Origin of the sequence: Komarekiella delphini-convector SJRDD-AB1, from assembly GCF_014831675.1 — a bacterium.
Lineage (GTDB): Bacteria > Cyanobacteriota > Cyanobacteriia > Cyanobacteriales > Nostocaceae > Komarekiella.
Genome location: NZ_VJXY01000047.1, coordinates 1 through 57,671 on the forward strand (window position 1 = coordinate 1; position 57,671 = coordinate 57,671).

50 protein-coding genes and 7 pseudogenes are annotated in these 57,671 nt (G+C 40.8%); 15 read left to right on the forward strand and 42 right to left on the reverse strand.

Features of this window, described 5'->3' with window-relative positions; genetic code table 11:
- The coding region (locus tag FNW02_RS29160; protein WP_191760955.1) for an IS1 family transposase at window positions 1–108 on the reverse strand (108 nt) is incomplete at its 3' end.
- Window positions 109–127: 19 nt separating this feature from the next.
- Between FNW02_RS29160 and FNW02_RS29165 the strand changes: the two are divergent.
- From FNW02_RS29165 to FNW02_RS29190, 6 genes and pseudogenes are all read left to right on the forward strand, one after another.
- Window positions 128–469, forward strand: a pseudogene (locus tag FNW02_RS29165) (MGH1-like glycoside hydrolase domain-containing protein); the annotation flags it as partial.
- Between the two features lie 338 nt (window positions 470–807).
- Complete coding sequence (locus FNW02_RS38990; protein ID WP_225225977.1) at window positions 808–954, forward strand: hypothetical protein; 147 nt, start codon at window positions 808–810, stop codon at window positions 952–954.
- A 254-nt stretch (window positions 955–1,208) separates the two neighbouring features.
- Window positions 1,209–4,835, forward strand: a complete 3,627-nt coding sequence (locus tag FNW02_RS29175; RefSeq protein ID WP_191760956.1) for a WD40 domain-containing protein — start codon at window positions 1,209–1,211, stop codon at window positions 4,833–4,835.
- Window positions 4,836–4,918: 83 nt separating this feature from the next.
- Window positions 4,919–5,338: pseudogene (locus FNW02_RS29180) on the forward strand (XisH family protein).
- The gene (locus FNW02_RS29185) at window positions 5,326–5,661 is read left to right on the forward strand and encodes a XisI protein (protein WP_191760957.1); all 336 of its coding nucleotides are present in this window, start codon (window positions 5,326–5,328) and stop codon (window positions 5,659–5,661) included. The pseudogene FNW02_RS29180 and the gene FNW02_RS29185 overlap by 13 nt, the downstream one beginning before the upstream one ends.
- A 255-nt stretch (window positions 5,662–5,916) precedes the next feature.
- A complete protein-coding gene (locus tag FNW02_RS29190; protein WP_191760998.1) occupies window positions 5,917–6,195 on the forward strand; it encodes a hypothetical protein in 279 nt (92 codons plus the stop codon).
- Between the two features lie 158 nt (window positions 6,196–6,353).
- On the opposite strand, the gene FNW02_RS29195 is transcribed toward FNW02_RS29190, so the two are convergent.
- The 5 genes from FNW02_RS29195 to FNW02_RS29215 all read right to left on the reverse strand — a co-directional run bounded on the left by FNW02_RS29195 (window position 6,354) and on the right by FNW02_RS29215 (window position 9,063).
- Window positions 6,354–6,734 (reverse strand): tetratricopeptide repeat protein, encoded by a 381-nt coding sequence (locus tag FNW02_RS29195; RefSeq protein ID WP_225225991.1) that lies wholly within the window; start codon window positions 6,732–6,734, stop codon window positions 6,354–6,356.
- Between the two features lie 39 nt (window positions 6,735–6,773).
- Window positions 6,774–7,538 (reverse strand): hypothetical protein, encoded by a 765-nt coding sequence (locus FNW02_RS29200; protein WP_191760959.1) that lies wholly within the window; start codon window positions 7,536–7,538, stop codon window positions 6,774–6,776.
- Entirely contained in the window at window positions 7,531–8,373 is an 843-nt protein-coding gene (locus FNW02_RS29205) for a peptidoglycan-binding protein (protein ID WP_225225978.1), read from the reverse strand. The genes FNW02_RS29200 and FNW02_RS29205 overlap by 8 nt, the downstream gene beginning before the upstream one ends.
- 215 nt (window positions 8,374–8,588) lie before the next feature.
- Window positions 8,589–8,915 (reverse strand): hypothetical protein, encoded by a 327-nt coding sequence (locus FNW02_RS29210; RefSeq protein WP_225225979.1) that lies wholly within the window; start codon window positions 8,913–8,915, stop codon window positions 8,589–8,591.
- Window positions 8,902–9,063: a hypothetical protein gene (locus FNW02_RS29215; RefSeq protein ID WP_191760960.1), complete on the reverse strand. Its 162-nt coding sequence runs from the start codon at window positions 9,061–9,063 to the stop codon at window positions 8,902–8,904. Before FNW02_RS29215 ends, FNW02_RS29210 begins: the two co-directional genes overlap by 14 nt.
- 285 nt (window positions 9,064–9,348) lie before the next feature.
- On the opposite strand from FNW02_RS29215, the gene FNW02_RS29220 reads away from it, so the two are divergent.
- Window positions 9,349–9,543 carry a DUF4278 domain-containing protein gene (locus FNW02_RS29220; protein ID WP_191760961.1) on the forward strand — a complete coding sequence of 65 codons (195 nt, stop codon included), beginning with the start codon at window positions 9,349–9,351 and terminating at the stop codon, window positions 9,541–9,543.
- 19 nt (window positions 9,544–9,562) lie between these two features.
- Here the strand turns inward: FNW02_RS29220 and FNW02_RS29225 are convergent, their stop codons facing one another.
- Window positions 9,563–13,225, reverse strand: coding sequence for a WD40 domain-containing protein (locus FNW02_RS29225; protein ID WP_191760962.1), 3,663 nt, complete (start codon window positions 13,223–13,225; stop codon window positions 9,563–9,565).
- Window positions 13,226–13,443: 218 nt separating this feature from the next.
- Between FNW02_RS29225 and FNW02_RS29230 the strand changes: the two genes are divergently transcribed.
- Window positions 13,444–14,337 carry a pyridoxamine 5'-phosphate oxidase family protein gene (locus FNW02_RS29230; protein WP_191760963.1) on the forward strand — a complete coding sequence of 298 codons (894 nt, stop codon included), beginning with the start codon at window positions 13,444–13,446 and terminating at the stop codon, window positions 14,335–14,337.
- Window positions 14,338–14,429: 92 nt separating this feature from the next.
- On the opposite strand, the gene FNW02_RS29235 is transcribed toward FNW02_RS29230, so the two are convergent.
- Together FNW02_RS29235 and FNW02_RS40220 are read right to left on the reverse strand one after the other, a co-directional pair.
- Window positions 14,430–14,621: a type II toxin-antitoxin system RelE/ParE family toxin gene (locus tag FNW02_RS29235; RefSeq protein WP_191760964.1), complete on the reverse strand. Its 192-nt coding sequence runs from the start codon at window positions 14,619–14,621 to the stop codon at window positions 14,430–14,432.
- 137 nt (window positions 14,622–14,758) lie between these two features.
- On the reverse strand, window positions 14,759–14,989 hold the full coding sequence (locus tag FNW02_RS40220) for a type II toxin-antitoxin system Phd/YefM family antitoxin (protein ID WP_431356825.1): 231 nt from the start codon (window positions 14,987–14,989) through the stop codon (window positions 14,759–14,761).
- A gap of 203 nt (window positions 14,990–15,192) precedes the next feature.
- On the opposite strand from FNW02_RS40220, the gene FNW02_RS29245 reads away from it, so the two are divergent.
- The 3 genes from FNW02_RS29245 (at window position 15,193) to FNW02_RS29255 (ending at window position 17,966) form a co-directional block, all read left to right on the forward strand.
- Entirely contained in the window at window positions 15,193–15,594 is a 402-nt protein-coding gene (locus FNW02_RS29245; RefSeq protein WP_191760965.1) for a hypothetical protein, read from the forward strand.
- Between the two features lie 113 nt (window positions 15,595–15,707).
- Window positions 15,708–16,457 carry a MinD/ParA family ATP-binding protein gene (locus tag FNW02_RS29250; RefSeq protein WP_191760966.1) on the forward strand — a complete coding sequence of 250 codons (750 nt, stop codon included), beginning with the start codon at window positions 15,708–15,710 and terminating at the stop codon, window positions 16,455–16,457.
- A gap of 66 nt (window positions 16,458–16,523) precedes the next feature.
- Complete coding sequence (locus FNW02_RS29255) at window positions 16,524–17,966, forward strand: AAA-like domain-containing protein (RefSeq protein ID WP_191760967.1); 1,443 nt, start codon at window positions 16,524–16,526, stop codon at window positions 17,964–17,966.
- Here FNW02_RS29255 and FNW02_RS29260 read toward each other — a convergent pair.
- The 13 genes and pseudogenes from FNW02_RS29260 to FNW02_RS29315 form a co-directional block, all read right to left on the reverse strand.
- A complete protein-coding gene (locus tag FNW02_RS29260; RefSeq protein ID WP_191760968.1) occupies window positions 17,961–19,109 on the reverse strand; it encodes a glycosyltransferase in 1,149 nt (382 codons plus the stop codon). The genes FNW02_RS29255 and FNW02_RS29260 overlap by 6 nt on opposite strands.
- A 5-nt stretch (window positions 19,110–19,114) precedes the next feature.
- Window positions 19,115–20,362 carry an NAD(P)/FAD-dependent oxidoreductase gene (locus FNW02_RS29265; RefSeq protein ID WP_191760969.1) on the reverse strand — a complete coding sequence of 416 codons (1,248 nt, stop codon included), beginning with the start codon at window positions 20,360–20,362 and terminating at the stop codon, window positions 19,115–19,117.
- Between the two features lie 33 nt (window positions 20,363–20,395).
- Entirely contained in the window at window positions 20,396–21,154 is a 759-nt protein-coding gene (locus FNW02_RS29270; RefSeq protein WP_191760970.1) for an isoprenyl transferase, read from the reverse strand.
- A gap of 5 nt (window positions 21,155–21,159) precedes the next feature.
- The gene (locus FNW02_RS29275) at window positions 21,160–21,858 is read right to left on the reverse strand and encodes a DevA family ABC transporter ATP-binding protein (RefSeq protein ID WP_191760971.1); all 699 of its coding nucleotides are present in this window, start codon (window positions 21,856–21,858) and stop codon (window positions 21,160–21,162) included.
- 66 nt (window positions 21,859–21,924) lie between these two features.
- Window positions 21,925–23,088 carry an ABC transporter permease DevC gene (gene devC, locus FNW02_RS29280; RefSeq protein WP_191760972.1) on the reverse strand — a complete coding sequence of 388 codons (1,164 nt, stop codon included), beginning with the start codon at window positions 23,086–23,088 and terminating at the stop codon, window positions 21,925–21,927.
- A gap of 108 nt (window positions 23,089–23,196) precedes the next feature.
- On the reverse strand, window positions 23,197–24,270 hold the full coding sequence (locus tag FNW02_RS29285; protein ID WP_225225980.1) for an ABC exporter membrane fusion protein: 1,074 nt from the start codon (window positions 24,268–24,270) through the stop codon (window positions 23,197–23,199).
- A gap of 339 nt (window positions 24,271–24,609) precedes the next feature.
- The gene (locus FNW02_RS29290) at window positions 24,610–31,902 is read right to left on the reverse strand and encodes a LamG-like jellyroll fold domain-containing protein (RefSeq protein WP_191760973.1); all 7,293 of its coding nucleotides are present in this window, start codon (window positions 31,900–31,902) and stop codon (window positions 24,610–24,612) included.
- A 1,106-nt stretch (window positions 31,903–33,008) separates the two neighbouring features.
- Window positions 33,009–33,206: pseudogene (locus tag FNW02_RS38995) on the reverse strand (Rpn family recombination-promoting nuclease/putative transposase); the annotation flags it as partial.
- A 171-nt stretch (window positions 33,207–33,377) separates the two neighbouring features.
- Complete coding sequence (locus FNW02_RS29295; protein ID WP_191760992.1) at window positions 33,378–36,017, reverse strand: MGH1-like glycoside hydrolase domain-containing protein; 2,640 nt, start codon at window positions 36,015–36,017, stop codon at window positions 33,378–33,380.
- Between the two features lie 216 nt (window positions 36,018–36,233).
- Window positions 36,234–36,386 (reverse strand): hypothetical protein, encoded by a 153-nt coding sequence (locus FNW02_RS29300; protein WP_191760974.1) that lies wholly within the window; start codon window positions 36,384–36,386, stop codon window positions 36,234–36,236.
- Between the two features lie 31 nt (window positions 36,387–36,417).
- Entirely contained in the window at window positions 36,418–36,999 is a 582-nt protein-coding gene (locus tag FNW02_RS29305) for an NADPH-dependent FMN reductase (protein WP_225225981.1), read from the reverse strand.
- A 4-nt stretch (window positions 37,000–37,003) separates the two neighbouring features.
- Complete coding sequence (locus tag FNW02_RS29310) at window positions 37,004–37,801, reverse strand: SDR family NAD(P)-dependent oxidoreductase (protein WP_191760975.1); 798 nt, start codon at window positions 37,799–37,801, stop codon at window positions 37,004–37,006.
- 42 nt (window positions 37,802–37,843) lie between these two features.
- Window positions 37,844–38,365 carry a DM13 domain-containing protein gene (locus FNW02_RS29315; RefSeq protein WP_191760976.1) on the reverse strand — a complete coding sequence of 174 codons (522 nt, stop codon included), beginning with the start codon at window positions 38,363–38,365 and terminating at the stop codon, window positions 37,844–37,846.
- Window positions 38,366–38,766: 401 nt separating this feature from the next.
- Here FNW02_RS29315 and FNW02_RS39000 point away from each other — a divergent pair.
- Both FNW02_RS39000 and FNW02_RS29320 read left to right on the forward strand, forming a co-directional pair.
- A pseudogene (locus tag FNW02_RS39000) lies at window positions 38,767–38,871 on the forward strand (IS1 family transposase); the annotation flags it as partial.
- Between the two features lie 163 nt (window positions 38,872–39,034).
- Complete coding sequence (locus tag FNW02_RS29320) at window positions 39,035–39,340, forward strand: hypothetical protein (RefSeq protein WP_225225982.1); 306 nt, start codon at window positions 39,035–39,037, stop codon at window positions 39,338–39,340.
- Between the two features lie 12 nt (window positions 39,341–39,352).
- Here the strand turns inward: FNW02_RS29320 and FNW02_RS29325 are convergent, their stop codons facing one another.
- From FNW02_RS29325 to FNW02_RS29340, 4 genes are all read right to left on the reverse strand, one after another.
- Window positions 39,353–39,703 (reverse strand): 4a-hydroxytetrahydrobiopterin dehydratase, encoded by a 351-nt coding sequence (locus tag FNW02_RS29325; RefSeq protein WP_191760977.1) that lies wholly within the window; start codon window positions 39,701–39,703, stop codon window positions 39,353–39,355.
- A gap of 210 nt (window positions 39,704–39,913) precedes the next feature.
- Entirely contained in the window at window positions 39,914–40,441 is a 528-nt protein-coding gene (locus FNW02_RS29330) for a hypothetical protein (RefSeq protein WP_191760978.1), read from the reverse strand.
- A gap of 819 nt (window positions 40,442–41,260) precedes the next feature.
- Complete coding sequence (locus FNW02_RS29335) at window positions 41,261–42,193, reverse strand: GIY-YIG nuclease family protein (protein ID WP_191760994.1); 933 nt, start codon at window positions 42,191–42,193, stop codon at window positions 41,261–41,263.
- Window positions 42,194–42,314: 121 nt separating this feature from the next.
- Window positions 42,315–42,521 carry a hypothetical protein gene (locus tag FNW02_RS29340; RefSeq protein ID WP_191760979.1) on the reverse strand — a complete coding sequence of 69 codons (207 nt, stop codon included), beginning with the start codon at window positions 42,519–42,521 and terminating at the stop codon, window positions 42,315–42,317.
- A gap of 16 nt (window positions 42,522–42,537) precedes the next feature.
- Between FNW02_RS29340 and FNW02_RS29345 the strand changes: the two genes are divergently transcribed.
- Window positions 42,538–42,765 carry a hypothetical protein gene (locus tag FNW02_RS29345; RefSeq protein WP_191760980.1) on the forward strand — a complete coding sequence of 76 codons (228 nt, stop codon included), beginning with the start codon at window positions 42,538–42,540 and terminating at the stop codon, window positions 42,763–42,765.
- A gap of 175 nt (window positions 42,766–42,940) precedes the next feature.
- Here the strand turns inward: FNW02_RS29345 and FNW02_RS29350 are convergent, their stop codons facing one another.
- Together FNW02_RS29350 and FNW02_RS39005 are read right to left on the reverse strand one after the other, a co-directional pair.
- Window positions 42,941–43,105 (reverse strand): hypothetical protein, encoded by a 165-nt coding sequence (locus FNW02_RS29350; RefSeq protein WP_191760981.1) that lies wholly within the window; start codon window positions 43,103–43,105, stop codon window positions 42,941–42,943.
- 363 nt (window positions 43,106–43,468) lie between these two features.
- Window positions 43,469–44,263, reverse strand: a complete 795-nt coding sequence (locus FNW02_RS39005) for a PEP-CTERM sorting domain-containing protein (RefSeq protein WP_225225983.1) — start codon at window positions 44,261–44,263, stop codon at window positions 43,469–43,471.
- A 30-nt stretch (window positions 44,264–44,293) separates the two neighbouring features.
- Between FNW02_RS39005 and FNW02_RS29360 the strand changes: the two are divergent.
- A pseudogene (locus FNW02_RS29360) lies at window positions 44,294–44,680 on the forward strand (RNA-guided endonuclease InsQ/TnpB family protein); the annotation flags it as partial.
- A gap of 355 nt (window positions 44,681–45,035) precedes the next feature.
- Here FNW02_RS29360 and FNW02_RS29365 read toward each other — a convergent pair.
- The 14 genes and pseudogenes from FNW02_RS29365 to FNW02_RS29425 form a co-directional block, all read right to left on the reverse strand.
- The gene (locus FNW02_RS29365; protein WP_225225984.1) at window positions 45,036–45,578 is read right to left on the reverse strand and encodes a hypothetical protein; all 543 of its coding nucleotides are present in this window, start codon (window positions 45,576–45,578) and stop codon (window positions 45,036–45,038) included.
- 18 nt (window positions 45,579–45,596) lie between these two features.
- Window positions 45,597–46,877 carry an LbetaH domain-containing protein gene (locus tag FNW02_RS29370; RefSeq protein ID WP_191760982.1) on the reverse strand — a complete coding sequence of 427 codons (1,281 nt, stop codon included), beginning with the start codon at window positions 46,875–46,877 and terminating at the stop codon, window positions 45,597–45,599.
- Window positions 46,878–47,061: 184 nt separating this feature from the next.
- A complete protein-coding gene (locus FNW02_RS29375; protein WP_162394059.1) occupies window positions 47,062–47,289 on the reverse strand; it encodes a hypothetical protein in 228 nt (75 codons plus the stop codon).
- 602 nt (window positions 47,290–47,891) lie between these two features.
- A pseudogene (locus FNW02_RS29380) lies at window positions 47,892–48,020 on the reverse strand (HU family DNA-binding protein); the annotation flags it as partial.
- A gap of 49 nt (window positions 48,021–48,069) precedes the next feature.
- Window positions 48,070–49,059, reverse strand: a complete 990-nt coding sequence (locus tag FNW02_RS29385; protein ID WP_191760983.1) for an alpha/beta hydrolase — start codon at window positions 49,057–49,059, stop codon at window positions 48,070–48,072.
- 164 nt (window positions 49,060–49,223) lie between these two features.
- Entirely contained in the window at window positions 49,224–49,415 is a 192-nt protein-coding gene (locus FNW02_RS39010; protein WP_225225985.1) for a hypothetical protein, read from the reverse strand.
- 439 nt (window positions 49,416–49,854) lie between these two features.
- Window positions 49,855–50,682, reverse strand: coding sequence for a FecR family protein (locus tag FNW02_RS29395; RefSeq protein WP_191760984.1), 828 nt, complete (start codon window positions 50,680–50,682; stop codon window positions 49,855–49,857).
- Window positions 50,683–50,700: 18 nt separating this feature from the next.
- Window positions 50,701–51,075, reverse strand: coding sequence for a hypothetical protein (locus tag FNW02_RS29400; RefSeq protein WP_191760985.1), 375 nt, complete (start codon window positions 51,073–51,075; stop codon window positions 50,701–50,703).
- Between the two features lie 522 nt (window positions 51,076–51,597).
- A complete protein-coding gene (locus FNW02_RS29405; protein ID WP_191760986.1) occupies window positions 51,598–53,484 on the reverse strand; it encodes a CHASE2 domain-containing protein in 1,887 nt (628 codons plus the stop codon).
- Between the two features lies 1 nt (window position 53,485).
- A complete protein-coding gene (locus FNW02_RS29410) occupies window positions 53,486–53,803 on the reverse strand; it encodes a hypothetical protein (protein WP_191760987.1) in 318 nt (105 codons plus the stop codon).
- Between the two features lie 902 nt (window positions 53,804–54,705).
- Window positions 54,706–55,095 (reverse strand): hypothetical protein, encoded by a 390-nt coding sequence (locus FNW02_RS39015; RefSeq protein WP_225225986.1) that lies wholly within the window; start codon window positions 55,093–55,095, stop codon window positions 54,706–54,708.
- Window positions 55,096–55,128: 33 nt separating this feature from the next.
- The gene (locus FNW02_RS39020; protein WP_225225987.1) at window positions 55,129–55,506 is read right to left on the reverse strand and encodes a hypothetical protein; all 378 of its coding nucleotides are present in this window, start codon (window positions 55,504–55,506) and stop codon (window positions 55,129–55,131) included.
- A gap of 142 nt (window positions 55,507–55,648) precedes the next feature.
- Window positions 55,649–55,861, reverse strand: coding sequence for a hypothetical protein (locus FNW02_RS29420; protein ID WP_191760988.1), 213 nt, complete (start codon window positions 55,859–55,861; stop codon window positions 55,649–55,651).
- A gap of 64 nt (window positions 55,862–55,925) precedes the next feature.
- A pseudogene (locus FNW02_RS29425) lies at window positions 55,926–57,309 on the reverse strand (IS701 family transposase).
- Window positions 57,310–57,671 lie beyond the last annotated feature (362 nt).

The following is a 57,671-nucleotide window of genomic DNA, read 5'->3' on the forward strand; positions in this document are numbered from 1 at the left end:
ATATGATTCAAGAAATTGGCGCTCGCATGAACAGCAAATGTAGTTTTGTTTACCACGCCGATGACCGTTCTTGCGGATATGGCTAGATGCACAGTTAGGACAGTTCATCCCTTAATTATGCAACGCCCAGAAAATTGCTTATATGCAGACTCCTGGTGTGGGTGAACGCAGACTACTAGCAATCGCTTATCCAGATAAACTCAGGCGCATTCTGCAAAAGATGCTGGATGAAAACGAATTCCTCAGTCCCTACGGGATTCGTTCGGTTTCTAAATTTCACCAAAACCACCCTTATAAAATGAATGTGAATGGAACCGAGTATCAAGTAGATTATCAACCTGCCGAGTCTACTACTCAAATATTTGGTGGCAATTCTAATTGGCGTGGGCCGATTTGGTTTCCCATAAACTACCTAATTATCGAATCACTCCAGCGATTTTACTCCTATTTTGGCGATGACTTAGCCGTGTTGAGATACGTGATGGTGGATTATCCACAGATAAATATAAAACTTCTGTCTGAAGAAGACCGGGAGTTGGTGAAGCCGGCCAAGCAGTTGCGTCTCACTTTTAAGGAGTTTGTGCTGAATTGTATTAAACAAGCACTCGTGGAAGAGAATCCTGATAGTGCAGATGGTGCAACTGCTGCTGAAATTGAAGCTTTGAAAGCTCAAATCGCCGCCCTGTCAGAGAAAGTGAGTATTCCTTCTGCAAGCAAAACCGAAGTGCATACCCTTCAGGAGCGGTTAAATCAATTGTGGGTGGGTATTTCAAATGAAATTAAAAAGGATAGGAGCAACTTGCTTCTTTGACGTTGGCAATCTCCCGACTTGAAAGCCAAATTGAACAGCTAATACCTTCCTTAAATCTTCAGATGGATGGCGAAGGTAATGCTGACAGTGATAGCGACTGGCTTTTTGGGGAAGACTCCGACGCTGAACTACCGTTAACCTAAGCAAGAGCTACCTGTTGCCAATCCAATCAGCTAGTATCTTTCGCATACTGAGATAGGTTGTAAGATAGTCTAATTTACGCTTTATCTCTTGGTTATCGGGAATGAGATGAGCCTTTCGCCACTGTCCGTATAAAGTTAAGTCAGGAAAGTCCTTAACTTTTCTACATCGACAGTGACGGCTAGAACCTATATAAATATCACAGTCAACTTTGTGATATGTCGCAAAACTTCAGATTTGTAAGGCAGGGTATCCCGTGCAAAAACTGACTTCATCCTATGAATATCAAGTTGGCGGTCGCCTCAGAGTTGATGCACCCAGCTATGTAGTACGCCAAGCCGACGAAGAACTCTACAATGCTTTAAAGGCAGGTGAGTTTTGTTACGTCCTCAACTGTCGTCAGATGGGCAAATCTAGCTTACGGGTACAGGTTGCTAAACGTCTACAAGAGGATGGTATTGCTTGTACAACGGTTGACCTATCAGGAATTGGGAACAGCAACATCACCGCCGACCAGTGGTATGCAGATATCATCATGCGACTGGTACGAAGTTTTCGGCTTAATACTCAAATTAATATCCGCGATTGGTTAGCCCAAAGACAAGACCTTTCCCCAGTGGGGCGTTTAGGTGAATTATTGCAATCTGTCTTACCGGAATTTATCAATCAGTCGATTGTGATTTTTTTCGATGAAATCGACAGCACAATCAGCTTACCATTTAATACAGATGATTTTTTTGCCCTGATTCGTTCTTGCCATGAACACAAACGCTTCACTTTTGCACTGTTGGGAGTAGCCACACCATCGGATTTAATTACCGATAAAACTCGCACACCTTTTAATATTGGGCGAGCAATTGCGTTAAATGGGTTTAATCTGGTAGAAGTTCAACCATTAGAAATAGGGTTAGCGAATCAAGTAGAAAATACCCAAGCCGCATTGAAGGAAATACTGGCTTGGACGGGAGGTCAACCATTTTTAACTCAAAAACTTTGTCAATTAGTTGTACAGCATTGGCATAGAGGAACAGGAGAACAGGGAAGCATTTCTACCATAGAATCGCCCTACCTCAAGAAACTGATGCAGGAGATATTGACTCCAAGTGAGGCAATTGCTAACCAAGTATCTGCTATAGTGCGATCGCATATCATCGACAACTGGGCTTCCCTGGATGAACCACCCCATTTAAGAACCATCCGCGACAGGTTACTTTGCAACGAACAACGAGCTAGCAGACTACTAGGACTATATCTACAAATATTACAAAATGGTGGTGTACCCGCCGATGATTCGCCTGAAAAAATTGAATTGCTGCTATCAGGGTTAGTTGTTAAAAAACAAGGTAGCTTACAAGTTTACAATCGCATCTATCAAGAAGTTTTTAATTTAGAGTGGGTAGAAAAGCAATTAAAAAAGTTACGTCCCTACGCAGATTTAATTAATGCTTGGGTAAAATCAAATTATCAGGATGAAACCAACCTGCTACGAGGACAAGCCCTCAAGGATGCTCAAGCTTGGGCCAAGGGCAAAAGTTTGAGTAACATGGATTATCGCTTTTTAGCCGCTAGCGAAGAACTAGAAAAACGCGAAGTACAAAGTGCGCTGATAGCATCTCAACAAGCAAATCAAATTCTCCTCAACGCCGAACAGCAAGCGAAACAAACGATTCGCCGGGGAATGATGGGGTTATCGGTGCTGTCTGTTGTCGCTGTGACTCTCTTAGGAATCTCAGGTTTACTTACATGGCAAACCGCGCAACAAAAGCGACAAGTAAGCTTAGGCGAGATTAAAGCCTTGACTCTCTCATCAGAAACAGCTTTTGAGTCCCATAACACCTTTGATGCTTTACTCGAAAGTCTCAAGGCTGGTATCAAGTTAAACCAGATGGGTTGGGACAATGCAGATACAGATTCAAAGGTGCAAGTAGAAAAGACCTTACGCCAATCTCTCTACTGGGTACGGGAACGCAACCGTTTAATAGGGCATGGGGATGTAGTCACACGAGTTAAATTTAGTCCCGATGGGCAAAAATTAGCTAGCGCCAGTTGGGATAAAACCGTGAAAATTTGGCAGCGTGACGGTAAGCTACTCCACACCTTGCGGGGTCATACTGATGCAGTATGGAGTGTGAATTTTAGCCCTGACGGTAAAATGTTAGTTAGTGCCAGTCGAGATAAAACCGTGAAAGTCTGGCGTGTTGAGGATGGTAAAGAAATTGTCACCCTAAATAATCAAGATTGGGTAGCCTGTGTCGGATTTAGCCCCGATAGCAAGACAGTGGCATCAATGGAATGGAATGGGACAATGAGACTCTGGAACCTCCAAGGACAGGAGTTAAAATCCTTTCCTACCCATAAAGCCCCAGTTGTTGCTGTCCATTTCAGCCCCAAGGGAAACATGATTGCTACCGCTAGTCGAGATGGTACAGCAAAGGTTTGGTCTTTGGATGGCAAAGAATTATTGTCTCTGGGAGGCCATAAGAATTGGGTCATGTATGTTAATTTCAGTGGGGATGGCAAAAACCTAGTAACAGCAAGTCGAGACAAAACCGCGAAAATTTGGGATTTACAAGGGAAAGAACTCGCAACACTACGAGGTCATAGTGATACCGTTGCTAGTGCCGTATTCAGCCGCGATGGTCAAACTATTGCGACTGCAAGCTCGGATAAAACTATCCGACTCTGGAACCGCAAAGGTGAGGAATTGCAAGTTTTTTGGGGACATACCGATGCTGTTTGGGGTGTGAATTTAAGTAAAGATGGAAAACTTGTGGCCAGCAGTGGCGAAGATGGGACTGTGAGATTGTGGAATATGGAGAATGGGGAAGCAGGAAAATTCCAATCTCTAAGTTTCAATCTTGGTGAAGCGGCTGCGGGAAGTATTAGTTTTAGCCCTGATGGTAAAACTTTTGGTACAACTGGTCGTTACACAATGGCGAAACTCTGGAGCCGCAAAGGACAGGAACTAGTGACACTGAACGGTCATAGCGATACCCTAAGAAGTCTCCAGTTCAGCCCCGATGGTAAAATTATCGCTACCGCCAGTCGAGATAAAACCGTTAAACTGTGGAATTTATCGGGAAAAGAAATAGCGACTTTGCGCGGACATCAAGCAGATGTGAGAAGCGCAACTTTCAGCCCAGACGGTAAAACAATAGCTAGTGCTAGCTGGGATACAACAGTTAAACTGTGGAATTTATCGGGAAAAGAATTAATGACTTTGCGGGGACATCAAGCTGGTGTCAGAAGCGTAAGTTTCAGCCCTGATGGTGAGCCAGTTGCGGTGGACGGGTTCCCCGGCATAAGCAAACTGGCGAACCCGAAGAGTCAAATTGTCGCTACCGCAAGTGAAGATGGAACAGCTAAACTCTGGAATCGAAACGGTAAAGAACTAGTTACCCTCAAAGGACATCAAGCGGGGATACAGGCTGTAAGTTTCAGTTCTGATAGTCAGATAATTGCTACCGCCAGTAAAGATAAAACTGTGAAACTCTGGAATCGAGACGGTAAAGAACTATTGACTTTGCGGGGACATGGGGGTGAGGTAAATGCTGTAAGTTTTAGCCCGAATGGAGAAATTATTGCTACAGCCAGTGAAGATATGACAGTCAAGCTGTGGAACCGTAAGGGAGAAGTGCTGCAAACCCTTGCAGGACTGGATACTGGGGTTAAAAGTGTGAGTTTCAGCCCAGATGGTCAGGTTTTGGCTTCTTCAGATTCCCTGGGTAAAGTCACTCTTTGGAATTTAGATTTTGATTCCAGTCCTGAGAAATTGTTGGCGCAGGCTTGTAATTGTGTGAGGGATTATTTGAAGAATAGCGCAAATGTTAAAGAGGATGAGAGGAGTTTGTGCGATGGGGTTGGTACAGTAAAAGAATTATAGTAAGTGGTGCTTGTATCGTAGAAAAGTGCTGAAAATGCAGCGACACGATATCTTAGAAGTGGAAAATACTATAATGAATGCCCATGTCTGCTAGAGATGTCTTTCATGAGGTTGTGAAAATAGCTTTACAAAAGGACGGTTGGCAGATAACTCATGACCCACTTTTGTTTAATGTGGATGGGGTAAAAATGTCAATTGATTTAGCAGCAGAATAACTGATTGCAGCAGAAAGAGAAAATGAAAAAATTGCTGTTGAAGTCAAGAGTTTTCTAGAAAAATCTTCTGCTATCTCAGAATTCCACACAGCGTTGGGACAATTTATCAATTATAGAGGTGCATTAAGGCGACGAGATCCAGACCGTATTTTATATTTAGCAGTACCTTTGACAACTTACAGAACATTTTCTCAACTTGATTTTCCCAAGTAAATGGTAGAAGAAAATCGAGTCAAAATGAGTGTTTATAATGTTGAAAACGAGGTGATTATTGAATGGAAAAAATAGTACGATATCGCCAGATTGTACAACAGATGCTTTCAGAGTATGGTAAACAAAAACCTGCTTACGGAAATATTGAAGTTGAGACAATTTTTGACACCGAACGAGACCATTACCAAATTGTTTATGTAGGGTGGGAAGGTCAGGATTGGGTACACAGTTGTATCATACACATCGATATTAAAGGTGGTAAAATTTGGCTGCAATGGAATGGTACTGAGGATGATATTGCAGCTGATTTGGTGACTGTTGGAGTTCCAAAGGAAGATATTGTTTTAGGATTTCAGTCACCATTTATGCGGCAGTTTACTGAATATGCTGTAGGTTAACGTGGAAATGTTAGCCAATCTCTTGTTAATTTAGCAGGTAGAGCGATACTCACTAATAAGTATTGCGTACTTAAAGCAATTAGCACCCAAATTCTTCTCTCAGCCTGCGCCTTAAATCTCCAGAGAGATGCTCATTCTTCGTATTTCTACGATAATCTTGATGGTGATATCACATCAGCAATTATTGCTTATAATTTGTTAGGAAAAACACAAAAACTTTTAAAAAGGTGTGTCTATCCAAGACTTATGGAATGATTGAAACAAGTATCATTACACAGAACTATCTCGCTAAACTCAATAATTGCGTTAGCCAAAGACTTTGGCGAAGCGATCGCCTTCCATTACCCAAACTCAAGCCGGGGTGCATCATCCCTATTAGAACAAGAAAACCTATCGTATCAAGTATGGCTTGATGAAACTCGTACTCTTGTTGATGAAGGGATAGCATCATTAGAACGTGGTGAAGGAATTGACGGTGAGACTTTTGTTAATCAACTGTTGATAAGCGTAAGTTCTAATTTGTACAGTGCGTAAGTCCTAACCTATTACTTCTGCTTAAAATTACTACCTTCCGTCCCGACAGATTCTAACCTTCTTCTTGCTAAAATCGCCCAACGGTAATCAAATGTAGTGTAGCTAGAGGCATTATTTACACAAGTTCTAGATTGAGCGATGCCTGCGGCGGGCTGTGCCTACGCACTTTTTCTGTCCTTTTTTATCTCCAGTACCTTGGCAAATATACAATTAGCTTCCCATCGCTGTTGATTGGGGGGTTGTTTTTGGTTAAGGGCGATCGCACTTACTAAATTTCTCCCCGCCTCTGCATGACGATTCTGTTCAACTTGCACCCAACCTAAATCTGTCAATAAAGAGTATCGAGTGGAAAAATCATCAGCTTTAACCAAATCTAACCCGCGCAAAAAGAAGCTTTCTGCTGTTAGGTAATCTCGATCGCCAAGATACAAGCGACCTAAATTGTTGTAAGTCTCAGCATTATTACCAGGTAAAGCCTGCATATATTCAGTACGGGCGTTGGTTAAGTTCTCCAAATTCTCGTAGGTTTTACCCAGCAGGAGATGAGCATCAAAATTACCGGAATCAAATGCGTAGGCCTAGCCTGTCGTAGACATCGCTTGTTTTAAGTCCTTTTTAGCCTCGGTAAATTCGGCTTTAGCAAAACTCCTCAACCCTCGCTGATAGTAGTAATTCGCTAACTGGGGTAGTGAATTCTGCAAGTAAATCGCCCCCAGCAACAAAAACGCCGAAATCCCAAAGGAAACCTCACTGCAATAACGCGCAGGTAATTTTAGTTGATGCAACAGTTTTTGTAACTTCTCTCGCCCAGATTGCGTTAAACTACCAAAAACTAAAAGTGCGTAGGCGCAGCCCGCCGCAGGCATCGCCCCATTTCCAACCAATCCAAAGGTTGTCAGCAAATCTAGCCCACTGATAATAAATTGCGAACTGAACATTGTTAAAAAACTGACCACAGCCGTGAGATTAATGGTTGTGAGTCCATCCCAAACCGCATCAAAGCGATTCCAAGGATCTGGTTCATCCGCTTCCAAAAACCACCACCAAGCTTCTGCTGGAGGATGGATGCTGCTACGCCAGTCTTTGAGTTGTCCAGCTTTGACAATCTGGTTGGCTTGATTTCTCAAGCGCCTATCCAACTCCATAACTTTGGTAACTTCATCTGGGGGTATGCGAGTCACCTTCAACATGAGTTCTGCATGAACTGCATCCCGCGCCAACAAAACAGCTAATACTTGTTTTGGAGATACATCTGATTTTGCCTCCTCAATTGCCAGTAATGCTTGCAGATATTCATTGAGAACATGTGTATCTTGTGAGGTTTTATCAACAATATTAGTCATTTTCAAGCCCCAATTCTTGCATTGTCATCGGGCCGACAATCCCATCCACAGCCAATTTTTGACTCGCCGCTTGAAATTGCTTGACAGCTTGCTCAGTTTCGGCATCAAATATTCCTGTTACCTGGAGATTGATTTGCGTAATTTGCGCTCTCAGTAATGCTTCTTGTACCTTAGTGACATCATCACCTTGTAAGGGAGGCGATTGAAGCCTGAGAGTACGCGGGAACAGAAGTTTAAAACCATCTATTGGGGAATTTGCTAAACGCGCTTCAGTTTGCGGCCCGAAGCTACCATCTTCTGCTATCAAGTCATTGGGATTATACTGATTCCACAAGCGTTGAAATGCACTGATCCCAATCTTGCCCAAATTTCGCCTGGTTGCAGCAGGTAGCCTGTAATCGTAGTGAGGAAAGTCAAAATCTCGCCCTAAGCGAATCCAGTTATGTGGCTGAAAAAATCGTTCCCACCCGTCGGGATCTTCAATATCTAACGCCAACCCACTTTCATGATTACTAGAACCTGGTAAAGCCGCCGCCGTAATGCCAAATAACTTACGCTCAAACTGTTTTCGTAGCAAGTACTGTTGAGCAACTGTGCGATAGACCGAGTTTACAACTAGTTTAGTACCGCGTTGCTTGAGTGCTAATCGCAGTGATTCTTTAGCTGCTGGTTGCACAAAGGGATTGATTTGATTTCCAGTCACATCTATATTGAGGTCGCTGAAGTCAACTAAAACATTGGGCGAGATTGAGTTCATAACCGCAATGATTTGTAGGCTCAGACCTCTGACTAGACCTGTATTTCCTTTTTCAATTACATTTTTGACTTTTAACATGGTTGATTCTCCAAGATAATTTTTTTTATAGAATTTGCATATTTAACCGTCGATGCAGAAAAGGTAAGGAATTTGCACTTAACTTTTGCACAATAATGTTGTACCTTTACGAATATTTTATGTGTCGCAAACATTATTTGAATTGGCATTAATATTTGCAAAAACGGATTTTCAGCCTGATGAGAATATAGCGATAGATCGTTATTCTGTATGCTTTATGCAAATAAGAAGTGTGCAGTATTGCCAGATGCCAGATTCAAACCGAGATTATCTGAGGTGAAGCCAGTGACACCGCGTAACTCTGCTAATAACTCACCGGAACCAAATCCAGTATTTCTAGTCACGCCATCACCCAAGTAGAAGTAAGTATTGCGGCCATTCACCACTACATCGATCGCATTGATACCTTCAAACTGCAATAAATCGCCACCAGCACCACGCCGGAACTGATGGATAAGATCACTGCCATCACCCTGGCGGTATATTACTTTATCAATGTGGCGATCGCTTCCCAAATACAGCGTATCGTTATCTGATGACAATGGGGCTATTTAGTTGAGCAATGCTATTGATGACGATGGTATCCGTTCCAGGCAGGGCTTCGGCTGCTGTGACAGCTTCTCGTAGGCTCAACCGCCCATCATTAGGATTAACAACATCATTCAATGTATTAACAGTGAAAGTTGCCATTTGAGTATCCTTGAATTAGTAAATTTAGTTTTTTGGATTTCATGAAAGCGGCTAAAAGTCCACTTTTTTCAAGGAATTGAAAATTACAGTACTTATGGAGAAATTCAAAGTTAGTTGTTACTTTCGCTATGCTTGATTATCCAAGACAATTCCTTTATCAGTCGATACAGAAAAGTTAAGGACTTGTTGGAACCGAAAGGTACATAACTTTTATATATCGACTTGAGAAAACATAAACTCTATCGTGATAACAGTAAACATCTAGTTAAACACAGGAATTGACTTATGCAACTCTCTTATCGCGGTTCTTACTACGCAACCTCCGAAATCATCACTCCACAATTGCCTCAGCAACAGGATTTTACAACTGCAAAATATCGTGGAGTTAGTTATAAGATTACCAAGGGTAAAAGAGCTAAAAATCAACAACCAATTCAACTTAAATATCGCGGTATTAACTATATCAGTAGTGGTAATTGAGTTGATTTAAAAAAACTTCCTAACTTATTGCACCCAAGGATTGTAGCGTCAAAATCGTCGCATCTGTTAACCCTTTCACTCTAGTAATATTCATCCCCTCATAGAGTCTTTTAGCCCGCAAAATCCGCATACACTCGCCTGTTTTGACATCCCAAATCCTCACGGTTTGGTCTTGAGAACCACTTGCGGCAACTTCCCCATCTGGACTAAAAGTTATGGAAGATACCAAATGTGTATGTCCAATGCAGATATGGCGACATTCGCCTGTGTTTATATCCCAAATTCTCACAGTTTGGTCATGGGATGCACTAGCAAGGCTTTTACCATCATGATTAAATGCAATTGCAAATACCCAGTTTGTATGTCCAGTTAATGTTTTGAGGCATTTACCAGTTTTCCAATCCCATAGTTTCACCGTTTGGTCGGTGCTGCAAGTAGCGATAATTTCACCATTGGGACTAAAGATAGCTGAATAAACACGACTATCGTGTCCTTGTAACGTGCTGATGCAACTACCTGTGCGATAATTCCACAGTTTTACAGATTGGTCAGCACTGGCGGTAGCTAAAATTTGCCCGTCTGGACTCCAGTCCATTCCCATTATTTTATCGCTATGTTCGCTCAAGGTTTTGAGACATTGACCTGTGCTAATATCCCATACCTTGGCTGTACAATCTGCGCTACCAGTGGCAAGAATTTTACCTTGGGGATGAAAAGTCACAGTATATAGCCAATCTGTATGTCCGAGTAAAATTTGAAAACATTGACCTATATTGAGGTTCCATAATCTGACTGAAGAATCTGTACTCGCACTTGCCAAGATTTGTCCGTCTGGGCTAAAGGCAATACCATAAATAAAATCTGTATGCCCTTCTAAGCTGCTAATGCAATTGCCAGTTTGCCAATCCCATAGCTTAATGGTTTTGTCATTACTACCACTGGCTAAGATCCCCCCAACCCCCCTTTCCAAGGGGGGCGAAGGACTAAACGCTACAGGTAATGCCCAATCTGTATTACCGTACCAAGTCTTTAAGCATTGACCAGTAAAACAATCCCACAACCTAACGCTTTGGTCTAAACTGACACATACTAATGTGTGACCATCCGGGCTGAAGGCGACAGAACAAACTTCATTAGTATGGCCGTGTAGAGTTTTGATGCAAGTATGGGTTTGACAATCCCAGAGTTTGATGGTGCGATCGCCACTCCCACTGACTAAAATTTTACTATCAGGACTATAGGCAATAGAATAGACACTGTTAGTATGTCCGGTGTAAGTTTGCAGGCATTCACCTGTATGATAATTCCAAATTTTAATTGTGCGATCGCCACTACCACTAGCTAAAGTTTGCTCATCTGTACTAAACACCACCGAACGCACCCACCCTGTATGTGCTTGCAAAGTTCTCAAGCATTTACCCTGAGTTACATCCCACAGTTTAATTGTGTGGTCAGCACCACTACTCGCCAAGGTTTGCCCATCAGGACTAAAAGCAACGCAACGTACCCAATCTGTATGTCCTGTAAGGGTTCTCAAGCATTTTCCATCGTAGATATTCCAAAGTTTTACTGTCTTGTCACCACTTGCACTAGCTAAGATCCCCCCTTCGCCCTTATTAAGGGGGGTTGGGGGGATTGGATGAAACGCTACAGAAAATACTTCATGATCATGTCCAATCAACGTTTTTATACAAACACCATCTCGAACATTCCAGAGTTTAATATTCTGGTCAGCACCGCAACTCGCTAGGATTTCCCCATCTGGGCTAAACACAACAAAGCGCACCCAATTGGTGTGTCCTTGACAAATAAGCAATAATTTACCTGTTTTCACTTCCCATACGCGGACATGACAATCGGTGTCACAGGTTGCTAAAAGCTGACCATCTGGACTAAAAGCAGCTGATAAAATATTACCTAATGTTTCCGTGAAAACACAGCGAGATAAATCTGAGCCAGCAAAATTTACATCATGCAAGTTTATGCCCTGAAGATAAGCTTGCCATACAGTTAAACCGGAAAAATCAAAGCCACTGAGGTCAATTTGCGCTTGATGCAGCAAATTTAAAGCGTTTCCCCCAGCATAGCCCGTTAATTGGGGCGATTTGCCGCGTAGGTTTGAGAGTATTTGAGTCAGACAATTAGCGATGTTTTCCAGACTCCCAAGTTCTGTAATTAATTTATCGATAACAGGCTGAAGAATCAGACTAATTTGACTCTCCCGCACATAATCTTTAGCTTGCGCTTTAATTAGTGCATGACTCGTAAATAAGAGAGTAGAAGGGGAAAGTTGTTTTTCTATGCCCCATGTCCTAATTTCTTCACAAACTTGCTCAATTAACTGATTGCTGACATATTCCATCACCACAGGTTGCTGAGTAAAGCCACCAGTGCTTTTTTCGATGAAAGAACGTCTTTGCAGTGACGAGAGTGATTCTAGCAATTCCCGAAGTGGGACATGAGCCACAAAATCTGCTTGTAAATCTCCTAAAGAAATAGGTTCGCGGTTGATGGCTAACCAGTACATAATCTCTCGTTCTAAAGCTGTGAGACGATGGAACTGTTGGTCAAGCAGGTCACGAATATCGTCAAAGATGAATGTACCTTGCTGGGAAATTTCCAGAAATTGGGCAACATTGCCATCAAAAAAATCATGGATAGAAGAGGCTACAATCTTGAGGGCTAGAGGATTACCGCCATAGCGGGAAATTAAAACTTGCCATTGGTCTTTAGTAGCAGTAAATTTACCTTTAACGTTAAATAATTCCCGCCCTTCTGTTTCTAGTAAACCTGTAAGTTGTAGAGAACGCACAGGTAAACTCTCCCCTTCATACTTGGCGAGTCCTTGGGGTTTTTCCCGTGAAGTGAGAATTAAGCAACTTTGGTGGGAAGTTTCTGCTACATATTGTAGGAGTTGACCGTAACCTTCACATCCAGCACGATAACGACCAGTGCGATCGCCTGCCTGTAAAATTGACTCAGCATTATCCAAAATAATTAGACAGCGCGACGAACGTAAATATTTGAGTAACAGCGAAATTCTATGCTGTAACTCACTTGGTAAATTTGTTTGTTGCTGTTCAGAAAAAAATTGAATCAATTGAGCCAAAATATCTTCCACTGGTGGCGCGTTGCGGAGACTGCGCCAGATTATGTATTGAGGAAACTGAGAAATTGATATTTCACCTCTGTTGGTAATAATTTCCTGCGCCAGCTTAACCGATAGAGTCGTTTTACCAATTCCACCCATTCCTAGCAACGTCACCAGACGACAGTTGTCCTGCATCACCCATCGCTGAACAGTTTCTAGTTCTTCACTGCGACCGTAAAAAATTGATACATCCGGTGCTTCACCCCAATCTTGGGAAGGATGAAGTGTCAAAGATGAAGTTTGAAAATCATTCATTTCATCCTTTCTCTCAACCACCTCTTCCCAATTCAGCCCCAGCACCTGACAATAGGCTTTAAACGCCTCAGCATTAATCGCTTGCTTTCCAGCTAAGAAACGTTTCCAGGTTCCTTCTGATACACCAACAGCAAGAACTCCATTAGTTGTCCAACACACACCTAAAACTTCACTGGCTAACTCTATCCATCTAAAATCATCAACAGACCAACCCTTATCACTTCTAGCTTGTTTAATTCTTGCGAGTCCCTGTTGAGAAGCTTTGAGAGTAGCCACGATTTTTAAGTGAGTCCTACTATACCTGAATTATTTATAGATATATTTGCAGAATCACGATGTTTTTTGCAATAGCATAAAATTATGCGATCGCCAAGATCAGTTATCCTTGTTGCCATAACTCCAAAACTGATCTTGAAAATTTGAGATTATATAACAAATATTAAATAAATGTATAGAAAATATACAATGTCATTTCTTAATTACGAATTAATACAATGTCTTTCCATTCTGGAGAAATTGCCGTCCAAACTCAGGCGGGAGTGCGAGAAGAGGCGCAACGTCTGTGTAATGTTATTACTAGTACAATCAAACCATCTGCTCAAGAATTCCTGCATACGCAACAATTAGCAATTGCTAGTACAGTTGATAGCAAATCTAGAATCTGGGCATCTTTATTAACAGGAAAACCTGGTTTTGTAGAGGTCTTAAACACGCAAACTATACAGATTAACGCTACTCCCATACAAACTGACCCATTACACCATAATCTGCAAACTAACAATGATATTGGGCTATTAGTAATTGATTTAGAAAATCGTAAACGTTTGCGTTTCAATGGCAAAGCAGAGGTAAATCAGGAAAACATAAAAGTACAAATTCAGCAGGTATTTTTTAACTGTCCTAAATATATTCAGACACGTTATATAAAAAAATATGTGGCTGATTCACTAGAAAACCCGGAAGCTTTTACCAGAGATACTTTAATTGATACAGATCAACTTTGGATAACTCAAGCCGACACTTTTTTCATCGCCAGCTATCATCCAGAAAGTGGGGCTGATGCTTCCCACCGAGGCGGATTTCCAGGGTTTGTGCAAGTTTTGAATAGTAATAAGCTTGTGTTTCCTGATTACTCTGGTAATAATATGTTTCAGACTTTCGGTAATTTGATTGTGAATCCCAATGCAGGTTTATTGTTTATAGATTTTGCACAAGGTCACACGTTGCAATTGACGGGTATTGCACAGGTAATTTGGGATGCAGATAGATTAAATGAGTTTGCTGGAGCGCAACGTTTAGTGGAGTTTGATATTGAGCAGGTATTGGAAATTAGAAATGCTTGTTCTATAAGTTGGCAATTTGGGGAATATTCTCCTGTGAATCCATAATGTGCATAAATAAATTAGCAAGTAAATTAAATTAAGAAAACTCGCCTTCAATATCTCTTGATTGATGTAATACTCGAAAAATTTCTACACCATCAGTTATTTTTGAGTTCCTTCATTAAATCATCTCGCTTTTTGCCCATATCAGGAAACTGAGCAAGCATTGGAAAACGATTCAGAATTTGAGCTATCTGTTTATCGGCTGCAAGTTGATTCTGTTGAGCAAGGTAAGTCCAGATATCTTCCAAGTCTTGTTCGGCTTGCTGGGAAAGTCTGTAATGATTCATTGTCAGCTATCCCGCTTTAGCTTACTCTGTCCTCGTGCCTTAATATTTTCCAGCAAATTAGACAGCGACTCATCATCATATTCAGTATATTCTCCATGCTTTAGCTGTTCGGCTGCGATGTCTACGACGGGCTACGCCTACGCAATATCTCGTTGTAATGCTTCTAACTTCAGCTGACGCAGTTCTTCTTCTGCACGCTCAAGTCTATCTATCATTTCCTGAAAGGCACTTGCATCCTGGACAACGACTTCTGCTTTACCATTGACGGTAAGCACGAGAGGTGATTTGGTCGCCTTGATACGCTCTAGAAACTGTTTGACGTTGCGCTTAAAGTCTGTAAGTGAGTGAATCTGCTCTAGATTAATCATAAATTGAATATTAAATTAAGTACTTAATTAAATCTCTATTCAATACTATCAAAACTTTGATATAAACCACAAAATTAATAAATTGTCAAGACCAGTTTTCCAAGTGCTGCTTCGCTAAAAAACTGATCTTTTGTTGTGTAGTGCGATCGCGTAATCCTAGAAAGATAAAGATCCGCATACTGCCAACACAGACGTTAATAACTATGCCTCAAAATCCTCTTTATATCGGTATCGAAGCAGTTCCCAGCAAAATTATTAGCTTCACTGCGTTCAAGAATGCAGCGAATAACAATATTTTCATGCCTTTTCCTGCCAAACTACCTCGCAACCAATCTAGGAAGGATAAGGTAAAATACACAGAACAAAATTTAAGGCTAGAAATAGCTGCTTTGCAACAGGAATTGATAATTGTCAAACAGCAAAAAGCTGAATTAGAAAATTTATTGAAACAGCAAGAAGAGGCGAGAAAAATCCAACTCCAAGAGATGCAAATCGAAATTGATTTAAATAAACTTACACATCAAGTAGCAGAAATTACTCAAACTGATTATTTTCAAGAATTACAAATAGAAGTTGAATCACTTCGTAATACCAAAACATATTAATTATCGGGAAAGGCAGAGAGCAGAAGAAATTTATTAATTACAACTTACATAGAAGTTTGCACTGACTTTAGTGTATTACGAATTACGAATTACGAATTACAAATTAGTATGCTATGTCTAAAATTATTGCGATTCACTCATTTCGGGGTGGAACTGGTAAATCTAATTTAACAGCCAATTTAGCAGTAACAATGGCACTGCAACATAAGCGAGTTGCAATTGTAGATACTGACCTGCAATCTCCTGGGATTCATGCTCTATTTGCTATTAATGAAACAATTACAGGTAAAACATTAAATGATTATTTATGGCATCGTAGTTCCATTGCTGATACTGCCTGTGATGTGACTTCTCATCTGGCGATCGCCCAAGGAACAGTTTTTCTGATACCTTCTAGTATCAACGCTGATGAAATTGCCAAAATCATCAGCAAGGGATACAACGTTAGTTTACTCAATAGTGGATTTCAAAAATTAATTAAAGAACTAGAGTTAGACTACTTATTTATTGATACTCACCCTGGTTTAAGTCGAGAAACTTTACTATCTATAGCTATTTCTGACCTGTTAATTATTATTCTCCGTCCAGACAGCCAAGACTTTCAAGGTACAGCAGTAACAGTTAATATTGCCCGTCAACTTCAAGTCACCAAGATGATGATGATCGTTAATAAAACACCAATTCGTATGGACTTTTCATCGTTAAAGCAAAAAGTAGAGAAAACTTATAACATTCCAGTTGCAGGTATATTGCCACTTTCAGAAGATATGGCACAACTCGGTAGTAGTGGATTATTTTGTTTGCAATATCCTGACCATTACTTGACTAAAATTTTGCACCAGGTGGCAGATAAAGCAAGTTAAAAACTTTCAGATAAAACTGAAAAAATTAAAAATGTTTAGATGAATTAATCAAGTAAATATAAGATAATGACTGAAAATGTTCAAGAACAAGTAATAACATTTGAAACAGCTTTAAAAGTAGCAGATACAGCAGTATTTACCAAGACTAAAAGACATCTGAAAAACATTGAAGTAGCTGTACTGCGGGGAGCTTTGCTAGGTCAAAAATATGACAAAATTGCCGAAGAATGTGACTATGCGCCTGAGTATATCAAGCATGATGTGGGGCCAAAATTATGGCAGATTCTTTCAGCTAGTCTAGGAGAAAAAATTAGTAAGACTAATTTGATGGCTGTTTTAGCACAACGAGCTTCTGAAGAATTTAAAATTCAAGACTCTTCCTCCTTTCTCCCAGTATCCAATCCCGTTCAGATGAGCGTAGTCAAAGCCCACTCCCTAATCCCCAAAAAATTGCCAGACATAGAGTCACCAGTTGGACTCATACCATTAGATTCTGCTTTATATGTAGAACGTCCTCCGGTAGAATCTCGCTGTTATGAAGAAATTACTAGAGATGGGGCATTGATTCGCATTAAAGCACCCAGTCAAATGGGTAAGACTTCTTTAATGGTCAGAATTTTAGCTCATGCTAAACAACAAAATCCTGACAAAGTACGCACCGTAGCTCTAAGCTTACAACGAGCAGAACGTTGTATTTTTAATGACTTAGATAAATTCTTGCGTTGGTTTTGTGCTTCGATTACTCGCAAGCTTCAGCTACCACATCGAGTCGAGGATTATTGGAGTGAAACTTTTGGTAGTAAAAGCAACTGTACTGCTTATTTTGAAGACTGTTTACTCCCAGATATTAATGGTGTTTTGGTCTTAGCTTTAGATCAAGTTGATGAAGTGTTTTTACATCCAGAAATTGCCGATGATTTCTTCACTTTATTGCGCTCTTGGTATGAAGAAGCAGCCTATGGAGATAGCGGTAATCCTCTGTGGCAAAATTTGCGGTTGATTATTGTTCATTCCACAGAAGTGTATATCCCTCTTGATATTAATAAATCTCCCTTTAATGTGGGTTTGGCAATTGAATTGCAAACATTTACACCTGCACAAGTATGCAATTTAGCCCAACGTTATGGAATTCATTTATCTGAAGGTGAATTATTAGAATTGATGCAGCTTGTGAATGGACATCCATATTTAATCCAACAGGCTTTGTATCATTTAGCGCAAAAAGACTTGACTCTGAAGCAGTTAGTCCAAACCGCAGTTACAGATGCAGGCATTTATAGCAATCACTTGCATCGCCATTTACGCAGCCTGCAAGAACACCCGCAATTAGGAGCAGCGTATGAACTGGCGATCGCATCATCAACACCTGTAGAGTTAGAACAGACTGTAGCATTTAAACTACACAGCATGGGGTTAGTCAAGCTGCAAGGAAATCAGGTGATATCGAGTTGTGAGCTATATCGAGAGTATTTTAATCAAAATGCGGTCTTACGTGGTTTAAAATCATGAAAATGTCGGTTCAAGTATTCCGTTGAAAATATCAACAACTTCAAATACGGCTTTATTATTGAGTAAGGCGGCATTACCTCGATAGTAAGCGAGATTTTCAGGCTGAATTATCTTGGCCACAGCCTTGTCAATATGCCGAAAATTATCGACTACAATACCCACCTGATTATTTACAATCCACTCAGCGTTGTACCGTTCCTGCACCAACGTTGAGGCATTGCATTCTGTAATCACTGGTAAATTCATTGCCAAAGCCTCGCTGATACTTCCAGGGCCAGGTTTACCAATAAAGAAATCAGATAAGTGCATATAGTAGGGAATTTGGGTCGTAAAAGTTTCCACGAACCTCGGTAAACGACTCTGGCTAAGGCAGAGGGTACTTGCTAGTTTTTGATTGTGTCCGCAGATGAAAATGAGTTGTATATTCAGGTGGGAGCGTTGCAGACACTCAGCGATCTTGATCATCACCTCTGACCCTTGACCACCAAACATCACAAAACCAGTTGGTAAATCTGGTTCTAGACCCAAGCGTTGTCTCTCGATTTGGCGATCATCGCTACCAATAGGTTCATAGAATCGCGGGTTAATTACCAGTCCTGAAGTGCGAAAAATTTTATCTTGCGGATGACCAAGCGATTGCGCTTGGGTAAATGCTCGTTTGGTGGGACAGACTAAGAATTGCTGTTGTGGTTCTATCCAGTAGTTAGGAGGACAATCAGCAAAATCCGTTATCATCGTGACGAAAGGTTTATCGGGTATTGTATTCTTCAAGCTTTCCCTAAGCACTCGGTTAAGCAACGGAATACAAGAGACTACTAAATCAGGCCGCCTTTCCAGCCAGTATTTTTCCAGCAACCTTAAACCAGTAGAATGCTGGCGACGGATACTAAACTTTGCCAAAGTCAGATATAGTGCTTCAAATCTTGTCCAACCTTTTTTTAGCATCAAATTGTAGAAGTCAGTTCCCAGAATTCCAGTAATGCTTTTGAATATATCCATTGACTCTACAATTTCAGTTTCTTCCAAATTGAACAGTCGAGGTTCTAAGGAAGGCTGATATTTTTTGATGACTTGATACAGTGCATTTGCGGTGCTACGGTGTCCACCACCAGCATCAACAAAAACTAAATCTATTTTTTTCATGAAAGCTAGACCCCTAACTTCTTAAAGAGAAGTCTTAGATCCCCGACTTCTTTAAAGAAGTTGGGGATCTGAATCTTGCTCATCAAGTATTTAACAAAACCTTTCTTTAACTTCCCAAGCTTGTATTCAAACAGAACAGCTATGATTTCTTCTGTTGTCAATAAACCCAAATAAGTAAATGATTCGTCAATTTTTTTATCGCTTTCTATTAAATACTTGTTGACTCCTGCTTTCGCTGAAATCTCCCATTTGGGTAAAAAATATCGCCGCATCTGGTTCTGATAATCTCGAAAATCTGAAATTTGGTTTTCTAAGTACCTGTTTATGTGTGTAGCTGCTAGTTCTGCGCTGTACATCCCGTGCCTAATTCCTTCTCCGCCCAGAAAATTCACTGTTGATACAGCATCACCCACAGCGATCGCATTATCTTTGTAGTAAATATCCTTGAGTCCTTGACAATATTTAATCGTTGAGCCATGAATATCAATAATTTTGTATTCTTTAGGCATTACGTGTTTGTCAATTAACAGTTGAATGTAGTATTGCAGGGATTCGGTATGCTTGATATTTTTATGCTCCAAATTAAACCGACCTGCACCAACTTTTAATCGACCTTTCTCCATTGGAAATATCCAAGAATAACCTTTGGGCATCCATTTATATCCCAAGAAAAAGAAGATGGAATTTAAATATTGGTTGTAAGCTGCTTCATCCACCTCAATTACATATTCAATCCCAGTTGCACTTAAAAGCTTGGGTTTATCACTTTGCTTGTTGTACATGACCGAGCGAGCAAAGCCAGTTGCGTCAACTAGAACCTTAGTGCTGACCGTCTCCAACTTACCTCCAGATCGCTGTTTGAGAGTGACTAGAGTTTTCTCGTTGTCTTGAAAATGTCTGACATATCGATAACCCATCCAAACTTCACCGCCGCAAGATTTGACATCTTTCGCTAGAAATTCTTTGAGCTTGGCAAAGTCTAAAACCGCACCTAAGTTTTCAGGCGAGTCCCAATTGCGACGAATGTTAGTCGTCACGACAACAAAATTGTTCCAATAACTGCCGATGATCTCTTCAGGCAAATCAAATCTATCCAAGGTACTCAAAGGAGTAACTGCACTAGAAAAGTCGTTTTTGGAAAAGTCCTCATGTTGCTCTACAAGTAGAACTTTGTAACCAGATTTTGTCATTAATCTCGCCATTTGACCGCCTGCTGGCCCTGCACCTATCACAACCACATCAAAGTTATTCATGGGAATTTTCCTCGTCTATTTTTTAACTACTGATTAAGCAGTTTTAACTTGACCAAAACGGCGGTTTCTTGACTGATAAGCTAGTAGTGCTTGATGAAATTCACCTGCGTCGAAATCTGGCCAGAAAGCATCGGTGAAGTAGAGTTCAGTGTAAGCAAGTTGCCACAGGAGAAAATTAGAGAGTCGTTTCTCTCCACTGGTGCGAATCAGCAGGTCTGGATTGGGCTTTCTGTGCGTATATAATTGCTCCTCAAACAGAGCTCTATCAACTTGCGAGGCTGTGAGCGCTCCGTCTTCTACCCGTGCGGCGATCGCCTGACAAGCTTGTAGTATTTCTTGCTGTCCTCCATAATTGATCGCCATTACAAACTCGACACTAGTATTGTCTGCTGTCTGTTCTATGGCTCGCTGGATTTCTGAACGTAGGGAATGGGGCAAAACCGTTAAATCTCCAATGCAATCGAAGCGCATTCCCATCGCCTTTAACTCAGGCAACTTTTGACGAATCATCTGCTCGATCAACCACATCAGCAGTTCCACTTCCACCTTGGGACGTTGCCAATTTTCTGTAGAGAAAGCATAGACTGTGAGGGTATGAATACCCCAATCCTTACAACAATGCAGTAGATTTACCAGGTTATCTGCACCCCGACGATGACCAAAAAGACGGGGTTGACCTCGGCGTTTAGCCCAACGACCATTACCGTCCATAATCACCGCTACATGAGCCGGTAGGGTACAAGGATCTAGGTCTGGGGGCAAATGGCGTAGTAGTGTTGTTTCCACAGTCATACCTCTTAATAAGAATAGGATTTACTCATTTCGCAGATTTGGCCGTCTTCAATCCGAATCGTGCGATCGCCAATATCGGAAATGCGGTTATCGTGTGTCACCAGCAAAATAGCGCAGTCGTTTTCTTGAGAAAGTTGCTTCATCAGATTCACAACATCTCGACCAGTCTGACCATCTAAAGAAGCTGTAGGTTCATCAGCCAAAACTAACCGAGGACGATTCACTAAAGCACAGGCGATCGCCACCCGTTGTTTTTCTCCGCCTGATAGCTGCTGAGGATAGTAATTCAGCCGATGTCCCAAGCCAACTGCTCTGAGTATTGTCTCAGAGCGCATACGAACTTCTTGCCGAGAAACCTTACTCAGTTCAGCTGACACCTGAACATTTTGTTGCGCCGTCAAAAACCCCAGTAAATTGTAATTCTGAAAAATATAGCCAATATTGCGGCGAATCTGCACCAATTGGTTATTGCTAGCATTATTTAACTCCCAATTCAAAACTTCGAGACTTCCCTCTTGAACAGAACGCAAACCACCAATTAAGCTCAAAAGAGTACTCTTACCCGAACCAGAAGGCCCCGTCAGCAGCACAATTTCTCCTGTGCGAAGCTCCAAATTCACATCAAATAAAATTTGCTTTTGCAGTAACCCAGTTCCATAGAAGTGATTCAGATTTTGGATATTAACAATAGATTTTTTCAACATAAATCTCAATTCTCCGCGTACCTCTGCGCTTACCTCCGCGCCCCTTTGCGTTTAAATGTCCTCCCTCTAAGAAAAAATATCAGCCGGATCAGCCGCCCGAAGTTTGCGTGATGCGATCGCACCAGAAATACAGCACATCAAAACACTCAAAACAAACACTTGAATTGCCGAACTAAAAGTCATAAAAATAGCGACCTTAACAAGCTTGCTAGTAAACTCATAAAAACCTAAAGCCATAACAAAACCAGGAGCGTAACCCAGAACCGACAAAATAATCGCCTCTTGGTAAACTACACCCAACAAATAGGAATCCCGATATCCTCTCGCTTTGAGGGTTGCATACTCAGCTAAGTGATCGGTAACTTCGGAGTAAAGAATTTGATACATAATCACAGTGCCGATAATAAAACCCATTGCTACACCGATGTTGAAAATTGCCCCTGTGGGTGTACTATTAACAACGTAATCTTTTTCAAATTCTACGTATCTCTGCTTAGTTAACACCCTGACATCTTTGGGTAAGTTCTCTTGCAATGCCTCAAGAACTCTTTGAGCGTCAGTACCCGGCTCCAAGTTGATTAACCCAACATCAATTTCACCAAGCTGACGATTTTTGAACAAGCGCAGAAAATTTAAATCACTCGTAATTAAGTTCCCATCAGCGATGGGTGTAGCTCCTAGAGTGAACAAGCCAATGAGTTGAGTACGGCGGCCAGCCGCTTCGATGGCGATAGATTCCCCCTGCTCCAACCTGGCAGCAGTTCGCGTCACAAAATCTCCGCGAGAAACGCGATCAAACAAAAAGACATCTGGAGTTTTGAGAACTTCTAATTGTTGATTAACTTCCGGTAAGTCTAGGACAGGTTGCCCTGGCTCGAAACCCATCACATACATAATTCGGCTGCGTCCAGTTTCTGGGTCTTTCCAGTCTGGAAGTGTACTAATATACAAGGGACTAATTGATTTGACTCCCTCCACGCCCTGAGCTTGGTACAGACGACGCGAGGAAAAACTGTGCATCGCTTGAATAGATACAGTTTTGGAACTAATTAAGACCAAATCGGCTTTGAGATGCCTGTGCATCGCGGACTGACTGTAGTAGCCAGCCAACTGAAAACCCAACTGCATAAACATCAACATATCTGCGAATGCAATCCCTACTAAAGCTGATAGGAAACGGCCTCTCTCTTTGGTGAGTTGCAACCAGGCTAAAGGTGTTTTAAATGTCATTAGTTAATAAGGTATAAATTATTGAAATTTAAACGCAGAGGGGCGCGGAGGTAAGCGCAGAGGTACGCGGATAATTCGCTATGAATTAATGAAGTGTTGTACTAAGTATTAAATTTCCACTTTAACTCTCAGGTTGGTTAAGGTTGCTACTCGCTGACTGTCTTTAGGATCTAAGCGAATCTTCACCTCCACTACTCTGGCGTCCTCATCAGCAATGGGGTCAGTATCAAGAATGGCTTGCTTACCAATCTTGAGTCCGATTTGCTCGACATTTCCGTGTAACTCGTCTGTAAATCCGCTACTGATAATAATTGCCCGACTACCAAGCTGGACTCTACCAATATCAGTTTCATAAATCTCTGCCACCACGAGCATTTGGTTCGTTTGACCAAGTTCAACAATTCCTTGCTCGCTGACAACTTCTCCGGAGCGAGTATGGATTTCCAGAATTTGACCGGCGATAGGAGCTTTTACATCAGCAAGATTCAGGTCTGCTTTAGTTCTAGCAACCGCAGCGATCGCACTTTCCACTTCAGCTTGGGCTAACTGCTCATTAGCCTTGTGGGTGTCTCTCAATTGTTCTAAAGTCGCTTTAGCCTCATCTAATTGCCCTTGAACATTAGATACAACCAATTGTTTACTGTCCAAAAGAGATGCGGAAATAGCACCTTCTTGAAATAATTCTTGATATCGCTGATATTCTGTTTTAGCAGTATCTAATTCCGTCTTCAAGCGAGCAATTCTGGCTTGTTGAGCTGCTGTTTCCCCTGAAGTTGATCGAGATTTTTGCAGTTGAGCTTGAGCAACATTTAGCTGTTTTGTAGCTAGTTCTAAAGCAGCTTGATAGCGTTCGTAGACATCCAATCTGGCAATAATTTGCCCAGCTTGGACGCGATCGCCTTCTTTCACTAGTAGCTTAGTCACCCGCATCCTTGTCCCGTCAATAGTGGTGGGTGCTGACACGCGAGTGATTTTACCTTGAGGCTCAAGCCGCCCTAAAGCAACTACAGAACTGACACTAAGATTAACAGGAGCAACTTTAGGGTTTTGAACTTTTGTGGTACGAGTATTCCAGAGATGGTAGGAAATGGCAACAGATAAACTGGACACTAGAGCGATCGCCAGCCAATTGATCAGATGCTTGCCCATTTCAATACGTTCAATGCCTTTGAGAAATTGCATTATTTCTCCTGCAAAAATGGGTTGTGCATCAAAAAACTTTGGGATCGGTAATGCTGATTGGTAAACCAATTGTGACAATTCTGTTCCAGCGCAGATTGATCATAAATACAAATCTGTGATTTAAGTTGTTGTGTTACCGTTATAAAGTTTGCAAATATAAAAGTCGATACAGAAAAGTTAAGGAATTTCAGGTGGAAACAAACTTAACTTTGATAAATGAACGCAAAACCTTTCTTTTGATTAGCTTGAATACCCGTTAAAGATCGCTCTTGCATAGAAAAATGCGTGAGACGAAAAGCCTCACGCACCCTACACTTACGTATTATTAGCTTGTGTTAACTAATTTACTCCCTCCACATTGAAGTAATTAGCTAACGCCAACACAACCTCCTGAGTCAAACCCTCAGATAACTCTGGTAAATAAACGCGGATGGCATTCCTCACAGCAGCGTCGAATTCACCAGTGTTAGCCGTAGCATTACGGACAAATGGCTCAATTAAACGGATTAATTCATAACTGCTAGTCAAGTCAGTATTCTGAATCGCCCGGTCTAGTGGTGGGGCTGTGGGGTCGGGGAATTCTGGGAGAATGCGGCTGACGAAGGTGACGCGGTGGAAGATGCGCCAGCAAGCAGGGCCGCCTTCGGGTTGTCGTGCTTGGCGGAGTGCTTGAGCGTTGGGTGAATTATTCTCCTCTAACCAGATGGGATCGACGACATCATTAAAGAAAGCGTCGTAATTTTGGGTATCTGGGGTGAGGTAGAAGCTCAAGAAGCGATAGGCGTTGACTTTACCGGGAGCATCCAAAGGATTACCATTGGCATCGAATTCGCGGATGGGGCGACCGGCTTCATCTCGTACCAAGTTACCGCGTTCATCTAGTGTAAATCTCTGCAAATCGCCTTGGGTGTTGTTTTTCAGGTCGATTCTAAAAGATTGGCTGGCTTCTTTGGTTTTGGATTTGGTGAGGTTTAAACTACCACCAAAGGATGCTTTCGTCTCTACGTTTAAACTGATACCAACTACTTCCCCGGTGGCGGCAGCACTGAAGGTGGCGTTACCTGTGAAATTATACGCTCCACTGGTAGATTCTTGCTGTACATCTGTGGTTTCTGTCGATTCAGCGAAGAGTCCACCATCGGCTGTCCAGATATAACTGTTGACTAAGTTACGTTTACTGTATTGCTCTGGTAAATCGTTGTTGGAAGTCAAAGCATCGATTAAACCACCGGCAGCAATTCCGGCCGCTGCGACAAAGGGTGCAGCTGCGCCGGCAACTGAAGCCCCGGCGATCGCCCCTGTGAGTCCTCCCGCTAGAACACCAGTAGCACCGGGGGGTGTGGTGCGGAAGTCTTCGTAGAAGGTACGTAGGCGAGTTTCTTCGGCTTGGATGCGTTGGCGCAGGATGTAAGCTTCGCTGGGTTTGAAGTAGCTGTACTCGCCGTAGTTGATAGCTTCGGGATAATCTGGGTCTAGTACTTTGCCGTTTTGGTCGTATCCCACAGTGCCATCAAGTGAGCCTTGTTTGGTGTAACGGGGGTTGATGGGGAAGGGGATGATGTTGGTATCCTTGGGAATATTGAGATTGGGAACCATGCGGAAGGCGACTAGGGCGCGGTTATATGATAGGCGGATGGCATAGATATCAGCTGTTTCCGATTCTACTAGGGCAAAGCCAACGTTGGATGGTTGGTAACGGCGAGGCATGGCTTTATTTAGCCGTCGGTTGATATTTGGATCTTCCCAAGCACCACCTAATCCAACGGTGGTCATTTTGCTGACATTGGTGACGTTAGTTTGTTGCTGGTTACTTGACCATTTCAACTCGGTGTCTAATTTGACTGAAGCACCCAATTTCGCACCACCAGCAATCACATCTCTAGTGATAAAACCAAAACCCAAAGGAGCAACTACACCATCGATATTTTGACTTACTTCTCCAGTTATGGATGCTTCAAAGGAGGAAGTGAAACTAGTATCTTTACTGGTAGCAATAGTGTAGGAAACGCTATCAGCTTCGACAAATTCTACGGAAGTGGTATCAACGTAGTCACGTAAAGAATCATCAATTGGCCCGGCGGTGAGGTTTTCGGAAGGAACGGGGGGCGCACCTTCGATGAAGCCTTTGATTTGCGGGTCAAATTGGACTTGACTAATCCATTCGGTAATTAAGTTACCAACTTTGTAACCTGTGAGCAAATACCAATGACCGTTTTGAATAAAAGCGTAACAGCGTTTGTGAACTCCGGTGATTTCGCCGTTGTTGGCGGTTTGGATGTCTGCGTATTCGGCGATCGCAGGGCGGCTGGTAATATTACTGTTGTATCTGTTACTCACACTACCCAGAGCATTCCTAACCAAAGGTATGTCATCAGAAAGGGGTGCGCGGGAGAAGGTATGTTGAATATCGGCATTATTGCTAGCTGTGAGGTGATTTCCCCGCAGGCTGCTGTCGTTGACGGTGGTGACTTTTCCTGCGGTTGTAGGATCGGATTCAAATTCGTAGTAAGCTAGCAGGTTTTCCCGTTCGCCTTTGAGTTGTCCAAACAGGTTATCAAGAATTTGTTCTTGGGTGCGGAACTGTTTCCAAATGCGGACTTCATCAATTGCTCCCCGGAAATCTCGACCCAAGTTAAACTGATTTTGTGGCAGGGTGACAGCATTTAAAGGGGCAATCTGGGCTGGGATACCGTTGATGTATAAATCTAGTCTGGTAGCTGTGGGTGAAGGGTCAGCAACCCAAGTCGCACCGATGATTCTGGCTTCATCGTTACCGATTAAATTGGTGGTAGTGTTACCGGAACCTTCATTAATGCGCCACTCACCGGCTAATTTATCGCGATCGCTATTATTTTGGTGTAATTCGCTCATACTTAAAGCCCGGTTCCACACCCGCAAGCTGCTGATGGTTCCCAACAGATAGCGGGGATAGCCATTAACAATGGTTGTGCCTTGGGGTATACCATTACACCTACCTACTTCCAAAGATTGTAAACTGGTGACTGGTTTACCGCTACCTGAGATAGTTTCAGTTCTCCGTAATTGTCCGTTCCAGTACAAGTTAACTGTGTAGCTATTATCAGTTTGTCTCCCGGTGACGGCGATGTTCACCGGAGTACCAGGGGTAGGTGCGTTAACAGAGGCAATTACCAGGCGTGGTTGTTGATTATCTTCATAACCAAAGCACAGGCTGTAGTTTGTCGCCGAATCTCGTCTGACGTATAACCAAGCAGTGAGTTCGGGGTTGTCTCTGCCAATTCTACCTTTTTGCAACAAGGGGTGGAACATTTGATTGTTGTTAGGTAGAGTGACAGTCAATTCAATTGTGAGTTCGTTGTCTACACCCAAGCCAACTTGGTTGCCACAGTCTAGGTAATTATCTACACCATTAAATCTTAAAGCATAGGCTTCGGCGTAGGTGGCGGCGATGTGTTCCCAAGTAGTTGTCCACATTGGTTCGGTGGTGGTGAGGTAGCGGTCTCTCACCCCAGCGACAACGTTGTAGGCGGTGAGTCCTGATTCTACTCTGGGGAGACTGCCGAAAATTTGCCCATCATTGGCGGTGTTACCAGTGCGATCGCTTGCTGTTCCATCCTCAAAGTGATAGTATGCCCGCAATCCTGATTCGTTGCCATCTAAACGACAATTTTTGGTATCGTTAATCTCTCTTTGGCTACGTACTTTCCCCCAAACCCGGATTTCATCAATTGCACCTTGGAAGTAAAACTGCTTGTTGGGGTTCTCAATCACCCCAATCAGTAATGCCCCTGTACCTTGGTAAGCGGTTGTAGCAGTATCTTCCGCCACCACTTCCCCATCTCTATAAATAATGCGTTTGCGGCTTTGGACATCAAAAGTACAAGCCCAGTGATGCCAGTTAGTATCATTTACAACACCAATTGGTGTATTCAAATCGTTACCAAAAAAGGCAAAGGTGAAGACTCCATTTTGGCGGAAACCGAAGTGCAGTTGGTTATTATTGGTAGGTCTTCCTTGGGTGAGAACTGCGGAGAAGAAAGCATTGAGGTTGGCGGAATCTCGTCTAGCCCAAAATTCGATGGTGAAGGATTGATTCGCCAAGTTCAGGTTAGCGGCTTGGATATAGTCACTTTGTCCATTGAATCGGAAAGCAGAATTTACAGGCTTTCCTTGAACTCCCAAGGAATATCTAGATGTGGGGGAATGTTGAGACACAATCCAAGTGATGTTACGAGAGATGTCTTTATCGGGACGAACCCAAGCTTCTAGGGAAATGTCACCTTGATTTGATAACTCGGTGGCATCACCGCTTAAATGTCCACTGCGAATTTGCAGCGCATTTCCTGGAGTGTCGGAAATCCAAGCGTTGGGTTGAGATAAGCCAGTCAGGGGACGGGTGGCAAGATTTTCGATATTACCTGCGTTGGATACCCCAGCCACTTCTACCAAAACAGAACCAAATTTGAGATTATAAGGAGCATTCATCAGCTCGCCTGTGTTGCTGAAGCTGCTGTAACTGTCATAATCGTATTCAACCAAGTTGATGGTTGTACCAGCAGGTAAAGTGCCTGTAAAGGTAATTTCGCCAATGCTAACTTCTTTTTCACCTGGTGCGATCGCTTTCCTTAAAGTCAGAGTTCCTGTACCAATTACCAAGGTTGCACCTTGTTCGTAGCGTTGAGTCGCAGGTTCCGCTAAGGTAATTGTATCAACCGTACCTGTGACAGCAGCACCCAAACGACCGAGATAAACCACATCCCGTGCCTGTCCACTCAGTACTCGTGCTAATCCCATCGGGTTGCGGGGGACTCGTTGCCAAGTTTCTGTAATTTGCAGCAGGCTATTTTCTAGGGTGACATTGCAAGTATTGGCATCTTCCCCGTCGGTAATCTTGACAGTAGTAGTATCAGGATTGGCATCACTAGCCATAATCACTTTCACTTCACTGCGTCCCAACCCTGGAGAACGTTCCCGTAGTTGCACACTATTAAAAAGTAAAATGCTAGCACGGGCAACATTGGTGTTGTAACTAACAGCAAAAAATTGGTCTGCATCACCCCGGAAATACAACCGCAACATTCCATTAGCACTTTCAAATAATTGCGGTGCATCATTTGTCCAAGCAAAATCTAGCAATCCCCCCACAACATTCAAACCATTGGGGTCAATATGAATTAACCCCATGGGGAAAGCAAATTTACCTTGCAGTTGGGCGCGTAAATCTGCTAGTTGGGCTTTGAGGTTTTGCAGATGTTCTGTTTGTGCTGTCATCTGCTTATTTAAATTGGGAATAATTACCGTTTGAATGTTGGTAATTTGTTGGTTGTAGCCCTCGATTTGCGAGTTGTAAGTATTCAGTTGATTCTGAAAACTTACGGTAGTAAGCACTCTCGCACTCATGTAATTACTCAGAAAATAGGTTCCGCCTAATCTGCTATTTTCCTCATAAACTGCCTGTAAAGAACCTTGGAAATTTGGTTCACTATACAGCAGAATATACGTACTTGAATCTGGTTTTACCGAGTTAATCGCAATCCGTAATGTTGAATGTTCGCCTATGCCTAATCTTTGACTAGTACCTGTAAATTGAGGCTGGGAATATCCTGTAACACCCTTACCATTTTCGAGATTTTCTCTGAGTTTTTCTCTGTTTGTCCTCTCTCTAATTAATCTTTGAATTGTTGCTTGTTGAGTAGCAATTTGTTGATTGAGAGAGTCAATTTCTCGTTGGGTATTGGGGATGTCTGTTTGTTCTAATTGAATGATTTGGTTGATAAAGGTATTCGGGTCTTTTGTCTTTGTGTCTATCAACGGTAGATTGATATTGTCGGGAATTTGCGATAATCGACCCCGTTTACTCACAGCAAAGTCCAGGACAGCTATTTTTTTCTCTTCATCGCCTTCATTTGCTGTTGCTACCGCAACTAACACACGGGCATTTTGTTTGATCGGTGCAGGTGTTCTATCATGTCCTGAAGGTACTTCCTCTTGCTGATAATACAACATAGCAGAGATACCTCTACCTGCCACAGTGCGATCGCCTACGGTGGGGCGTAGCCCATCGCCAAATCCAAAACTCGTCCGTTGAATACCAGGATTATCGCCTATAGGTGCGTCAGATTGTACCCACTGCGCTTGTCCTTCGACAATACCATTATTGAGTGTGTCTGTGCGATCGTAAACCGTTGTGCCGTTTCCTTCGTCAAATTGCCAATAGGTAAGTAAAGCTGGTTCATTCCCCGCCTTACGGAACTTTTTAGTTTCTTTAACTTCAAGTTCTGAACGTTCCCGTCCCCAAATCGATAATTCATCAACAGTTGCAACAATAGGTAAAGCCTCTTGGGATTCGCCGTACAGTGAACCGACATTTCTTCCCACAACCATGTAAGTCATCGTTGCAGAAGTCGTGGGAAATAATAAATATTGATTTTCTTCCCCTTCACCGTTAACAACCACATCTCCTACCTGAATTTTCACCACACCAGAATTTGCAGGTGCATTTATGCCATCTGGAGCCGGAGCCAGAGAAATACTAATATGATTCCATTGCCCCATTTTGATTACACTAGCCGCAGAAGTGACTGTCTTGGAGTTAGCAGTTACCTGTAAACCATAACCAGGAAGGACTTGTCCATCAGTATTTAACTGAGTTTCTATCAAGCTGATTTGGAAAACTGCTGCTGGTGTTCCTTCTGAGTAGATTACACCAGTAGTTTCTGGTTTAATCCAAGCGGAAATATTAAACTCTTGTTTATTGAGGACTTGCGCTTTACCTGCAATATAGGTATCAGCATCCAGCTTTAGCGCTGATTCTGCATAACCCATTTTCGTAAACGCATCTGGACTTTCCGTACCTTGAGTATTGAAAAATCCATCAGCAGAACGTTCGATATTGTAAGCATCAATTCTGTTAGTCCGTTGATTATGGACAAATATCTGCCAACGTTTAATATCAGGAATACCCGTTGGGACTTGCAAAACCGTAAACCGTCCATCCACCAAATTCTCGACAAAACCTAACTCCATTGTTGGCTCAAAAAATGGACGATTATCCATATCTGTAGCACCGAGAGTATCCTTTGCACTACTCTTGATAATTTTATGGCGACTGCGACGATAGCGGACTTCTCTAGCTGTTTTCAATTGTGTACCAGATAGGATGAATCTGTCTACCAACAGAGTTTGGTCAACAATAGGAATGGGTGTTTGTCCATCTGAATTTCTGACAGTGACATTATCAGGATGATTACCATTAATAGACTGACGGAAGATGTAAATATATTGTCCATCACTCAAGGCTTGAAATGGTTCATCTGCTGTTAATCTTGCAGTTGTAGAACGGAAGAAATCGATTTCTGAAATATTAATCGCAGGTTGACCGTTGCTTCTGACAGTTGGTAAAACTTTATTGGGAAGAATACCAAACCCGACTTGAGTAATTTCGTTAGGAAAAATCAATTCTTGGGGTATAGACGACCAATTTCTGGCATCAATTGGGTTCGGGTCATCTTGTTGATCAAGAATAGTGTAATATATTCGGCGATCGCTATCCATCGCCAAGGATATCAATACCCCTGTATGCTCTACCAGAGTTGTGTACTGATAAGCTTTGTTAGCGTATGTCTGCAAATAGTTGTCCCATTGGGGTTGCATATTTTTTTCTCCTAGTTATTTTGTTCAGTTAAAGGGTAGTCAAACAGTTGTTAGGTAAAAACTTACACAAATATTTCTAAGTGTAAGTTCTATTGTTTGGAGTAAACACAGCCAGAAAACTCAAATTTAAGCTATAGATTAACCTGGCTAATTTCTAAAGCTTAGACAAATTTAATGACTAGCTTGATTGAGTGGATAGCTCACAGAATTATCTACAGTAGGTTGTGTAGATATCATTCTTATAGGAGCTGCACAAGCTTGTGTAAATAACAAAATGCTGATTGGTAAGGCAATTGTAAACATTTTGTTCAAGCGTATATTGTTCAGAGAATTTATTAAACTCTTCATCAGTTCAACTCCTTGATTGCATGTGTTCTGCTATCTTTATAGAATTTGCCAAAATAAAAGTCGATACAGAAAAGTTAAGGAATTAAATATAGAAGCTAACTTAACTTAAAACTTAACTTTTACAGCATCATGATTAATTAGAGTGAAATCTACAATTCTTGACGCGATAAAAGTTTTCTTTCCAGCAATTGAACAGCAATCTTTTACCTGTACACCAGCTGTAATATCCATAAGTTGCGGATGCGCCCACAATTTTCTCAAAGCCTACAAAGTAAAGTGTAGGGTCAACAGTAGATTGGCATTTACCATCTGTTTTTGGTAATAACCTATCATTCATATAAAGATACAATTGCGGCTGTGTCAAAATTTTATTGATACCAGGACGAAAGCCAGTACTTAAAATAATTGCATCGTAATCTTGTGCTACACCATTGGTAAAGATTACGCCTGTTTTTGTGAGTTGCTAAATATTACTAGTGATTACTGGAATATTGCCTTTTTTGATTTGTTTAACAGTACCTCTATCCACCCAAGCTACACGGCCATGATTAACTTCCATCTCCATTGGCCCTTTATCTTCTGGATAGATAAAGTACGCGCTCAAATCTAAAGCAAAACGCTGAATAAATTTATCGGTTTCCGTTATGTCTATTTGTCATTCTTCTGGAGAGAAATCTATGAATCTCTCCATAGCTGCTATTTTGGCATCTGTTGTATGTTGATTAAACAAATTTTTGAAATATGACCTACTGCGCCATAGCATCGGGCTGAGTTTGGAATTCTATATGCAAAACAACTTCATCGGGTTGCAGCAGTATTAATGCATCAGCACGAATCGGTTATAAGGATAACTCTTTCGGACTTAGTTCTGTTATAGAAATAGGTTCCCCTAACAGCCAAGTAGCGAAGTCGGTAGAAAATGATTCAGCAATGAACTTGCAAATATTGTCAAACATGAAAGGATTTTATCATCAGAGGCTTAGTTATGAATAATTTTGATAGAACAGTTTTAGAGCTACAACAACAGCTTTACCGAGACGGATATGACCAGAACAATTTAAAATTAAAAATTTAAGATTAAAAATTTAAGAGGTAATAAGTAATTTTTAATCTGGTTGATTAGGTTACTAAGGTTGTGCTGTATACTCACCAAATTGCTGAATGAGTTGAGCAACTAATCCTGTCCATCCAGTTTGATGACTAGCGCCAATTCCAGCTCCATTATCACCATGAAAATATTCATGGAATAGAATTAAATTTTGCCAGTGTGGATCATTTTGTAACTTCTGTATTCCACCATAAACAGGACGTTGACCAGAGGCATTTTGCAAAAAAATTCTAGTTAACCTTTGAGATAATTCTGATGCGACTTCCCAAAGTGTCATCATTTGTCCAGAACCCGTGGGGCATTCTACTTTAAAATCATCTCCTAAGTAATAATGAAACTTTTGCAGAGATTCAATTAGTAAAAAGTTTACCGGAAACCAAATAGGCCCACGCCAGTTAGAATTACCGCCAAATAAACCACTACTAGATTCAGCTGGTTCATAATCTACACGAAATTGAGAACTGTTGACATCAAAATTATAGGGATGTTCGGCATGAAATCGAGAAAGAGCGCGAATACCATAGGGACTGAGAAACTCACTTTCATCTAACATTTTTTGCAGAATACTTCTGAGCTTATCCCGTGAAACAATTGCTAATAATCTTCTAGCACCGATTCCTTGTGTTTCCATACAAGCTACATTTTGTCGTAGGTCAGGACGATTTTGGATAAACCATTCCAGCCGCTTCTTAAAGCCAGGAAGCATTTTTAAGGTTTCTGGTTCAATTGTTTCAATGGCAAATAGGGGAATTAATCCCACCATTGACCTGACTTTTAAGGTAATCTGCTGTTCATCTAGATGTAGCACATCGTAATAAAAACCATCTGATTCATCCCATAAACTGGCTTCCATTTCACCAATTTTATTCATAGCATCGGCTATGTAAAGAAAATGCTCAAAAAATTTAGTAGCAATGTCTTCATAAACAGGATTAGTCTTGGCTAATTCTAGAGCGATCGCTAACATATTTAAACAATACATCCCCATCCAACTAGTACCATCAGATTGGTCAATACGTCCACCTGTAGGAAGGGCTGCACTGCGGTCAAATACGCCAATATTATCTAATCCCAAAAATCCTCCTTGAAAGACATTATTACCCTCAACGTCTTTCCGATTCACCCACCAAGTAAAATTGAGCATGAGCTTTTGAAACACTCGCTCTAAAAACTGTCGGTCTGCCCTACCATAAATCTTTTGTTCAATCTTGTAAATCTGCCAAGTAGCCCAAGCATGAACAGGGGGATTCACATCACCAAATGCCCACTCATAAGCAGGAATTTGCCCATTGGGATGCATGTACCATTCCCGTGTTAAAACATCCAATTGGTATTTTGCAAAATCTGGGTCAATTATTGCCAAGGGAATTGTATGAAATGCTAAATCCCAAGCCGCAAACCAGGGATATTCCCATTTATCAGGCATAGAAAGAATATCTTCATTGTAGAGATGAAACCACTCTTGATTTCTGCCCTTTTTACGTTCTGGTGATGGAAGCGGTGTGTTGCGATCGCCTTTCAGCCAATCTTCTAAAATATAATGATAAAATTGCTTACTCCACAACATACCAGCAAATGCTTGTCGCTGCACATTCCGCATATCTTCACTTAAAAGGTATGGTGTAATCCGCTGATAAAATTCATTTGTTTCTTTTTGCCGCTGGCTAAAAATTGTATCAAATTTTTTGCCAAATGGCTCAACTAAATTAGGTGCATCACTAAGCCGCAATTTAACAATTTTGGTTTCGCCAGCACTAACTGTTAATACATAATCAGCGGAGACTTTTGTACCAATTTTATTAGAATTTATTGCTGATTTTTGATTATGTATGATGTAGTTATTAATGCCATCTTTGACATATGCTGATATATTTGGAGATCCAAACAATCGCTCTGTATTTGTCTCATTTTCTGTAAAAAGAATTTTAGTTGCTTCTTGACAATACAGCCACCGCTTTCCTAAAGTTGGGTGAGATGCCTCAATTACGTTAAAGCCATCACCTGATTTAATCTCCTGTAAACTAGGTTTATCTGTATTCCCATTCCACGACCAAGTATTACGGAACCAGAGGGTAGGTAAAAGGTGTAGTGTCTTGGCTTCTGTTCCTCGGTTAACTACTTTAATTTGAATGAGAATATCTTCGGCAGAATTTTTGGCATATTCTACAGATACATCAAAGTAGCGGTTATCATCAAATACGCCTGTATCCAGTAATTCAAATTCTAATTCTCTGCGACTACGGCGTTGATTTTCTACAACTAATTGGGAGTAAGGAAAGGCTGATTGAGGATATTTATATAGCGCTTTCATGTATGAATGAGTGGGAGTGTTGTCTAAATAAAAGTAATATTCTTTGACATCTTCCCCGTGATTACCTTCACTACCAGTCAAACCAAATATTCTTTCTTTGAGAATAGTATCTTCACCATTCCAAAGAGCGATCGCAAAACAAAGTCGTTGATGATTATCAGAAATACCAAAAATACCATCTTCACCCCAACGGTAGGCGCGAGAACGTGCTTGATCATGGGTAAAATAGTCCCACGCAGTACCGTTAGGACTGTAATCTTCGCGCACCGTTCCCCACTGGCGATCGCTTAAATATGGCCCCCATCTACGCCAATGGGCTTTGTGATTTACGACTTCTGCTAATCTGATTTATTCTTGAGTTGGAGTTGTCATAATATTACCCCGTGCAATATATGCACTTTAATTGATTTACTATCTTGAGTATCTTGTTTTTACTTAAGGTAACGTGAATTCGATGACCTCTCTGCGTCAAAGAAGGGGTTAAATATTTTTAAATCTCAACGAAAAATTAGGGTTTTTAAGCCTATCTCTTTGCAGGAGAGGGTTTGTTTTAACTTCTCGAACTCACGTTAAGATTGAATCAGCAATTACCTGTCGAGTTGGTGAACTTGGATGCTCTAGCAGCGCAGTCACTAGCGCTGCATAAATCATCAGAATGCCCAATCCCGCACCTTCCATCAAGTATTCGGGATAATGTTTCCGTAGTGTCTGCATCATAATAATTCGTAATTCGTAATTACTATTGTTCTTAATCTTTGTTCTCTAAGCTGACTTCTTGTCGCCCATATTTCAAAACAGTTGACATCCAAACTAACTCGTCCATAAATCTTGACATACGCCGGATATAGGTTGGTTTGTCAATTAAATTGCCTGATTCATCAAATAGTTTTTGAACGTTGCTAAAGTTGAGGTCATAAAAAATAGTTACTAACCCCAATTCCCGCATCACAGGTAAGAGATTTTGGATTACTCTGGTACCACCAAAGGAACCTGCTGAAACGCCACACAATCCGACGGCTTTATGAATGTATTCTTTAAGGCAGGTGTCAAGTACGTGTTTGAGTAAACCTGGATAACCGTGGTTATATTCTGGTGCAACGATGATTAATCCATCTGCTCGTTCTATAGTTGTAGAAAACTGAGGATCTTTGATTGATTCGCCTGCATCATCTGTAGCGATCGCCATATTTCTAATATCGATTAGTTCGGTTTCTAGGCGATCGCGTGCTGTAATTTGCTCAACGAGAAATTTAGCAACATATTCGCTTTGGCGACCTTGACGAGGAGTACCGAGGATAACTGGAATAAATAAAGATGAATCTGACATCATTGTTTTATTGTTCTTGATAGTTCCACAGTAGTCCACCATCCACAAAAAAAGTACTACCTGTAATGTAGTCAGCATCAGCAGAAGCTAGAAATGCCACTAAGGAAGCAACATCTTGTGGTTGACCCAAGCGACCAAGCGGAATATTTTGTAATAGTGCGCCTAACTTTTCTGGATTATTCAACAGCTTGGTATTAATAGGAGTTTTTATTGCTCCTGGCGCAACATTATTAATTGTGATCCCCAAAGCACCTAACTCAACTGCTAAGTTGCGGGTGAGCATTTTTATCCCACCTTTGCTAGCACAGTATGCAATAAAATTTGGAAATGGTAGTTCTTCATGCACTGAACTAATATTAATAATCTTTTCAGTCTGCTTTACTGAAATCAAATGTTGAACAAAGGCTTGAGTGGCAAAGAACACACCCTTTAAGTTAACATTCATCACAGCGTTATAATCTGCTTCTGTGACATCCCAAAATGCTGCATGTTTTTCAATACCAGCATTATTTACCAGAATATCCAATTTGCCAAAATGATTGATGCTTTCTGCAATTAGTTGACGCACCTCATCAATACTACCCAAATCTGCCTGAAGCGTGTAACCATGTGATTTGGCACAATCAGCCAGATGGCAATTACCACCAATAGCTTCTACCCTTGCTAAGGTTTCTTCTGCTCCTTCTGGGTGAGAGCGATAGTTAATCACAACATTTGCCCCTGCTTGAGCCAGACGCAGGACTATTCCCTGTCCAATTCCTTGACTACTACCAGTTACTAAGGCAACTTTACCATCTAGTTTCATAGATTTTATCCTTATGAATTCTGCTTATTATTTGATTAATTTTTAAATACTTAAATTGGCAGCACCAAAAGTAGCATTAAACTTACGACACCAGATAGCGGCAGATTTGTAGTCTGCTAAATTGATCTTGTTAGGAATGGAATAAGTTTGAGCGCCACTATATTTTTGTAAGGGAGCCAGGATTATATATTCTCCCTTTTTTAAGGGATAGGATGGTGGCTTGGTTGAATTAATGACGTTATCTGAACGATGCAAAATTACTACCAAATCTGGCCCCAATTCAGAGGTTTTAAATGACTGCTCAAGCTCTAAAAATGATTTGCCATTTTTGTTAGTAATACGGATTGTTCCTTGAGTTGGATGTTCTCCAGAAACAAAACTGCCTGACTTGATAACAGTTGAAGCTTGAGATTGTGCTGATGGCTTGGTCGAAGCTGAAGACACGGGCATAGATGCACTCACAGCCGCAGGACTTTCATGGGACTGCTTATTTGATATTTCTTTGACACAGCTAACTATGACAAAAGAAAACAAACTCAAAAGTAATAAGTGTTTGATTTTCATGTAATGCATCAATTAATGATAGAACTTTTGGCTTTAACTTTAAACTTATTTTACTGGATTAATTAGTCTAATCATTATAGATATCTAAGAATTAATAGCTAGAAAAATGATATTTTGTTGAGATAATTCTTATATAATTCTCAGCATATTTTAAACTTTTTGCCTATCATGGTGTTGCATCATAAGGTATGAATAAAGGGTGGTGAAACAGGGAGCATCCACTTTTGGAAGAAACACTAGGCGATTGGAAATCGCGGCTACACAAACAAAGTCCGCCTGCGCGGACTATCTTAAAACCCACGCAGGTGGGTTTAGTTTGTATAGCCCCAGACTTCAGTCTGTTCGCGCAGCGTGCGCCTTAGCGCAGGGCTATTTGCCGAAAGTGGATGCTCCCGTTGAAACATGAATTGTCCTTATGTTATTTTAAAATCGTAGAAATGCTGAAATACTCTGTTCGATTATTGCTTCATTACTTGAAGTATCGTTCTATCCCTATGTTTAGTTAATTCATACCGCAATCACCAACGCCGAAATTTGTTAATTACTCAACTGCTTGCACTGAGCTTTGTCGAAGTGTCCCCCATTCTGTTTTTGCTTTTACAAAAATACGATTAGTGGACGTTTCACAATTAACCCGGACATCCTCCCATCATCAAGCTGAGTACAGCTATGGTGAGGGTCTCCTGGAGGTCTCTAGATGAAAAAAATGAGGAGTATTTCGGCTTCTCTATTTGGGGACAATTAGTTATTAACCCGGAAGAACTAATGCCACAGCGTTTTTTTATTACACTCGATACTTATGAAGATAAATGGCAAGGATGTTTAACGATAGGGCAACACAGCTATCTGTGGTCAAGTGCTGATGCAGGTGATGCCCATTTAGTAGATACGGAACCAAGTGAGACTTTAGAAGAGGCAATTTCAGCACTCAAGGCGAAAATAGTAGATCTGTTGGGAGCTTTTTCGGCAGTTTGAAGCCCCACCGTTCTACTTAGCAAACTCAGTAGCGATTTCATCGGTCTTAGCTGCCATAATGAAATCGTTGCGATGCAGTCCTTGAATCGCGTGTGTCCACCAAGTAACTGTTACCTTGCCCCATTCGGTCAGCAAAGCAGGGTGATGTCCTTGTTTGTCAGCCTCTTCACCCACTCGTTGAGTAAAGGCTAGTGCTGTTTGAAAATCAGGAAACTTGTATACGCACTGTAAATGTGACTCACCATTTTCCTTAATCATCTTCCAATTGGGTATTTGAGGCTGAAGTTCAGCAATTTCCGTCTCAGTTACCGGCGGCGAATCACCACTACAGGGAACGCAAGTTTTTTGTGGTAGAGCTTCCAAAGTTCAATACTCCTTCACGAGCAACAATTTCAATTGAGCGTGCTGAATCAGTAGTGGTTAGAGTTATTTGGTGCGATCGCCTGTTTTTCCCTAAAACTAAAAGCTGTTAACAAGTTATTGACCGCTGTGATGCGGTTTTATATAGTTTACTCCGCTGCTTGGATGCTATTGCAATGAAAATAACAATTTTTGTATAGTTATTTATTCTATTTACTGACACATGTTTGCAGGATAAACATATCCTTCAACTCTTGCGAAAGTATACCCTGCTTGTCTAGCACTCTGAGCACCTACACTAGTAGCAGTAGTAAAGTTATCTCCTCTTTGATCACTCCAGTATAAATTTAAAGGAATTGTGTTACTTTTCTTCTTAGGATAAACGTACCCTTCGGTTCTGGCAAAAGTATACCCTGCTTGTCTAGCACTCTGAGCACCTGCACTAGTAGCAGTAGTAAAGTTATCTCCTCTTTGATCACTCCAGTATAAATTTAAAGGAATTGTATCTGGGTGCTGTTTAGAGAAGACACATGCTTCAACTCGCACATAATTATATCCAGCCTCCACAGCACTGTTACCACCTTCTGGAGTGGCAGTTACAAAGTTATCTTCCCTTTGATGACTCCAATACAATTCTAGTGGTACTAACTCTTGTGCATTTACTGAATTAGTAAGCATGGGAGTCAAAGGAAGACTAAAATAAATAGCAAAAAATACGTTTCTAGCTAAAAAAATAAACATTTAATTTTTTCTTAGTTTCTCAAATAAATTATTTTATAATTTGCTGTATAAGCTGTATAAATAGATAGATAAAAATCTAAATTTCATAATGATATTAAAAGTATTTTAAGGCTTTGTTCAAATTCTAAATTTAAGTTTTTAATAAAATACTAAAAAAATTAATTTTCGGTACTTGTTAAGAATCAACTTTTTTAATCTTTGTCCTGTAAATTATTATGAGAAAGTGTTTGAGAAGTTTCAATGTCATCTGAACACTTATATAGCTTCTATTTCTTATAACGAATACCCAACACAAAATATTCCAAAACTAGCAAAAAAAATTTTAAGGCTTTCAGGATAGAGTTATTATGCCTTTGTAGTTGTTTGGCAAAAATAGTAATTTTAACTACCAGTACTTATTTTTCTAAGTTTAAAGATTTGAAGTAATTACAAAGTCTACATTGCACTTTAAGCAAGGTAAACTAACGGTATTAAGTTTATTCTTGTTCTAAATCTAACGCTTCATCTAATACTGCGTTCGTAAATTTTATACTTACCCTTTTCGTTGAAGTGAAAAGTCAACCTTGCGAGTGATCGCAAAGTGCCAAATTCAAGACTCTAATCATACGACCCAAACAGACCTTGCGATACGCGAAGCGTCAAGCCTCGGGCTTATCGCAGCTTAGTTTTCATACCTTTTTTGCGGTGACGTGTACTTAGAGGATGAATAGCGATCACCTATACCCGCTGCAACATCTGTAACTGTGCGGCGACCATACATAAAGGAGAGTAGTGATCGCGGTACTTTATGACCAAAATGAAACGCTGATTATATAAATGCTAGACAGCAACTTGAATTAAGCTAGGCTTGTCCTCAAAAATATCTATTTCATCTGGACAAAGTACTTTAGTTTTCATTTGTTGCAAGTCATACAACACGATTTTGGCATCCTCAGTATTAAATTTATAGTACTCAGTTAAACTCCCTATTGGATGATTAAAATCTCGATAGCGGTGTTTAAAATACAGTTCAATATTCCCTCTATGCTCCCAAGTTCCTAATACTTTAATAGCAGCACTCGAATAATGAGTAAGTAAATCCATCTTTACTTCTGCTATCCGCATGGTAACGGGTCTTTGGGTTACTCCTATCTTGTGCAGATTTCCAATATTAGTTTGAATCTCTAAAAAATAGAGTGTACAGGATAAGATGCGTTGGAGTTGAGCGCGATAGAGTTTTAAATCGGTGAGTCGGTATGCCAAATCTGGGGCGTTTTTGTATTTGGCATGTTCAAAAGCTAGCTCCAGCTTTAGCAGCTTTTTCAGTAATAGTGGTTCTTGCACTTCGTTGAATTGTCTTAACTCTAGTGCTTTGACAGGAATTTTACCTAAATTACTGAATTCATATTCGGGTGGAGTTAAGTATATATTTTTTCTCAACATTCCTGCTTTGAGTAACCCTGGAGTAACTAAGTAGGAACTAATAGAATAATTTTTGGCTCCGTACTCCTTCCAGAGTAGTTTTAACTGTGCTAAATCCTTGCCAGATAGCTGAATATTGAAATTGTCATAAAGTGGTAGAGTAGGAAATTCTTTGTTAGCTATGGGGCGGCAGGTTTGTTCATCGTGAGCAAAATGATGCTCTTTAACTTTACCTTTTTTAGCGGTTAAACCACCATGACAATAAGGACACTGAAGCGAAGTCTTACCTCTGGTGATATCTTCAATACATACCAATATCCCATCTTCATTTACACCATATTTTAGCCACATTGCCACACCATTATGAATAGTTAAAGTTGCTCCTACAAGTGTGCTTCAACTTTTCAAAAATGTATCTATCTTCTGGATTATTGTAATGTTGATTTGAAGAAAGAATATAAGTGCAATGAAGTCAAGCGTAGGCATCGCTTGATCGTCGCTCCTCATCTCTTGAGAACAAGTGTAGCTTGTATGAATGGATACCCAAAAATTTCTTAGAGGAAAGAAGGAAAGTGAAGGCGTTGGCGATCGCTCCTTTTACCCCAGAACTGGGAGGGGCGATCGCTTTCTCCCAGTTCTGAAAGCTGCTGTACATTAACTGATTAAATGTTGATGACAAATTAGTGCTGCTCTCTATGAAACAAGAAATTTGGATTTTTTATCAAAATGAACCTGGAATGCCAGGGTGCGTAATAGGAACTTTTAGCACTCCTGAAAAGGCGATGACCTGCAAAGCTATTAGAGGTAAAATTGGGTTTAATCAATGGGATAAGAAGGAAGAATATTGGATTTGCAAGCCGCTCGATAAAGAATACTATTTCTCAGTTGAACCATCAACTATTGATGCGTTAGTTGATGGTTAGTTGGTACATCTGATGGCTTGTCTTGAGCTTTTGCGCCTGGGCCATCAGCTGGGGTGCAAGGAGAAGAGGGGAATAGTGCTAAAACGGTCTGGTATTGAAATTAATTCCTTGCCGACCACTTGGAAAGCGCTAAATCAACCAGTGATTCTAGGGAATCAGGATTTGGAATTAACACTTATAAAGAGTTAATTCCTACAGGAGAAAATGATTTATAAGAAAGGCTCCAATACAAATTTCTAGGTCTTTGTTCTCGTGGCATGGCATCCCATTCAGATTGCAGTCTCATCCGGCCAAAACCCTCTGGTATATGACCAGCATAGGTTACAACAGCACGATCCATCCACAGCCTCATTCTGCCAACCACTTGTCTTCTTTGCGTAAATAATAATGAGCTTGGAGTAGCAGGGCGGCCGCATCATGTCAATAAGGCTATTCTATTCTCAATAGACTCCAAACTAATGTCATTAATCTCTGTTTATTAACAAATATTTTAGCGATCGCTTTGAGACTTGGAAAATAAATCAGAGGAGAAATACCGATTTTTTCGTTGGTTCTTAATCTTGGTTGCGATCAAGAGTACTTTAGATGCGTTTGCCCTGGACAGTCGCTTTGTTTGTTCGTATTGCATTGGTGAAGCCAATTCATCTCAAAACTCTCCAGCTTACCATAAAATAATTCTGCAAGTGGTCTATTATAATCAAAGCTATGCTACTTTTGAGGCTTTATGCTTACGTTTCATCCATAATCCGATAGCGCCAGCAACAGCAGTACCGCCAAGAGTAAAAGGCTCAGGAACGACTGGAGTCCTTTCTACAGAAATACTTTTGAGTGCAAAACGTCCATCTAAACCTGAATCATTAGTCTGATCACCAAAGGCGATTATACCGTTTGTTTGGAAATTACTACGTTGTAAAGCAAGCATGTTATCAACAAATATTTTAGCCTGACCATTATTTTCTACAGTCAGACGATACGTACGAAATTCTTTCGTAGTATCTAGAGCGAATGAATCAGTTTCATCGCCCCAACCAATACTATCTTCATCAAAATAGATCATCTGACTCCTATCAATAACAGAGCCAAAACCAAGATCATTGTAACTAGGTAAAAAAGCAATACCTGCATCATAGGTATTGTGTTTTTCAGAAACAGCGATTACTTTTAATGAAAATTCAATAAAGTTAATGGAGTAGCGAGTCATTTTCTCCATCCCCACATCACGGTAAAACAATGTGAACTGACCAGAGGGAACACCAGGAGGTGAAGATATTCCAATCGTATTTACTGTCAAGACTTTACCATCAGTAGAAACATCTGGTGGTAAGCCAAAATCTGTTACAGAGTTCCATCCCTGTTCGCTTGGTAGTAATTCACCATCAAGAAATAACTCAGCAGCTTTTGCTTCTTGGTGTGCAGTAGCTAACATTAAGTAAATAAGAGTGGAACCTGTTAGTACTTTTAAAATTTGAGTTAACAAGAAGGAACCTAAATTCAGCATATACTTGGCTCTATACCTCTTAATATTTAAAAGTTGGCGAAAGCAATATCTGATGTGGGGTGGGGAACATTCACTAACTTTTTAGCCTATAAGCTAGAACGCAAAGGTGGGAAGTTAATTGAGATTCATCGGCGGTTCCCCAGTTCCAAACTCTGCTCTAATTGTTTTTATCAAATTAGTGAGTTGCCTCTGGATGTCCGTGAATGGACTTGTCCAAACTGCAATACTCGCCATGAGCGTGATGGAAACGCATCCATCAATATTAGAGCAGAAGGTATCAGAATGTTAAAGGCGGAAGGTTCAGCCGTCTCTGCTGTAGGAGGGGATATAAGTCCTGGCCTTGGGCGAAAGCCCAAGTTTAGGCACTCCCCCGTGATTACAGAACCTCAGACTTCAGCCCTAGGCAAGTCTGGGTAGTTCACGAGTCAATATTTAGATGCGTTTGTCCTGCTACGGATAGAGATTGCTGCTGCTGTTTTTGATTCTTTTTGATAGCCGCAGCAACTGACCCCGTTCTTAATTGGAGTATGTGCTGAGCAAGCTCGGATTGAGTCAGCAAATGCAATATGGCTGGAGTACAACAAGGACAAAACAAAGGTTCAAGGGGAAGCATGACTATTACTGTCTCAGATTTGTATGTTGAGTTAGGTAATCATGGCGTACTAACGACACTAGTATGTGTAACGAACTAATTCAGGGAACTCTTGCCAATCTTCTCGTTTTTCGTGATGAGTTTAAAAGCTAAAATTCCACTATTCAACCGAATAGATAGCTAAAGTGTCGCAAATCTCATTGATCTATTCAATTCAGAGGTAGTAGTCGCACCAACTGCCATTACTTGAGACCATTCACTGACGCGGTTGTTATCTAAGACAGCTCGCACTCGATAACTAAGCTGAATTTTATGCATTAACAAGATTAAATCACGGTTGAGTAATCCTTGTGATTTTTGGTTTTCATTAGATGCAGCTTGTATACGAAAGCAGCGATCGCTTTGACGTTTCAACTTTGGAGATTTCCCTTCCACAAGCACCGTTTGTAGTTCGTACTCTTTAGCTTCAGGATATGGTTCCCAGCAAAGTTGCCAGTAAGTTGACCAGCGAATTAAGTCTGATGGTAATTCCTCGACCTCATCCGACAATGTAGAAACAAGTCCGGTGACTGGAGGTTGTACAACTTGAGGCTGATTTGAGGTGATTTCAGCAGCTATAGATGAACTGTCATCAACACCTAGTATCAGTCCGAATATCAAAGTGAACAGCACAATCAATCGTAGGCATTGTAATTGCACCGACAATATTTTCCGATTCATCATGATGCAAAAGTCAGTTGCTTACCACTCAACAGGCAAAATCAGGTTGCCGTTGTCGGCATAGATTGTTCGAGAACGGATATGCGTTCTGGGAGCTACTGTAGAGTTGAAGACTGCGCTTCTTTGCCCAATTGCTGATCTGTTACCAATGCTGGCGCGGAATATAACAGAGTTCGGCCCTAGCCCTACAGCATCACCTATGCTAGTTTCAGGGCCATTAGCAACACCATTGACAACCTGCCTACCGCCATGAACTAGAGCACGAGGCCCATAACCAATACCATTACCAAGAGTCAAACTAGTGGTTTCTAATGCGTGAAAGACAACATCGTTTGCCATCCCAGCAATTTGTCCAACATTAAAAGGTTCACCCTCATCAGCACGCAGCGAAATTCTATTAGCTAGTTTGTTGTTGAGTGTTGCTAAAGAATCTTGGAAAGTAAGATTACCGATAATGCGGTTACGATAGTTCGGATCACGAGTTGGACTTCCACCTATCTGCGGCAGATCTCCAGAATTAAAGAAGGTGACGGGAGCATAATTAATTCCAGTTACGTTTGTCAAGTCTGCCCTAGCTAAATCTGTGTAACCTTTGGCAAATGCTTCATTAACTTCAATAATGCCTTCCATTAATGCAACGTCTGCTTGTGTCAGGTTGACTACTTTCCCCAAACTGCCGCTAGTAGCTTGTAGATTAGTTGTGACGTTTTTACCGGGCAGGACAACTTTACCAGCGGGTAAGGTAACACCAGGGCCAACTCGCGCGAGAAAGTTGACTACTGTGTTTCTTTCTATAGTTGCACCATCTATTTCACAGTTGAAGGCGAGAAAAGTCTCTGAAACAGTGTTGCTAAACTGAGTATTGGTAACTGGGTCAGTAAAAGGCCCTGTGGAACCTTGAGTACCAATTTTAGCTGCACCTTTGACAATGGCCATGTGTGCCATAATGACACGCTCGCCAATCTCCACTCCTGTTCCCGAAGCTGTGATTTTCACTTGGTCTTGAGCATTAGAATCTGCTGCAATGCTAATGGGGGCATTAGTAGCGTTCAACTCGGCAAATGGAGCAACGTAGACTTTTTCGCCCAAGGTAATATTTGTGGGATTGGTGATTGTTGCTGTTGGGTCAACAAAACTAGCTGACTCGGAAGGTGCGGTACTTGGGCATATAGGTAGGTTTCCCACAGTTGGATTACACGTTCCTCCAGCAGCTACTGCAGGTTGTATATATATCTGTGTGCTGATGGCAAACGCTAGGATAATTGCAGTTAAAGCACTAAAAATTGTGCGAGGTTTGAACATAGAAAGAAAAGTCCTCACGGGTTATGGAATATTTAGCTATGGGATAATCTGCGTTAATGAATGCGAGATATGTTGAGGCGATGTCTGACGACAAGACGCAGAGCGTCTACGCAGGCTGAGAAATTACCAAAGATTACACTGCAACAGCCTCTATTGAGACTCTTTTTAGGTATGAGACAAAGAATTAACCGCCCCAAAAACCTGCCAAATTGAAGAATATTTGTAAGACAACTGATAATAAAAAGCCTAAAAGCGGCACTGAAATTGTCGTTGTTGCTCCAGCAACCGCATCATTGTAGACAGTTTCCCAAGCATCTGGCCCAGTTGTGGACTGTCCATATACTTTAGTACTCACAGCTAACGTTAAGCTAAGTACACTTAAACCAGCTAGTATTACGCGACGTTTCAACATTATTCCTTGTTACCTAATAGTTCGCCAAATTTATTGAGTCAGGTAAAGCGAAAAGGTACAGGACGTACTTAAACTTTTCAATTTACCTAACTTAATAACTTTCAAATTGAATCAAGTACAAATTGCTACATACAGCAATTAACAGTTCATTGTAATCTTATTTGCTGTTTAACACTAGAGTTTTAGGTATTGAAAAAATTTATGGAAATAATAAAAATAGTATTAAATTTATAATGAAAAACTGTGTTAAAAAAATAGATGATTTAATCAAAAAAATCATCTATCTTAAAGAATTAAAATTAAATTAGATTAATTGCTGCTAGTAAAAGATAATCAATATAGGTATAAGTAAATAAGTAATTTCAATTCTATCTTTAGGGGGATGATATTTAAGCTGTATGCTAAATAGCAGTTTGGAGAAGATAATAGACATCGATATGGTAATCTTATTTGATTTAACTCATGTAACATTTGCAATTCAACACTTACGTTCCCCCTACCGTTGCCATACCCTGTTTTGAGAACTGCGATGGCTGCGCCAACGCCAAGGGCGAACGCTACAGCTTTGGAGTAATTAGATTGCTGGTAGTAAAGCAATTCATCTATGGCGCTACTTTTTCTTTGAACAGCTTCCCAGCAGAAAATACCGACACTTTGGTAGCCGGAATAATCATTGGCTCATTGGTTTTGAGATTACGTCCCTCGCGCTGAGAGCGTTCGCGTCGCTCGAAACAAGAACGAGGATTAATTGCAACTAGCAGTAAAAGAAACGAGCGTTTCCTATTGCAGATGTTTCTTCAGTTCAGCCGTCGCTTGAATAAAAAGCGAACGGGTTGCTGGCAGTTCAGCTAACGCATTCAATAATCCGAAGTCATGAATCATGCCATTATAGCGCACAGTGGTTACGCTGACTCCTGCTTCATCGAGCTTGCGTCCATAGGCTTCGCCTTCATCCCTCAAAATATCGCTTTCTGCAACTTGAATTAACGCTGTTGGCAATCCTTTCAATTGCTCAACCGTCGCCTGTAGGGGAGAAGCATAAATATCTTTGCGCTTTTCTGGGTCAGCGATGTACATATCATACATCCACTTCATCAAAGGTGTAGTCAGAAAACGCTTCTCGCCAAATTGATGGTAGGAATCCGTTTCAAAATCAGCGTCTACGATTGGCCACATCATGATTTGCAGCTTAATGTGTGGCCCTCCTTTCGCTTTCGCCATCAAGGTGGTTACAGCCGTCATGTTGCCACCAACACTGTTGCCAACGACTGCTAGATTTTTGCCGTCCACCCCAATCTCTTCACCATGTTCAGCAACCCATTTGGTCGCGGCAAAAATCTCATTGATCGCTTGTGGATACTGAGCATCTGGCGTGCGCGTGTAATTGACAAAGACCGCCACAAACCCTGAAAGTACGACAAGATCGCGAACCATGCGCTTGTGCGTTGGATAATCGCCCAGCACCCAACCGCCGCCATGAATAAACATGAAAACAGGCAATGTGCCTTTGACACCTTCAGGTCGCACAATGTTTAGCTTGATCGGATAACCGTCAGCGGTAATCGTCTTCTCAGATTCGTCAATGCCTGAAACATCCACTTTAACGGCAGCCTGTGCATTCACTAGCACTTGACGCGCTTCGAGTGGAGGTAATGTTTCTAAAAGCGAACCATTTCCTGAATTCAATAATTTCAAAAACGCCTTCACTTCCCTGGAAAGACGCGGATCGTCCGCGACTTTCACTGCTTGCGAGTTTGCTCGACTAATCATAAGCCCCCCTTGGATTTATAGATGGTGGATAATTTGTTGAAATGGCACTGTCAAGCCAGTTAACTTGACAATGAGCGCTTCCACTGTTTCACAGCGCCTCAAAGTGATTACCTAAAAGGTACAACTACACAGCTAATTACTCAATTTTTTGTCAGAAAAAGTGTTCAAGGGATTATTCCATCTCCATATTCCGACTCCAAAAGATTTAACAATTTCTCTTCCACAGCAGTTAGATAAGGACGATTCAGTTTCCCCAACGACTGCAACAGATTTTTGACTGTCTCCTCCAGTGAGTCGGAATACACTCGACTAATGCGTAGGCGTAGCCCGCCGCAGGCATCGCTAATCTTTTGCATCTGTTGACACTCCTAGGGCAGGTAGTTGAATGACTTCAGGTGTTGCAGCCCAATCGTGTACTCGTCATCCCAAACCCTTACGGTGCAACTAAACTCGTTTACTGCGCTAACAATTGCCCAACACCCACCTTTGCCTCTGAGTTTTGAATTGTCCTTTGCAAGAATCTGGTACACTTCGCCCAACTGGTAGGTATTGGGTAGAATTGCATAAACATTTTCTAGTATAACTGAGGGTTATTTTTCTTCACATTAGAGAAGTTTAAATAGTCAGAATTCAAAAAAATTCTAATATTAACTGTTGCTCAAAAATAGCCAGACAAAAAGATAATATGATTAATTGATTCAGCAAATAACTAATTGCTGACTTATCCTCATTAATTTTGTTTTATTCTAAGCTTTTAAAGCTAATTCATATATGAAGTTTAGTTTGTACTTCAGTTTAAGGAACTACCAGTTGGTATAGTTGTTTTGTCCCTAACGGTGTTAACACTGTAGCTTCTAGTTTGCGGTTAGAAGGTAAAGGAACAGTAATATCAAACCTGCCATTTGAATTAACATTTTGAGGCTGTTGATTAATTAACAGTAGATTTACCGGATCAACAGTACCAACAATCTGGACTTGTCTATCTCTAGCTAGAAGTTGAGTAACATTCAAACGAGTATCTTCTCGCAAAGGAACTGCTGCTGAGGGTGGTTGTCCTGGGATAGTCAGATTTTGAAATCCAGCTTTTACCAGCACTGTTTGTCCTTGAGCAGAGGTAGCTACTGCTCCTTTCTTAGTTCCAACCCCCATTTTTCCGTCATTTTGAACGCTCACGCCAAACTCAGTTCCTCTGACTCCAGCAACTCCAGCCGGGGTTTTAATTTCTACACGAGAGGCATTATGAGTTAGGGGACGAACTTGTAAGTTTACTTGGCCAGACAGAACTTGTAATTCTGTAATGCGTTGGCCTTTATTACCTGTTTCCAGCTTTTGTACGGTTATAGTTGTGTTTTCAGCAACTTTAACGAAACCCGTACCTCTATCAATTCCCAAGACTACACTAGAAGCTTGTTTAGTGGTGATGGTATCACCGACTGATTTTAATCGCATTCCATTGTGAACTGGTTGAGATGTTTGTCCACGGGAATAAATAACTTGTCCCGTGGGGCGGCGTACTTCTAGCCACTGATCGCTCTTTACCCTCAGTGGATCAGCCGCTAAAGCATGAAAAGCAATAACTAACCCTACCATAACCACCATCAAACCTGCCCACCAAGCTTTCATAAAACCTTCTACCTTTACTCAATGGAAATAGACGACTCTTGCATCTAAACCGTGGGATCTCAACACAGAAGACAAACATTCCGCTTCATACCTATTTGCAGATCCTCCAGCATAGACATAAGTACCAAGCCTATGCTGTGCTAAAAATGCGTCGGTAACATAGCGTCTGACAACATTTAATAACTGCTCTGATTGACCGGGAACAACTACTACATAAGGATGATTTGGTACTTTTCCAATGACGATAACATCACTCTGTCGGAAACTATTAACAGAATTGCTAACTTCTAGCAAGCTTTGAGAAATACATGGGGATGGTTGTGTCCAACCCTTACATAACAGGGTATTCCATAATATAGTTGTAACTATTCCGGCAATTAGATATCTATTCACTTATTTTTAGATAGTTAGGGTATATTTATATCCTGATTTTCCTAATTTTTCACCAATTAAAAACTGTTAGTCTAAGGTCAACATAATTCGTAATTGATAATACTTCGACTGCGCGGCAGTTGAGCGTAGTCGAAACTCAGTACAAGTTCGTAATTCGTAGTTACCATCAGTGGGGGCAAAAAAGCGCCACTGTCACAGAAAAGTTGCCTGCGGAGGGAAACCCTAGAGCAGAACTTTTCGCGCTCTTGAAGACCACTGAATTAAAAATTCAGTCGGGGCTATGACACGAAGTAATTACGAATTACGAATTACGAATTAGTAATTATTTGGTCAAAGAGCTTTTGCGAATGCTCGCTCTTAAAACATATCAACAGTTAGACAAGCTATTACAAATGCCCTCAATGCAGTCATTAAAAAAGATATTATTGAGATGGTTGTACTCACTGCTTTTACTATATTGCACCCAACGAAGAACCGCTATATATGACTAATGTAAAATTTTCAAATTTCTAGTATCGCTTTTCAATACTTATCTGTTGAATTCATTGGGCTTTTCATCTCAGTTACAGAATAAATCACCGTCAGTTTTCGCCTTCCTTGCAATGTTAATTCTTTTAATTTTTGTGTACCAAAATTATCTTTGACTAGCTGGTGTGTTGTCTCACTAACTAAGATGTTATTAGGATTACCTTCTGGCGTATTTTTATTAAGTTGTTCCAAACGAGCAGCAATATTGACAGCATCTCCTAATACAGAATAGTCTAATCGTTGAGAGCCGCCAATACTACCAGCAACTACTAAGCCTGTATGAATACCGATACCAATTTGAATTGGATGTTGACCAAGCTGTTCGAGTTCTTTATTTAATAGTATTAATCTTTCCTGCATAGCTATGGCCGCAGAGACGGCATTAATGGCATCTTGCTGAATTTCTTCGGCTTGGGTGTGGGGAAAGGGAATGCCAAAAACAGCCATAACGGCATCACCAATGTATTTATCAATTACTCCATGATGCTTGTGAACACATTCAGCCATTGCCCCCAAATAAATGTTTAACCAGTTGAGTAACTCTCGTGGTTTCATACCTTCAGAAATTGTGGTAAAGCTGCGGATATCGCTAAATAAAACCGTTACTACCATTTCTTTGGCATCTAGTTGGCCATTTTGGAAAATTTCGGTGCGATTTTGCCAGATTAATCTGGCTGTATCCTGAGAAACGTGACTAGCAAATAAACTCATTAATTGTTGTTTTTCTCTTTGTTCTTGCCACTGCACACTTAACCCAGCTAAGAGAATAGTTCCAATGGGTGCAGCAGTGGGTAACAAAAGATTAGTGGTTGCCAGGGCTAATACTGATAAACTAAACCAAATGAGGGGTAGTAGTCCTAATAACAGAATTCGTTGGTAAAATTTTTGGGGAGTTAGTATTATGGTTATCGTAATACTGACAGTAAGTAGTAGCAAAAGTTCAAATTGCCAAGGTAATCTTCGCAGAAATCGCTGGTTGAGTAGATTATCCAGGACTGCGGCGTGTATATAAATACCAGAAGTGGGTACTGTTTGCGGGAAGGGAGTTTTGAGAGGATCGTTTGTACCAGTAGCTGTTAACCCAACTAAGACAATTTTGTTTTTAAGTTTGGCTATATCTATTTTTTTCTGTAAAACATCGGCAAAGGAGTAGGTGGGGATTTTCTCTGTTGGTTCTACCCAGTTAATCCAGACGGATTTTTTGCTCATTCCTGATTGCAGAGATGGAATGGTAATTAGGGATTTTTGGTTTTTATTTGTGTTTGCTGTGAAGGTGTGCTGCACAGTATTGTTGTATGTTTCTAGTAACTTAATACCCAGAGAAGGGACTCGATCAATGTAGAGAAAAAATTGTCTAGTGATGCCGTCAAAATCAGCATTATTAACTATATGTCCTTTGCTAGTGACACCATCTAAAATTGCCACAGGATGCAGGGTTTGTTGCTGTAGACTAGGGGCAACCGCTAAGACAACTGTACCATTAATTGCCATTGCTTCTGCTAGTTCAGCATCATAATTTGTGGGTTCAGTAAAAAGAATATCAAAGCCGATCGCTGTGGGAGGGGTAGCCTCTAGTGTTTCTAATAATTGTATATAGCGATCGCGTGACAAGGGGAACTGCCCATATTGTTGTAATGTGCGATCGTCAATACCAATTACTGCTATGCGTTGATCCCAACTAGAATGCGGTAGATAGTTACGGGTGCGGAATATTAAATTAAATCCTAATAATTCCAAACTATTCCAAGCACTTACCTGCCATAAACTAACTGATAAGAATGTAGTCAGCATCCCAGGAAAAAGTGGATATTTTTCTAAGATAGAGTTTTTAAGGGATTTATAAGTATTTCTTAGAGATTGTACCTGGAAATTTAAAGCCATTTTATGAGAGTCTCGTCAGAGATGCATTTGTCGAAAAATTGAGTCTAAAACCCCGTGCTTCTAGCGAGGATATTGCTAATGTTGTTAGAAATTGAATATCATTTAATATTTGCTGATATGTTTCGTTGTTATTTTTCTGAACTCGCTGGTATAGCTGTTTTTCAAATTGAGAGCGTCTAATTAAATTAAGCAGAATTGCCAAAGCCATTGGTACGGTAGCATAGATTATTTGTCCACTAGCAATCACTATGGTAGAGCCAGCTAGAACAGTAAAGATTGATATATTTTCTGAAATTTCGAGGAGTCGATGTTTATTCATAACTACTCTCCCTTAATAATTTTCATTGTTTTTGTACCCAGGAATAGGAAAATTAGATATTCGCCTACACAGATTTTGAGCCAGTGAACACTCATACCAAAACTGAGCCAGAAACTAATTCGACAAATACTTAACCAAAAAATCCTGCCCTTGAGCGCCCATCTCTTCCAACATCGCCTCCATATTGCTATATTATTTGCTACATATTAACTATGCGAAATAGCGCCTTATAACAGTGAATATCCTTAAAATGTGTTTTTATAGTAAAATTTACTGCTTGAGTGAAGGAGATTTTTTTCAAGTGATGTTGAACTTGAATTTTTAGAGTAAAAGTTGTTAGGGGAGTGCGATGCGATCGCTCTTGACTCGTCGCTATATCTCTACGCACTTCATTATCCCTACCAATAAAACAAAATCCCCGTACTTAATCGGCGGGGACTGTGGCTTTCTCTAAGCCGTTTTACTAATACAAATGTACTATATATGGTGGCGAAAGACAAGCGATCGCATAATAACATCAGTCAAGCAAGAAGCACAGTTACACTATCGTTAAAACTCAAAAACCTAGCTATTATGACCGGGTTCGAGTTGAGGTATGTCCCCGTGGTTTAGTTATATAAGTTCATTATGGTTGCTTGTCTGATAATTACTACAACTAGTGCATTAAGCGATTTCGGAATTATGTGCGATCGCAGATCATCTGCACCTGCTGATACTCCTGCGGCAGATAGTTGAACGACTTAAGATGCTTCAATCCAACCGTCAGTTCTCCACCCTAAGTTCTCACAGTGCAACTAAAGTCATTCACGTTATCCCTACTGGAATATCAAGGTGTAAGATGCCATCAGCTCCAATATGAGAATATAACTTGATACTTTGCATCGCTCTGCTTTTCCGACTAACTAATCTACTATTACTTGTTCTATTAAAGCAGCGATACGCTCGTACTCTTGCTGCACCACAGAAAAGGGCAATCGATTTAATCTGCTCTCTAGCACTATCGGAACTCCATCTGGAAATTGGGTAATATGTGATAACCACCAAGTATCACTTGTAATACGAGAGTGGGTATCCTGCCGTCCATCATTGTCTGAGATGTGAATTTCTAAAAGCCTCTCTGGTGAAAGTCCCAACCATTGATTCAAAGCTACTCCACTTTTATGATGCCAAATATTGAGATGTGCCAAGTCAATAACTATCTTAACTTGAGGAGCATCTTGGCAAAATTGGGCAACTTCAGAAGCATTGTCCAAAAGGTTTTCAACAGTAATATTTGGGAGTGTAGGATACATTGTTTCTACACCAAGAGTTATGCCTCGCGCTAGTCAAAGTTGGTGAAGAAAATGAACGTTTTTGAGAAATGTTGCGTATGCTTGGTCACGATTAGCTGTACTTGGAAAATTCCCTCCATGCACTGAGTAAGCTGTAATATTCATACTTGCTAAGTAGTCCGTCAATCTCTGAAAGTAGTTCCAATCTTGCGGCTGCGCTAGGTTAAAAGGATGATGGCGATCGCTCCAAACAAAAGCATGATGCGCTCGATAGACTATTCCCAGTTGTCTAAAATCTAATATCGCTTGTACTGCATCAGCATCAGGTCGAGGGCCAATAGCCAGTTCAATATGCCGGATTCCTGCTTCCCAAAAAACCGTTAATGCCTTATACCAATTCTGTATAAAGATGCGCTCAACTATATAAATCAAAAACGAACCGCCAAGTACGCCAAGTATACCTTCTCTGCGAAAGGCTTCGCCAACGCGGAGCGTCTCATTGGCGCAGCTTCACAAAGAAACGGTATTACGGGTTAACACTCCTCCATAGGCTGATAAACTTAGATATAACTCATCAGTCCTCCGGTGTTGATGAATACTCAAAAATTGCAGTTCTGGGCTTCAGGGCAAGGATTTTGGTGGAATACCCTATTAATATGCTGATTTCAGTCGCTAACTGCTGCTTTTGTTCCTGGATATATTCCATATTTCTCAATAAATCTTCTACTTCCCCTGAAATATAGTAGTCAATTTGTTCTTTTGTAGAAGTTTCACTACACTCGTTCACGTTATATATGCGTTTATCCCTCTTCTGTCACTCTCCGAAATCAACAAGCAGTAAATACAATAAATTATGCAGAGGAATAAAAGGATTTGAAGCCATTCATAGCACTAATAAGTTGGTTAAATCCGAGCAACAAATTGGAATTGGGGAAAACATCAAGCCAGGGATAAATCAACCAAAAGAGTAAAAGTGGTTGGACAATTAAGCGCAGATTATTGAGAGTATTCTTCCACCCGGTTTGATGATTCCATTGCTGATGCACAGTGAAATCAACTGAACTGTTTTCTGGTCTGTCAAGTGGAATTTGATGAGATTGACTTAAGGATACAAACGCTGGAGAGTGTAAACTAATCATGGTATAAACACAAAAAATAATTTCCCACCATCTCTCAACATGCTGAAAATCAGTAAACCGATAATCTGTCCAACCTAATTCCTGTTTACACTGGCGAAAACCATATTCTACCCACGTTCTTAATCCATAAAGGTCGCCGAAAGTTTTCTTGAGCTTTCCTTGAATATTGGTCATGACAAAAGAAGTAGAATTCTCTGGCATTGTTTCTGGGTCTGTAGTTAATTCCCAGTAAGTTATATCTCTTCGCTTACCATAAATTATTTCTCTAATGTATCTAGTCTCTGAGTTCTGGCTACTAAATGTTCTGGTAAATTTACACCACTTATTCGCCCTAACCTTCTGATTGGCTGGCAACCAGACTGCATGATTACTTCTAATCGCTACCACATAAACTAAGTTATATGCTGCTAACTTTCTTATAAATTGGCTACTCTCACCCTTCGGGTTCGCAGTCGCTTCAAGTCGGCAAAGCCGCCCAACGCGCTGCTCACCATATAAACTGTCTGCCAATACTAATTCAATATTAAAGCCCAAATCTATTAATTCTGTAATTATTTCTGTCGCTAATTCTATCTTTGTCTTATATTTGTCTTCTGCTTTTAGCGTCCCTTGCGGTTTGAATACTTTGAACAGTAGCGGGAATGTTATGTTATCGTATACTCCGTAGGCATTGACTGAAACTATCCCATTATCTATTTTCCCCACACTTCCTAAATATTGTCTGGCTACGTAATCAGTTTTTTTACCTTTTTTCCTATCTCCTGTTTCATCGATGACTACGGTAATTGCTTTTCCATCTAATTCTCTCCTGATTTTCTCTAATCTTCGACTTCTTAACTTCTTTACTGACCACTCTGAATTGGCGATAAAATGATGTAATGATTGGGCGGAGTTTATGCTTACAAATGAGCGCTATTTCTGGTAATGATTTTCTTTTGAGCGTTGAGATTATTCCTAAATGGAAATATTTCAAGCACTCATAATTTCTTACTTCTTTGAATATGTCTCTGTACTCCTGACAATATTCATCTATGACTCCTACTGTCGGGTGGGCATCTCGACGTAAATGTTTGAGGATTTGTAATTCTACATCCATTGCCCTACTTGCCTAAAGAGAGTTTTTTCTTCTAATCCTTTTATTCAGAATACTCGGAAAGTGACAGAAGAGGGATAAGTTGGTCTAGATTCAGCCATCCGGCAATTGCTCTCAAAATACTTTCACGCTGCAATTTACCGCCGCTAAAATGATACATTTCCTCAAACGCAAACAGCGCGATTACTCTGCCCAAACCCTCACTGGGTCGGCAATGCATCACGCTACTAATAGTCGAGGAGAATCTAGTTATCATCAAAGGCTTGTAGTATTTGTAATTAAGACTTATATATAATACAGTCGTAGTATGTGTTTGTCTACTACATAGTTCTGGGGGAAGCCAATTCTCTTTTTTATTAAGTAGG

What these genes read in the sequence shown, in the direction of transcription:
- FNW02_RS29375 (WP_162394059.1), bottom strand. Translation starts at nt 47,289, where the DNA reads ATGTTGAAACGTCGCGTAATACTAGCTGGTTTAAGTGTACTTAGCTTA.
- FNW02_RS29370 (WP_191760982.1), bottom strand. Translation starts at nt 46,877, where the DNA reads ATGTTCAAACCTCGCACAATTTTTAGTGCTTTAACTGCAATTATCCTA.
- FNW02_RS29265 (WP_191760969.1), bottom strand. Translation starts at nt 20,362, where the DNA reads ATGAATAACTTTGATGTGGTTGTGATAGGTGCAGGGCCAGCAGGCGGT.
- FNW02_RS40220 (WP_431356825.1), bottom strand. Translation starts at nt 14,989, where the DNA reads ATGATTAATCTAGAGCAGATTCACTCACTTACAGACTTTAAGCGCAAC.
- FNW02_RS29185 (WP_191760957.1), top strand. Translation starts at nt 5,326, where the DNA reads ATGGAAAAAATAGTACGATATCGCCAGATTGTACAACAGATGCTTTCA.
- FNW02_RS29300 (WP_191760974.1), bottom strand. Translation starts at nt 36,386, where the DNA reads ATGATGCAGACACTACGGAAACATTATCCCGAATACTTGATGGAAGGT.
- FNW02_RS29320 (WP_225225982.1), top strand. Translation starts at nt 39,035, where the DNA reads ATGGTGAGGGTCTCCTGGAGGTCTCTAGATGAAAAAAATGAGGAGTAT.
- FNW02_RS29345 (WP_191760980.1), top strand. Translation starts at nt 42,538, where the DNA reads ATGAAACAAGAAATTTGGATTTTTTATCAAAATGAACCTGGAATGCCA.
- FNW02_RS29315 (WP_191760976.1), bottom strand. Translation starts at nt 38,365, where the DNA reads ATGAAAATCAAACACTTATTACTTTTGAGTTTGTTTTCTTTTGTCATA.
- FNW02_RS29335 (WP_191760994.1), bottom strand. Translation starts at nt 42,193, where the DNA reads ATGTGGCTAAAATATGGTGTAAATGAAGATGGGATATTGGTATGTATT.
- FNW02_RS29220 (WP_191760961.1), top strand. Translation starts at nt 9,349, where the DNA reads ATGCAACTCTCTTATCGCGGTTCTTACTACGCAACCTCCGAAATCATC.
- FNW02_RS29255 (WP_191760967.1), top strand. Translation starts at nt 16,524, where the DNA reads ATGACTGAAAATGTTCAAGAACAAGTAATAACATTTGAAACAGCTTTA.
- FNW02_RS29405 (WP_191760986.1), bottom strand. Translation starts at nt 53,484, where the DNA reads ATGGCTTTAAATTTCCAGGTACAATCTCTAAGAAATACTTATAAATCC.
- FNW02_RS39010 (WP_225225985.1), bottom strand. Translation starts at nt 49,415, where the DNA reads ATGCAAAAGATTAGCGATGCCTGCGGCGGGCTACGCCTACGCATTAGT.
- FNW02_RS29270 (WP_191760970.1), bottom strand. Translation starts at nt 21,154, where the DNA reads ATGACTGTGGAAACAACACTACTACGCCATTTGCCCCCAGACCTAGAT.
- FNW02_RS29245 (WP_191760965.1), top strand. Translation starts at nt 15,193, where the DNA reads ATGCCTCAAAATCCTCTTTATATCGGTATCGAAGCAGTTCCCAGCAAA.
- FNW02_RS29395 (WP_191760984.1), bottom strand. Translation starts at nt 50,682, where the DNA reads ATGAAAGCTTGGTGGGCAGGTTTGATGGTGGTTATGGTAGGGTTAGTT.
- FNW02_RS29305 (WP_225225981.1), bottom strand. Translation starts at nt 36,999, where the DNA reads ATGATGTCAGATTCATCTTTATTTATTCCAGTTATCCTCGGTACTCCT.
- FNW02_RS29410 (WP_191760987.1), bottom strand. Translation starts at nt 53,803, where the DNA reads ATGAATAAACATCGACTCCTCGAAATTTCAGAAAATATATCAATCTTT.
- FNW02_RS39005 (WP_225225983.1), bottom strand. Translation starts at nt 44,263, where the DNA reads ATGCTGAATTTAGGTTCCTTCTTGTTAACTCAAATTTTAAAAGTACTA.
- FNW02_RS29385 (WP_191760983.1), bottom strand. Translation starts at nt 49,059, where the DNA reads ATGATTAGTCGAGCAAACTCGCAAGCAGTGAAAGTCGCGGACGATCCG.
- FNW02_RS29285 (WP_225225980.1), bottom strand. Translation starts at nt 24,270, where the DNA reads ATGCAATTTCTCAAAGGCATTGAACGTATTGAAATGGGCAAGCATCTG.
- FNW02_RS29275 (WP_191760971.1), bottom strand. Translation starts at nt 21,858, where the DNA reads ATGTTGAAAAAATCTATTGTTAATATCCAAAATCTGAATCACTTCTAT.
- devC (WP_191760972.1), bottom strand. Translation starts at nt 23,088, where the DNA reads ATGACATTTAAAACACCTTTAGCCTGGTTGCAACTCACCAAAGAGAGA.
- FNW02_RS29250 (WP_191760966.1), top strand. Translation starts at nt 15,708, where the DNA reads ATGTCTAAAATTATTGCGATTCACTCATTTCGGGGTGGAACTGGTAAA.
- FNW02_RS29330 (WP_191760978.1), bottom strand. Translation starts at nt 40,441, where the DNA reads ATGTTTATTTTTTTAGCTAGAAACGTATTTTTTGCTATTTATTTTAGT.
- FNW02_RS29350 (WP_191760981.1), bottom strand. Translation starts at nt 43,105, where the DNA reads ATGGATCGTGCTGTTGTAACCTATGCTGGTCATATACCAGAGGGTTTT.
- FNW02_RS29260 (WP_191760968.1), bottom strand. Translation starts at nt 19,109, where the DNA reads ATGAAAAAAATAGATTTAGTTTTTGTTGATGCTGGTGGTGGACACCGT.
- FNW02_RS29290 (WP_191760973.1), bottom strand. Translation starts at nt 31,902, where the DNA reads ATGCAACCCCAATGGGACAACTATTTGCAGACATACGCTAACAAAGCT.
- FNW02_RS29310 (WP_191760975.1), bottom strand. Translation starts at nt 37,801, where the DNA reads ATGAAACTAGATGGTAAAGTTGCCTTAGTAACTGGTAGTAGTCAAGGA.
- FNW02_RS29215 (WP_191760960.1), bottom strand. Translation starts at nt 9,063, where the DNA reads ATGGCAACTTTCACTGTTAATACATTGAATGATGTTGTTAATCCTAAT.
- FNW02_RS29365 (WP_225225984.1), bottom strand. Translation starts at nt 45,578, where the DNA reads ATGATGAATCGGAAAATATTGTCGGTGCAATTACAATGCCTACGATTG.
- FNW02_RS29230 (WP_191760963.1), top strand. Translation starts at nt 13,444, where the DNA reads ATGTCTTTCCATTCTGGAGAAATTGCCGTCCAAACTCAGGCGGGAGTG.
- FNW02_RS29235 (WP_191760964.1), bottom strand. Translation starts at nt 14,621, where the DNA reads ATGAATCATTACAGACTTTCCCAGCAAGCCGAACAAGACTTGGAAGAT.
- FNW02_RS29205 (WP_225225978.1), bottom strand. Translation starts at nt 8,373, where the DNA reads ATGTTAAAAGTCAAAAATGTAATTGAAAAAGGAAATACAGGTCTAGTC.
- FNW02_RS39015 (WP_225225986.1), bottom strand. Translation starts at nt 55,095, where the DNA reads ATGTATCCTACACTCCCAAATATTACTGTTGAAAACCTTTTGGACAAT.
- FNW02_RS29200 (WP_191760959.1), bottom strand. Translation starts at nt 7,538, where the DNA reads ATGACTAATATTGTTGATAAAACCTCACAAGATACACATGTTCTCAAT.